Annotated in this window: 49 protein-coding genes and 11 pseudogenes (1 of these 60 running past the window's edge); 46 read left to right on the top strand and 14 right to left on the bottom strand. The window is 38.5% G+C overall.

All coding sequences use genetic code 11. From position 1 onward, the window contains the following. The 10 genes from M3226_RS19020 to M3226_RS18975 form a co-directional block, all read left to right on the top strand. Nucleotides 1-286 carry the 3' portion of an IclR family transcriptional regulator gene (locus tag M3226_RS19020; protein WP_251568123.1) on the top strand. 515 nt of this gene lie to the left of the window's left edge, so only the last 286 of its 801 coding nucleotides appear in the window; the start codon falls outside the window, past its left edge; the stop codon is at nt 284-286. Beyond that, entirely contained in the window at nt 283-1053 is a 771-nt protein-coding gene (locus tag M3226_RS19015) for an IclR family transcriptional regulator (protein ID WP_251568121.1), read from the top strand. Before M3226_RS19020 ends, M3226_RS19015 begins: the two co-directional genes overlap by 4 nt. A gap of 124 nt (nt 1054-1177) precedes the next feature. Continuing rightward, nucleotides 1178-2215, top strand: coding sequence for a LacI family DNA-binding transcriptional regulator (locus M3226_RS19010; RefSeq protein WP_251568112.1), 1038 nt, complete (start codon nt 1178-1180; stop codon nt 2213-2215). 207 nt (nt 2216-2422) lie between these two features. Further along, on the top strand, nt 2423-5566 hold the full coding sequence (locus tag M3226_RS19005) for a glycoside hydrolase family 2 TIM barrel-domain containing protein (RefSeq protein ID WP_251568109.1): 3144 nt from the start codon (nt 2423-2425) through the stop codon (nt 5564-5566). A 721-nt stretch (nt 5567-6287) separates the two neighbouring features. Next, nucleotides 6288-7184, top strand: coding sequence for an ABC transporter permease (locus M3226_RS19000; protein WP_251568357.1), 897 nt, complete (start codon nt 6288-6290; stop codon nt 7182-7184). A 15-nt stretch (nt 7185-7199) separates the two neighbouring features. Continuing rightward, on the top strand, nt 7200-8102 hold the full coding sequence (locus M3226_RS18995) for a carbohydrate ABC transporter permease (RefSeq protein ID WP_098528260.1): 903 nt from the start codon (nt 7200-7202) through the stop codon (nt 8100-8102). A gap of 72 nt (nt 8103-8174) precedes the next feature. Continuing rightward, nucleotides 8175-9749 carry an extracellular solute-binding protein gene (locus tag M3226_RS18990; protein ID WP_251568107.1) on the top strand — a complete coding sequence of 525 codons (1575 nt, stop codon included), beginning with the start codon at nt 8175-8177 and terminating at the stop codon, nt 9747-9749. Between the two features lie 123 nt (nt 9750-9872). After that, nucleotides 9873-12242: a glycoside hydrolase family 2 TIM barrel-domain containing protein gene (locus M3226_RS18985; RefSeq protein ID WP_251568105.1), complete on the top strand. Its 2370-nt coding sequence runs from the start codon at nt 9873-9875 to the stop codon at nt 12240-12242. A 49-nt stretch (nt 12243-12291) separates the two neighbouring features. After that, complete coding sequence (locus M3226_RS18980; RefSeq protein ID WP_251568103.1) at nt 12292-13125, top strand: glycoside hydrolase family 43 protein; 834 nt, start codon at nt 12292-12294, stop codon at nt 13123-13125. Next, a complete protein-coding gene (locus M3226_RS18975; protein WP_251568101.1) occupies nt 13112-13285 on the top strand; it encodes a hypothetical protein in 174 nt (57 codons plus the stop codon). The genes M3226_RS18980 and M3226_RS18975 overlap by 14 nt, the downstream gene beginning before the upstream one ends. Before the next feature lie 155 nt (nt 13286-13440). On the opposite strand, the gene M3226_RS18970 is transcribed toward M3226_RS18975, so the two are convergent. After that, complete coding sequence (locus M3226_RS18970; protein WP_251568099.1) at nt 13441-14151, bottom strand: YesL family protein; 711 nt, start codon at nt 14149-14151, stop codon at nt 13441-13443. A gap of 183 nt (nt 14152-14334) precedes the next feature. Continuing rightward, entirely contained in the window at nt 14335-15162 is an 828-nt protein-coding gene (locus M3226_RS18965; RefSeq protein WP_251568097.1) for a GNAT family N-acetyltransferase, read from the bottom strand. Between the two features lie 328 nt (nt 15163-15490). Here M3226_RS18965 and M3226_RS18960 point away from each other — a divergent pair, with 328 nt between their 5' ends. Continuing rightward, nucleotides 15491-17563 carry a DUF4179 domain-containing protein gene (locus M3226_RS18960; protein WP_251568094.1) on the top strand — a complete coding sequence of 691 codons (2073 nt, stop codon included), beginning with the start codon at nt 15491-15493 and terminating at the stop codon, nt 17561-17563. A 95-nt stretch (nt 17564-17658) separates the two neighbouring features. Here the strand turns inward: M3226_RS18960 and M3226_RS18955 are convergent, their stop codons facing one another. The 3 genes from M3226_RS18955 to M3226_RS18945 form a co-directional block, all read right to left on the bottom strand. Next, entirely contained in the window at nt 17659-18756 is a 1098-nt protein-coding gene (locus M3226_RS18955; RefSeq protein ID WP_251568092.1) for a GIY-YIG nuclease family protein, read from the bottom strand. Between the two features lie 56 nt (nt 18757-18812). After that, nucleotides 18813-19178, bottom strand: coding sequence for a DoxX family protein (locus tag M3226_RS18950; RefSeq protein ID WP_251568084.1), 366 nt, complete (start codon nt 19176-19178; stop codon nt 18813-18815). A gap of 113 nt (nt 19179-19291) precedes the next feature. Next, a complete protein-coding gene (locus M3226_RS18945) occupies nt 19292-19456 on the bottom strand; it encodes a hypothetical protein (RefSeq protein WP_251568082.1) in 165 nt (54 codons plus the stop codon). A 247-nt stretch (nt 19457-19703) separates the two neighbouring features. Here M3226_RS18945 and M3226_RS18940 point away from each other — a divergent pair, with 247 nt between their 5' ends. Then, a complete protein-coding gene (locus tag M3226_RS18940) occupies nt 19704-20015 on the top strand; it encodes a hypothetical protein (RefSeq protein ID WP_251568081.1) in 312 nt (103 codons plus the stop codon). A 432-nt stretch (nt 20016-20447) separates the two neighbouring features. Here M3226_RS18940 and M3226_RS32520 read toward each other — a convergent pair. Further along, nucleotides 20448-20516: pseudogene (locus tag M3226_RS32520) on the bottom strand (YitT family protein); the annotation flags it as partial. A 113-nt stretch (nt 20517-20629) separates the two neighbouring features. Between M3226_RS32520 and M3226_RS18930 the strand changes: the two are divergent. From M3226_RS18930 to M3226_RS18860, 15 genes and pseudogenes are all read left to right on the top strand, one after another. Next, nucleotides 20630-20698: pseudogene (locus M3226_RS18930) on the top strand (MarR family transcriptional regulator); the annotation flags it as partial. Between the two features lie 17 nt (nt 20699-20715). Next, nucleotides 20716-21328: pseudogene (locus tag M3226_RS18925) on the top strand (FMN-binding negative transcriptional regulator). A 444-nt stretch (nt 21329-21772) separates the two neighbouring features. Then, nucleotides 21773-22654 carry a pyridoxal 5'-phosphate synthase lyase subunit PdxS gene (pdxS, locus tag M3226_RS18920; RefSeq protein WP_251568079.1) on the top strand — a complete coding sequence of 294 codons (882 nt, stop codon included), beginning with the start codon at nt 21773-21775 and terminating at the stop codon, nt 22652-22654. A gap of 217 nt (nt 22655-22871) precedes the next feature. Further along, nucleotides 22872-23201, top strand: a complete 330-nt coding sequence (locus M3226_RS18915) for a DUF3870 domain-containing protein (protein WP_098528250.1) — start codon at nt 22872-22874, stop codon at nt 23199-23201. A gap of 187 nt (nt 23202-23388) precedes the next feature. Beyond that, nucleotides 23389-24045, top strand: a pseudogene (locus tag M3226_RS18910) (CoA transferase subunit A). Nucleotide 24046: 1 nt separating this feature from the next. Continuing rightward, complete coding sequence (locus M3226_RS18905; RefSeq protein WP_251568077.1) at nt 24047-24709, top strand: 3-oxoacid CoA-transferase subunit B; 663 nt, start codon at nt 24047-24049, stop codon at nt 24707-24709. Further along, complete coding sequence (locus tag M3226_RS18900) at nt 24709-25899, top strand: thiolase family protein (RefSeq protein ID WP_251568075.1); 1191 nt, start codon at nt 24709-24711, stop codon at nt 25897-25899. The genes M3226_RS18905 and M3226_RS18900 overlap by 1 nt, the downstream gene beginning before the upstream one ends. Further along, nucleotides 25887-27272 (top strand): aminotransferase family protein, encoded by a 1386-nt coding sequence (locus M3226_RS18895; protein ID WP_251568073.1) that lies wholly within the window; start codon nt 25887-25889, stop codon nt 27270-27272. Before M3226_RS18900 ends, M3226_RS18895 begins: the two co-directional genes overlap by 13 nt. Continuing rightward, on the top strand, nt 27256-28551 hold the full coding sequence (locus tag M3226_RS18890; protein ID WP_251568071.1) for an aspartate aminotransferase family protein: 1296 nt from the start codon (nt 27256-27258) through the stop codon (nt 28549-28551). Before M3226_RS18895 ends, M3226_RS18890 begins: the two co-directional genes overlap by 17 nt. A gap of 40 nt (nt 28552-28591) precedes the next feature. Next, complete coding sequence (locus M3226_RS18885; protein WP_251568070.1) at nt 28592-30052, top strand: aldehyde dehydrogenase family protein; 1461 nt, start codon at nt 28592-28594, stop codon at nt 30050-30052. Between the two features lie 68 nt (nt 30053-30120). Beyond that, a complete protein-coding gene (locus M3226_RS18880) occupies nt 30121-31641 on the top strand; it encodes a M81 family metallopeptidase (RefSeq protein ID WP_251568068.1) in 1521 nt (506 codons plus the stop codon). Next, a complete protein-coding gene (locus tag M3226_RS18875) occupies nt 31629-32108 on the top strand; it encodes a GNAT family N-acetyltransferase (protein WP_251568066.1) in 480 nt (159 codons plus the stop codon). Before M3226_RS18880 ends, M3226_RS18875 begins: the two co-directional genes overlap by 13 nt. A 60-nt stretch (nt 32109-32168) precedes the next feature. Next, the gene (gene ablA / locus M3226_RS18870) at nt 32169-33578 is read left to right on the top strand and encodes a lysine 2,3-aminomutase (protein WP_251568058.1); all 1410 of its coding nucleotides are present in this window, start codon (nt 32169-32171) and stop codon (nt 33576-33578) included. Between the two features lie 2 nt (nt 33579-33580). After that, nucleotides 33581-33859 (top strand): YokU family protein, encoded by a 279-nt coding sequence (locus M3226_RS18865; RefSeq protein WP_251568355.1) that lies wholly within the window; start codon nt 33581-33583, stop codon nt 33857-33859. Nucleotides 33860-34028: 169 nt separating this feature from the next. After that, on the top strand, nt 34029-35516 hold the full coding sequence (locus M3226_RS18860) for an amino acid permease (protein ID WP_285857913.1): 1488 nt from the start codon (nt 34029-34031) through the stop codon (nt 35514-35516). Between the two features lie 868 nt (nt 35517-36384). Here M3226_RS18860 and M3226_RS18855 read toward each other — a convergent pair. Both M3226_RS18855 and M3226_RS18850 read right to left on the bottom strand, forming a co-directional pair. After that, complete coding sequence (locus tag M3226_RS18855) at nt 36385-37350, bottom strand: 3-hydroxyacyl-CoA dehydrogenase family protein (protein WP_251568056.1); 966 nt, start codon at nt 37348-37350, stop codon at nt 36385-36387. Nucleotides 37351-37514: 164 nt separating this feature from the next. Beyond that, entirely contained in the window at nt 37515-38963 is a 1449-nt protein-coding gene (locus M3226_RS18850; protein ID WP_251568350.1) for a gluconate:H+ symporter, read from the bottom strand. 587 nt (nt 38964-39550) lie between these two features. Here M3226_RS18850 and M3226_RS18845 point away from each other — a divergent pair. The 6 genes and pseudogenes from M3226_RS18845 to M3226_RS18830 all read left to right on the top strand — a co-directional run. Next, nucleotides 39551-40242 (top strand): annotated as a pseudogene (locus tag M3226_RS18845) (transposase). 163 nt (nt 40243-40405) lie between these two features. Further along, nucleotides 40406-40747 (top strand): transposase, encoded by a 342-nt coding sequence (locus M3226_RS32785; RefSeq protein WP_374110643.1) that lies wholly within the window; start codon nt 40406-40408, stop codon nt 40745-40747. A 624-nt stretch (nt 40748-41371) separates the two neighbouring features. Continuing rightward, a pseudogene (locus M3226_RS18840) lies at nt 41372-41830 on the top strand (SDR family NAD(P)-dependent oxidoreductase). A 45-nt stretch (nt 41831-41875) separates the two neighbouring features. Further along, complete coding sequence (locus M3226_RS32780) at nt 41876-42181, top strand: aromatic-ring-hydroxylating dioxygenase subunit beta (protein WP_374110642.1); 306 nt, start codon at nt 41876-41878, stop codon at nt 42179-42181. 988 nt (nt 42182-43169) lie between these two features. Further along, a pseudogene (locus M3226_RS18835) lies at nt 43170-43382 on the top strand (transposase); the annotation flags it as partial. Nucleotides 43383-43740: 358 nt separating this feature from the next. Beyond that, nucleotides 43741-44237, top strand: a pseudogene (locus M3226_RS18830) (globin domain-containing protein); the annotation flags it as partial. Nucleotides 44238-44380: 143 nt separating this feature from the next. On the opposite strand, the pseudogene M3226_RS32775 reads toward M3226_RS18830, so the two are convergent. Beyond that, nucleotides 44381-44545: pseudogene (locus tag M3226_RS32775) on the bottom strand (DUF2750 domain-containing protein); the annotation flags it as partial. 664 nt (nt 44546-45209) lie between these two features. On the opposite strand from M3226_RS32775, the gene M3226_RS18825 reads away from it, so the two are divergent. The 6 genes from M3226_RS18825 to M3226_RS18800 all read left to right on the top strand — a co-directional run bounded on the left by M3226_RS18825 (nt 45210) and on the right by M3226_RS18800 (nt 50476). After that, on the top strand, nt 45210-45377 hold the full coding sequence (locus M3226_RS18825; protein ID WP_251568052.1) for a hypothetical protein: 168 nt from the start codon (nt 45210-45212) through the stop codon (nt 45375-45377). A gap of 448 nt (nt 45378-45825) precedes the next feature. Further along, nucleotides 45826-47313, top strand: coding sequence for an aldehyde dehydrogenase (locus M3226_RS18820; RefSeq protein WP_251568050.1), 1488 nt, complete (start codon nt 45826-45828; stop codon nt 47311-47313). Between the two features lie 125 nt (nt 47314-47438). Beyond that, the gene (locus tag M3226_RS18815) at nt 47439-48218 is read left to right on the top strand and encodes a 2-keto-4-pentenoate hydratase (RefSeq protein ID WP_251568048.1); all 780 of its coding nucleotides are present in this window, start codon (nt 47439-47441) and stop codon (nt 48216-48218) included. A gap of 44 nt (nt 48219-48262) precedes the next feature. After that, a complete protein-coding gene (locus M3226_RS18810) occupies nt 48263-49051 on the top strand; it encodes a 2-keto-4-pentenoate hydratase (protein ID WP_251568046.1) in 789 nt (262 codons plus the stop codon). A gap of 59 nt (nt 49052-49110) precedes the next feature. Then, the gene (locus M3226_RS18805) at nt 49111-49299 is read left to right on the top strand and encodes a 4-oxalocrotonate tautomerase (RefSeq protein ID WP_251568031.1); all 189 of its coding nucleotides are present in this window, start codon (nt 49111-49113) and stop codon (nt 49297-49299) included. A 1003-nt stretch (nt 49300-50302) separates the two neighbouring features. After that, nucleotides 50303-50476: a hypothetical protein gene (locus M3226_RS18800; protein WP_251568029.1), complete on the top strand. Its 174-nt coding sequence runs from the start codon at nt 50303-50305 to the stop codon at nt 50474-50476. 70 nt (nt 50477-50546) lie between these two features. On the opposite strand, the pseudogene M3226_RS18795 reads toward M3226_RS18800, so the two are convergent. Then, a pseudogene (locus tag M3226_RS18795) lies at nt 50547-50639 on the bottom strand (ATP-binding protein); the annotation flags it as partial. After that, nucleotides 50633-50710 (bottom strand): hypothetical protein, encoded by a 78-nt coding sequence (locus M3226_RS18790; RefSeq protein ID WP_251568348.1) that lies wholly within the window; start codon nt 50708-50710, stop codon nt 50633-50635. The gene M3226_RS18790 and the pseudogene M3226_RS18795, both read right to left, overlap by 7 nt. Before the next feature lie 797 nt (nt 50711-51507). On the opposite strand from M3226_RS18790, the gene M3226_RS18785 reads away from it, so the two are divergent. From M3226_RS18785 to M3226_RS18760, 7 genes are all read left to right on the top strand, one after another. Beyond that, nucleotides 51508-51696 carry an SDR family NAD(P)-dependent oxidoreductase gene (locus M3226_RS18785; RefSeq protein ID WP_251568027.1) on the top strand — a complete coding sequence of 63 codons (189 nt, stop codon included), beginning with the start codon at nt 51508-51510 and terminating at the stop codon, nt 51694-51696. Between the two features lie 92 nt (nt 51697-51788). Next, on the top strand, nt 51789-52013 hold the full coding sequence (locus tag M3226_RS18780; RefSeq protein WP_251568024.1) for an SDR family NAD(P)-dependent oxidoreductase: 225 nt from the start codon (nt 51789-51791) through the stop codon (nt 52011-52013). A gap of 50 nt (nt 52014-52063) precedes the next feature. Then, the gene (locus tag M3226_RS32770; protein WP_374110636.1) at nt 52064-52153 is read left to right on the top strand and encodes an SDR family oxidoreductase; all 90 of its coding nucleotides are present in this window, start codon (nt 52064-52066) and stop codon (nt 52151-52153) included. 93 nt (nt 52154-52246) lie between these two features. Beyond that, on the top strand, nt 52247-53530 hold the full coding sequence (locus tag M3226_RS18775) for an aromatic ring-hydroxylating oxygenase subunit alpha (RefSeq protein WP_251568022.1): 1284 nt from the start codon (nt 52247-52249) through the stop codon (nt 53528-53530). Beyond that, nucleotides 53527-54006, top strand: a complete 480-nt coding sequence (locus M3226_RS18770; protein WP_251568020.1) for an aromatic-ring-hydroxylating dioxygenase subunit beta — start codon at nt 53527-53529, stop codon at nt 54004-54006. The genes M3226_RS18775 and M3226_RS18770 overlap by 4 nt, the downstream gene beginning before the upstream one ends. A gap of 99 nt (nt 54007-54105) precedes the next feature. Next, nucleotides 54106-55020: a VOC family protein gene (locus M3226_RS18765; protein ID WP_251568018.1), complete on the top strand. Its 915-nt coding sequence runs from the start codon at nt 54106-54108 to the stop codon at nt 55018-55020. 34 nt (nt 55021-55054) lie between these two features. Continuing rightward, on the top strand, nt 55055-56089 hold the full coding sequence (locus M3226_RS18760; protein WP_251568015.1) for an amidohydrolase family protein: 1035 nt from the start codon (nt 55055-55057) through the stop codon (nt 56087-56089). Between the two features lie 58 nt (nt 56090-56147). Here the strand turns inward: M3226_RS18760 and M3226_RS18755 are convergent, their stop codons facing one another. From M3226_RS18755 to M3226_RS32765, 3 genes and pseudogenes are all read right to left on the bottom strand, one after another. Next, nucleotides 56148-56540, bottom strand: coding sequence for a LysR family transcriptional regulator substrate-binding protein (locus tag M3226_RS18755; RefSeq protein WP_308211963.1), 393 nt, complete (start codon nt 56538-56540; stop codon nt 56148-56150). A gap of 23 nt (nt 56541-56563) precedes the next feature. Continuing rightward, nucleotides 56564-56791, bottom strand: coding sequence for a substrate-binding domain-containing protein (locus M3226_RS18750; RefSeq protein ID WP_251568013.1), 228 nt, complete (start codon nt 56789-56791; stop codon nt 56564-56566). A 33-nt stretch (nt 56792-56824) separates the two neighbouring features. Further along, nucleotides 56825-56971, bottom strand: a pseudogene (locus M3226_RS32765) (LysR family transcriptional regulator); the annotation flags it as partial. Nucleotides 56972-57671 lie beyond the last annotated feature (700 nt).

Genomic DNA, 57671 nt, shown 5'->3' with positions numbered 1-57671 from the left:
ACCAAACAGCCAGACAGACCCTGAGCAACTAATCGATCAATTACGTCAAATTAAAGAAGAGGGATATTCCATCTGTATCGATGAAATGCATGACAATGTTGTAAGTATTGCAGCTCCAGTTAGGGACTACACGGGTGAAGTGGTAGCGGCTGTCAGCGTTGTCGGGACAAGGGACCGTATTCAAAATCATGAAATTAATAGGTTTACTGGAAGGGTCATGGAGGCAGCAAATGAAATATCGCTGAGATTAGGAAATATTCCTGAAAAGGAGTGGTCAGAACATTGAGGTATCCTGCTGCGAATAGTTATCAATACTCGTCTTTGAGAAATGCTCTTCGTCTTCTCAATCTATTTTCCTTGGAAGAACCTGAATTACAATTAGAGGATATTGCCAGCCGTTTGGAAATAGGGCAAAGTACGGCGTTTCGCTTGGTTCATACATTGATGGTAGAAGGCTTTATTGTCAGGGATTCATCCACTAAAACCTACCGTCTAGCAGCATCTTTATTAGCTTTGGGACAGACGCTCATTAAAAAGGAAAATTTATATCATTTGTCACTCGATCCTATAGAGAAACTCGCAGAGAGGACGGGTGAAACAGCCCATATTGCTATTATTAAAGAATTTCAGCTGATGTATCTCCTGAAAATCGATAGTGCACATCCCGTCCATTTATTGTCGCATGCTGGGAGGCGGAGTCCGCTTCATTGTACGAGCACTGGACAAGTTTTGTTAGCGTTTCAAGAAGAGTCCACTATTAATCAGGTGTGGGAGAGGGGACTAATATCCTATACATCACAAACAATCACAGATCCAATCATGTTAAAAAAGTTATTACATACAATCCGATCCAAAGGATATGCGGTGAGTAAGGAAGAACTTCATGAAGGGGTTGTGTCGATCGCAGCTCCAGTTAGGAATAGTAAAAGCAAACCAATAGCCGCTGTGAGTATCGCAGGACCGATAACTAGAATAAATGAGCGAACTATTCCCAAATTAATAAAACAAGTACAGCAAGCGGCCGATGAAGTGACAATAAGCTTAAAAAATTGATTTGCTAGAATGAGTGGTTAAACAATATATTGACTTATGGTTAGTATAGGATTACAATTTAGTTGAAATCGGTTTCATTCTTCCTTCTTGAATGCAATGAAATCATTAGCGATGGAGGAAAGTTATGAAAAAGGAAAATATAACTATATATGACATTGCCAAAGAAGCTAATGTATCTCCAGCTACTGTTTCGAGAGTCTTAACCGGAAATGCAAAAGTGCGGCCTCAAACAATGCGGAAAATAGTAGATGTAATTGAAAAATATAATTTTAGACCTAATAGTTTAGCAAGGAGTTTATTACATAAGCAATCGAAAACGATTGGTTTTATTCTGCCAGACATCAATCATCCATTTTTTTCAACACTGGTTCAAAAATGTGAAGCACATGCACTGGAATTAGGGTATACCACTTTTTTGTGCAATACGATGAACAACTCAGCAAATGAATCAAAATACTTACAAAGTTTAGTAGAAAAACAAGTGGATGGGATTATCTATCTGGGCGGGAGAATTAATGATACGGACACCGATCAAGAATATGCGGAAGAAATGAAGAAAGTGATGGAAAGAATTCCGGTTGTTTTTGTGAACGGTCAAATGGCTGGGGTGGATGCCCATATGGTTAGAACGGATGAAGAGTCAGGGATTGAAAAGCTTGTTGAACTATTAGTAAATCTAAAACATAAAAAGATTGGTTTTCTAGGTGGATTGGAAGGAATTAGTTCAACGGATGTGAAAAAGAATACGTTTGTGAAAGCCATGAAATCTAAAGGTTTAGACGTGAAAAAAGATTGGGTTTTTGGTACTGGGTTTAGTATTGAATCTGGTGAAGAAGTGGCTGTACAATTACTCTATTTAAAAGAAAGACCTACAGCCGTGATCTGTGCCAATGATTTAGTAGCAATCGGGATCATAAAGGTTCTTACTAAATTTGGGTTAAAAGTGCCAGATGATGTTTCCATTGTTGGTTTTGATGATATTTATTTGGCGCAGCATTTCCCTCCAGGAATTACGACAGTCAGCCAGAATTATGATCAGTTGGGTCAGACGGCTATCAATGTTCTAGTCGATTTAATTAATGAGAACGAAGCAGAGAAAGAAACGGTCATCCCAACATCACTCGTATTGAGGGATTCTTGTAAATTATTTTCAGAATCATAAAATAACTTATTGCACACTTCCATAATTTAGGGTACGATAAAAATGAAATGGGTTTCGTAACGTGTGGAATATTAATTGATAGTATTCAATTTTACTATAATAGATGATTAATATTCCTTTATTATTTTAAATTTTTGAAACGGGTTTCATGAGTGGGGAATTGTGTGAGAAATTACGAATTTAAATGTATGGAAGAGAGGTATTTTTATGCTTAAACAGCTGAATAAATATAAGTATACTCCACCTAAAAATGGATATCCCGAATGGAATAACAACCCTGAGATCTTTCAATTAAATCGATTGGATGCTCATGCAACTTTAATGCCCTACAGAACAGTTGAGGAAGCATTAAAAGGGGACCGAACTTCGTCTGAATTTTTCCATTCGTTAAATGGAAATTGGAAATTCGCATTTTATGAGAATCCTGAAAAAAGAAATCAAGCATTTTTTAAAGAGGATTATGATGCTAGTGAGTGGGATGAAATCAAGGTGCCGGCACACTGGCAGCTACAAGGATATGATTATCCTCAATATACAAATCTTCGATATCCTTGGGAAGGAAAAGAAGATATAAAGCCACCTTTTGCTCCAACAAAATATAATCCTGTTGGGCAGTACATCCGGAATTTTACGATCCCAGAGGATTGGAAGGACCAGCCGGTTTATATCAGCTTTCAAGGAGTGGAGTCAGCCTTTTATGTGTGGGTAAATGGAGAACTTGTTGGATACAGTGAGGATACCTTTACACCTGCAGAGTTTGATTTAACAGCTTACTTAATTGACGGCGAAAATAAGTTAGCAGTAGAGGTCTATCGTTGGTGTGATGCGAGCTGGTTAGAGGACCAGGATTTTTGGAGGATGAGTGGGATATTCCGTGATGTCTATCTGTATTCAACACCGGAAGTTCATATCAATGATTTCTTTGTGACCACGGAGTTGGACCGAGACTATAGGGATGCTGCCTTGAAAATCGAAGCAAAAATTAAAAATGCCTTTGAGCAGGCAGTGAACGGTTATACGATCGAAGCAATGCTTTATGACCAAGAAAACAATCCTGTTTTTGAGGACTCTCTTCAAATAAAGGTGGATATGAATAATCAATCCTTGATTTCGATTAATTCTTCAACCCATGTAGCAAATCCTTATAAATGGAGTGCAGAAAAACCATACCTCTATACACTCGTTTTACTTTTAAAAGATGAAAGCGGAACCATACGAGAAGCGGAAAGCTGTAAGGTTGGATTTCGAACATTTGAAATAAAAGACGGTCTCATGAAAATCAACGGCAGACGAATTGTCCTCAAAGGTGTAAACCGTCACGAGTTTGCGGCGGATAAAGGGAGAGCCGTTGGTTATGAGGATATGATCAATGATATTAAACTAATGAAGCAGCATAATATTAATGCCGTCCGTACCTCTCATTATCCAAATAATACGTTGTGGTACGAATTATGTGATCAATATGGCTTGTATGTCATCGATGAAACAAATCTTGAAACCCACGGGACTTGGAAGTATGGGCAAAAAGATGAAGGCGATACGGTGCCAGGAAGCAAGGTAGAATGGCGGGAAAACGTCCTTGATCGGTGTAATTCCATGTTTCAACGAGATAAAAACCATCCTTCAATTATTATTTGGTCGCTTGGTAATGAATCATTTGGCGGGGATAATTTTATTGAAATGCATAATTTTTTAAAGAAAAATGATCCTACTAGAATTGTTCATTATGAAGGAATTTTCCATTACCGTAAATCGGAAGCAGCCTCAGATATTGAAAGCACGATGTATGTAAATCCTGAAGGTGTGCAGAAATATGCTGAATATGCCGAGAACGCAGAAAATCCGAAGCCATACATTCTATGTGAATATAGCCATGCGATGGGAAATTCTTGTGGAAATCTTTACAAATATACTGATTTGTTTGAAAAATATCCTATTATTCAGGGTGGATTTATTTGGGACTGGAAGGATCAAGCTTTATTAACAAAGACCAAGGATGGTGTACCATACTTAGCCTATGGTGGTGACTTTGGAGAAACACCTCATGATGGTAATTTTTCAGGGAATGGTTTGATTTTTGCCGATGGTACGATTTCACCAAAGATTATCGAGGTTAAAAAGTGCTATCAGAATGTTCGTTTTGCAGCCAATAATCTGGAAGAAGGACTTGTTGATGTGGTGAATAACTATCTGTTTACTGACCTTCGAGAGTATGAACTCGTATGGCAGCTAGCAGAAAATGGTATGTTCATCCAAAACGGAACTTTGGAAATAGAAGTAGACCCATGCTCCACCAAAACGATTCAACTTGCTTACTCTGTTCCAGAAGTCTGTAAACCGTCAGATGAATACATTTTAACGGTTAGCCTGCATTTAAAAAATAGCACCCTGTGGGCTCAGAAAGGCCATGAAGTTGCTTTTGAACAATTTGTGATTCCTACAGTGAAAACAGCAGCAGCAAGTATGCCTATCAACCTGCCTAAAACAGAAGTACGACAAGAAAAAGATTATGTAACGATAAATGGTGCTAGCTTTACTGTTGTTTTTAATAAAACCAATGGTACGTTAGAGTCTTATAAATTCAATGGTATCCCTCTACTCGAGAATGAATTGGGTCTGAATTTTTGGCGTGCGATGACAGATAATGATCGTGGAAATAAATTGCATGAACGCAGCTCTGTATGGAGAGATGCGGGGACGAATAAAGTTCTGACATCTTTTTTTGTTGATGCGAAAAGTCCATCGTCTACGGTAGTTACAACCGAATACAGTTTGCCAACAACATTATCTATATGCAAGATTGTTTACACCATTACGGGTGATGGAGAAATAACAGTAGACTATCAACTACAACCAGGGAACGACCTTCCAGAGATGCCAGAGGTTGGAATGATGACCTTATTAAATAGCTCGTTTGACACCATTACTTGGTATGGAAAAGGCCCTTATGAAAATTATTGGGATAAAGAGAAAGGCGCAAAAATTGGATTATATACTGGAAAAGTAAAAGATCAATATGTACCATACTTAAAACCTCAGGAATGCGGCAATAAAACAGGGGTAAGATGGGCTGTACTTTCCGATCAACAGGGCGCAGGGTTAAAGATAACTGGAAACCCTACAGTTGAGGTGAATGCCTTACCATATACTCCATTTGAGCTTGAAGAGCATGATCACGGATATAAATTATCACCCAGCGCAAAGACGGTGGTACGGATTAATTATAAACAAATGGGCGTAGGCGGAGATGATAGCTGGGGGCAAAAAACACATCCAGAATTCACGCTATTTGCCAATCGATGCTACTCTTATACATTCAAACTTAAGGGAATTAGTGTAAAGGATTTATAGAATATGTCTTGTAATTTTGATTAATCAGGACGTTCCGATCACTAGGTACGACCTACCGCTTTAAAGTTAGTGTGTTCCCTTGGACTATTTATTCTTAGCCAAGGGAACATCATCTAAACGGGTCATTAATATTGTCCTGAAACCCATTTCTATTTGATGTTATTTCAAGCGGAGTACCTAAAAAGTCTGTGTAACGTAAGTATGATTAAAATAATGGTAATTTTAGAATTAGTTAAAATTATCGAAATAACAGTATTTACATTTAATAGGTGCAGGAATATAATGAAGACAAGGTAACCGCTTACAATTGAGAATTCTAAAGGCTTCTATGTTATTCCTCACAAGAAATTGCTTTTATCTCAATTAAATGAAACCCATTTCATCAGCTACTGGGATCCATACATAATCAAAAACAAAATAACCGTATATGAATTTTTTGTAGGGGTATTTTTGAAACCCATTTCAAATCTCCTAGTTAAATGATATTGGTATATATCTTATATCCTATCTAAATCCTTTTGTTTCTTAAAAGAAAGTCTTTTTCAGGTACTAGATTAGCAATCTGCTAGCTCATCTTGTCGCTTGTTTTGTATGCTGGTTTGCCGCTTATTAGGTCAAATTATGTTGTTTAGGGGGGATTTATTTGAAAACTGTTACTGTGGAATCACCGACACCTATAGTTGAAAAACAAACAAAAACAAAAGAGTCCGCATTTAAAAGAATGTGGAAGAACCGAACCCTGCTTCTTATGTGTTTGCCTGCGATTATTTTCTTTGCTGTCTTTGCTTATCTGCCCATGCCGGGACTATATCTAGCATTTGTGAACTATGATTATTCACTTGGAATTTTTAAAAGCGCTTTCGTAGGCCTTGATAATTTTCGCTTTTTGGTCATGACCGGTGATTTGTGGAAGTTAACCTTTAATACAATTGCTTATAATCTAGCTTTCATTGTTCTAGGTAATTTCCTACAAATAGCAGTAGCCATCATGCTTAATGAACTGACAAATAAATGGTTCAAAAAAGTATCACAAACGATTATGTTTTTACCACACTTTATTTCCGCCGTACTAGTTGGACTTTTAGCCTATAACATACTTAGTTACGATTATGGTTTATTAAATTCATTTTTAAAAATGCTTGGCTTGGATCCGGTGCAGACTTACTCTAATCCCCATATTTGGCCTTATATTATTGTCATTACATTCCTATGGCAATCCACAGGCTATGGATCAATCGTTTATTTTGCTGCCATTATGGGTCTAGATAAATCTATTATAGAAGCTGCAGAAATCGATGGCGCTAATGCCTTCCAGCGTATTCGATATATCATTATTCCTTGGCTTAAGCCAACTTTCATCATTTTACTATTGTTCTCTTTAGGTGGAGTATTAAAAGGAAATTTCGGTTTGTTTTATAACTTAGTTGGGGCAAATAATACCATGCTCTATCCTACCACAGATATTATTGAAACCTATGTCTTCCGAACATTGATGACGAATTTTAACTTCTCATTAGGAAGTGCTGTAAGTTTATATCAATCTTTCTTTGGCCTCGTTATTGTCCTAGTGGCTAACTGGATTATTAAAAAGGTTTCACCAGATAACTCATTATTTTAAAGGAGGGACGTATTTATGGAAAATACGGCCAGACGAAATATAGATGTGTCTACTATAATGGTTCGTATTATTGGATATGGCTTTATCGGCGTTTTTGCTCTATCTTGTCTTTTGCCCTTTATCTTGATCATATCGTCTTCTTTATCAACAGAGAAGTCTATTATGGACCATGGATTTTCTTTATGGCCTAAAGAGTTTTCTACATTTGCCTATGAGATCGTTTTCCAGAATCCAAGACTTGTCATTGGATCCTATATCGTAACGCTCGGTATTACGATTGTCGGGACTGCGGTTGGTTTGTTTATTGTCGCAATGACAGGTTATGCCTTGCAGCGCCAGGATTTCTTGTATCGTAATAAAATTTCATTTTATATCTACTTTACAACCCTTTTTTCAGGTGGTCTTGTCCCGTTTTATCTATTAATTACGCAGTATCTGCATCTTAAAGATAATTACTTGGCAGTACTGCTGCCAGGATTGCTCAGTCCTTTTCTCATTATTATGATGAAATCCTTCACAAAGTCGATTCCACACGAGATTACGGAATCTGCGAAGATTGATGGTGCGGGAGACTTCACTATTTTTTTAAGGATTATTCTACCTATGTCTACGCCAGCCTTGGCGACAATCGGGCTATTCATTGCCCTTGGGTATTGGAATGAATGGTATAATTCCATGCTTTTCCTTTCACCTAATATGGAATATAGACCGCTACAGCTGTTTCTATATAACGTAATCACGAGTGCCGACTTTATCAGGAATTCAGCCGCATCCTCCAATGTACCGCCGCAAGACGTCCCATTGGAATCTATGAAAATGGCAACAGCCGTCGTAGCTACTGGACCGGTTATTCTATTCTATCCGTTTGTACAAAAGTACTTTATTACAGGAATTACAGTTGGTGCAGTGAAGGGGTAATAGAATATGACCCGAGGGGACTTCCTCGTATCATAGAGAGTAATAATTTTAATAATTTAAGGGGGAAATAGAATGTCCAAGATGAAAAAAATCCTGGCACTGATCATCATCATGATGTTGACCTTCAGCCTTGCAGCCTGTAGTGGCTCAAGCAAAACCAGTTCAGGAAACGCTGGAACAAAGGTGGACAAAAATGGAAAAATTGATATTTCCAAACCTGTAACCGTCACCATGATGGTGTTGGGGGATAAACCAACCAATGGACAAGTAGAAAAAGTATTGGAAAAAGTGAATGCTAAATTAAAAGAAAAAGTAAACGCTACGATTCAATTAAAATGGATTGAATGGGCTGATTATACGACAAAATATAATCTAACCCTAGCTTCTGGAGAACCTGTTGATTTAGTCATCACAGCAACTGACTGGTTAGATGCGTGGGGAAATGCACAAAAAGGGGCATTCATGGATCTTACCAACCTTCTTCCAACATATGCACCTAAGACATGGGCAGAGGTTCCCAAAGCTGATTGGGAGGAATCTAAGTATAAGGGCAAAATTGTCATGATTCCAGAGGACCAATATACTCAATGGGTTAACCACGGATTCTTCTATCGCACAGATTGGGCAAAAGAATTTGGAATCAATGAACATATTAGCGATTTTGAAACAATGGGTAAATACTTCCAAGGTGTTAAAGACAATAAACCTGGTGTCATTCCTTGGGATGCACAAGGAACAAACGTGACCACTGCATGGGGATATGTAACTTCTTATTCAGATGCAATTGAACTGCCAATTACGACAGGAGTATTCCCGATTTACTGGGCTAAATCCTATGATGAAAAGTATAATGTTATGAGTCCTATTTTCACAGATACATTTGTAGACTATGCAAAAATGATGAAACAATGGGGAGATGCTGGCTATTGGCGTAAGGATGTATTGAACTATAAAGGTGACACTAGAGCCGAATTCCAAGCGGGAAAAACAGGTGCTGACCAGCATCATACCCAAACATTCTCAGGTCTGCGCCCACAAATGGACGTGAAACAACCAGGTTCGGCTATCGATATGTTTGCTTGGTCTGATACACGGAACAACTTAATTTCAACATCCATTACACATGGTGCTATGGCTGTTGGAGCTCACAGTAAAAATCCTGAGCGTGCCCTAATGGTATACGATTTAATTCGAAATGATCAGGAACTTTATAGATTATGGAGCTACGGTATTGAAGGTGTACAATACGAAATTAAAGACGGAAAACGGGTTCAACCTGAAGGCTATGATGAAACAAGAGATACATTCTCTACTAACTTCTGGGGTGGCCGTATGGACAAGTACGAGATTTCAAGTGCCGACACATATGATGGCATTTCTGAGATTTACGCGAAGTACGATAAAATTAAGAAGCCTTACCCATATGGACGATTTGTGTTTGATAGTACCCCTGTTCAAGCTGAAATTTCTGCTCTATCACAAGTGACAGCCCAAATGGTACCAGCCATTGCATTTGGTAAAGCAGGCGATCCTGAAAAAGCTGTAAAAGATTTCCGCAAGAGATTAAAAGACGCAGGTTATGATAAGGTCCTAAAAGAAATCCAAAAGCAAATGGATGCATATAAAAAACAGGTAGAAGGTAATTAATGAGAGATTAATTGTAAGGGATAAAAGGGCTATCATTCTTGCTTGATAGCCCTTTATCTATCAGTCTGCCATTTTCAAATGGAAATAATACTAGTTAATTTGGGTAAGGGGTGTAAGCTGTATATGGTAAATGTAGTAACTCAAGAATGGAATCTGTCAGTTAAAAGTAGAAAGTTTAACTTTGATTGGAAATTCTTAAAAGGTGACCATTCTGATGCATTTAAAATTCAGTTTGATGATTCAGAGTGGCGTACATTAGACTTGCCGCATGATTGGAGTATTGAAGGTCCATTTAAAAAGGAATATGCTAGTTCAACAGGTTATTTGCCTGGAGGAATTGGCTGGTATCGGAAGAATTTTATCCTGCCTGACAACATCAAGGGAAAGAGAATAGTGATTCAATTCGATGGAATTTATAAAAATAGTGAAGTGTGGATTAATGGACAATTTCTAGGGAAAAGACCTTATGGATACAGCTCCTTTCATTATGATTTAACCCCCTATGTAAACTTCGGTACACAAGAGAATGTGATTGCGGTGAAAGTGGATCACACAGATTTTGCTGATTCCCGCTGGTATCCAGGGTCTGGTATTTACCGAAATGTATTTATCTATTTAACTGATCAGCTGTATATTAAGCCCTATGGTATTTTTGTCACCACTCCGAATATTTCATCATCAGAAGCAGAAATCCATATTCAAACAAGCGTGAAAAATGAAGAACCAAATGAAGCTAAATTCCAAATTGTACATCAAATTAAAGATGCTGCCGGCAAAGAAATCATCGCTTGCTCATCTGGGGAGAACATTGCTGCAAATGGTGAACAAGAATTTTCTCATTCGATCTTGCTAGAACAGCCGAATCTCTGGTCACCGGACAATCCGTATTTATACCGTGTGGAAACGACGATGATAAAAAATGGTGAAGTGATCGGTTTTGAGACGACTCCACTTGGTGTTCGATATTTTCATTTCGATGTAAATTCAGGATTTTTTCTTAATGGACAGATCATGAAAATGAAAGGTGTATGTCTCCATCATGATGCGGGGTGTCTTGGAGCGGCTGTTCCTGAAAAGGTCTGGCATCGACGGTTGCAGCTATTAAAAGAAGCTGGTGTAAATGCAATAAGAATGAGCCATAATCCACCCGCACCTGAGTTACTAGATATGTGTGATTCTTATGGGTTTTTAGTTCAAGATGAAGCATTTGATGAGTGGGAATATCCAAAGAACAAGTGGGTAGAGGGTTGGAATAAAGGCGAACCATCACTTGACGGATATGCTTCCGACTTTTCGGAATGGGCAGAGATCGATTTGAGGGATATGGTTTTAAGAGACCGAAACCATCCCTCGATTGTTTTCTGGAGTATTGGGAATGAAATAGATTATCCCAATGATCCTTATTCACATCCAGTCCTCGAAGATCGTTACAATCCGGACAAACCGGAAGCAAAGGGAATAGGTGAGATTGCAAAAAGACTCGCAAAGGTGGTAAAACAATACGATTCCACACGACCTGTTACAGCAGCTCTCGCAAGTGTGATTATGTCAAATGAAACGGAATTTCCAGATACACTTGACGTGGTTGGCTATAACTATCAAGAGTTTCTATATCCTGAAGACCATGTAAAATACCCTAATCGCGTGATTTATGGAAGTGAAAACGGAAGGCATCATGAGGCCTGGCTGGCTGTAGAACAGAATGACTACATATCAGGACAATTTATTTGGACAGGAATTGACTATTTGGGAGAAGCACGTGGCTGGCCGCTTCGTCACGCTACACCTGGATTACTCGATCTTGCTGGTTTCAAAAAGCCTTTATACTTTTTTAAACAAAGTGAATGGTCCGAAAAGGATATGGTCCATGTAGGCTTGACTTCTATTAAGGAAGAACATCCTGATCGAATTTATTGGGACCATGAAGTGGTCTGCCAATGGAAAGGGAAGGAAGGAGAAACAGTAAGGGTGGCTTGTTGTACCAATTGCCCTGAAGTGGACTTATTAGTAAATGGTGTATCTGTTGGCTTGAAAAAACGGGAGGACTTCCCAAATGGAACAATTTATTGGGACATCCCATATGAAAATGGTACGTTAAAGGCAGTAGGTAAAAGAAACGGAAACATTTGTTGTACACATGAATTAAAGTCAGCTGGTGAGCCAACTAAGTTACAGTTACTCGCGGATACCATTATTCTTAAAGCTGATAAACAGGATGTCGCACATATAGAAGTAAATATCCTTGATCAAGACAATAATCTTGTATATGAGGCGGAGAATCAAATAAATTGCGAGATTGAAGGACCTGGTGAAATGATTGGAATGGAATGCAGTAACTCTGTCAGCCATCAGGATTATAAAGCAAATTTTAGAAATGCCTATCATGGGAAATTATTAATTTATGTGCGGTCGACTGATGAACGAGGGACGATTACCTTAAAAACATCTTCTGTAGGTTTAGAAAGTTCAACTATCGAAATAAAGGTTGAATAAGAGCTACTTAAAGGTTTGAAGTAAAATATATTGGTTGGGAGTTGCTTACATGCCGTATAACAAGGCCTCTGACACATCGAATCCTAAAAAGGGGCACCGACTTATTGATATTCCTGCACACGACCCGTTCATCTTGTCGCATAAAGAAACAGATACTTATTATTTATATACAACCGGAATTCCAGAATTAACCGATTTAGAGAGAAATGGTGTACTAGCTTATAAAAGTAAAGATTTACTAGATTGGGAGGGACCAATTGTCGTTTTCGAGGTTCCTGATGGAACTTGGGCCCATCCACAGCATGGCACATGGGCACCAGAGGTTCACCAGTACCATGATAAATATTATTTATTCGTTACTCTTCATAATAGAGATACGAAGCTAGCTGAACCACCTGAAGTTTGGAACACCAATCATCTTCGTGGCACAAGCATTGCTGTATCCGATTCGCCAGAGGGCCCGTTTGAATTACTAAAAACGGATGGGCCGGTGCCGCCTAGAAATTTCATGACATTAGACGGAACCTTGTACGTGGATGAGGAAGGAACGCCATGGATGGTTTATTGTCATGAATGGATTCAGGTTATCGATGGTACGTTTGAGGCCATTCCACTAAAGGATGATTTATCTGCAGCAGATGGGGATCCGCAACATCTTTTTAAAGCTTCGGATGCCCCGTGGATTAATGCTGAACGAAAGCCTGATGTGAAGCCTTCGGTTTATGTATCAGATGGATGTCAATTATACCGGACAAAAGGTGGTCACCTTCTGATGCTGTGGTCAAGCTATAACAATGAGGGGTATGTCCAAACGATAGCTAGATCTAGGTCAGGTAAGTTAGAAGGGCCTTGGGAGCAAACTCGACCCGTTGGTTGTTGGTGATAGTGGACATGGGATGCTGGTCAAAACATTTGAAGGGGATTGGATGCTTATTCTTCATCATCCATTCAGTACACCTGAATCCCGGGCAAAGATTTATGAAGTAGAGGAAACGGAAGATAGCTTTAGGGTTATTAAAGCTAGAGTGGATCTTCATGATTAAATAGAACAAAGTAAATAAAATTCCTCTCGGTCAGAGAGGAATTTTATTTGGCTGGTCGCTATCCGCAAGTTGGTGCAGCTATCCACAAGTATGGGCTGTCTTCCGCAAGTTAGCGCTCACTATCTGTAAATTAGGGCTTGCCAACCACAAGTAACCTAGCCTTCTATCATATTTTTTTCAACTGGAGCATTTTGTTCTAATTGAACAATCCTTGTAAATACCTTATAGTAGGCAAAGAATCCGAGAAAAGAGATAACCGAGCCGCTGAAAAATGGCAATAGAAAGGTTATTTTCATCAAACTAATATACAAAATGACAATACTGATAATGGCAATCCCAAACGAAAGGATGGGGCTAGCAATCGATAAAATGAACACATTCTTTAATGCTTGTCCAAGTCTCGTTTCTGTATGAACGGTATGGGCAAAAAAGAAAAGAGTAATGATGAACAGCCAAATCATTAGGAATAAAAATAGGTAACTGCCTAGGAAAATGCGGGAATGAAAATAATAATAATCAACGCCAACAATCGCCCAAAGAACAGTAAGAATCAATCCCCCGACGAGACTCCTCTTATAATTTTCCTTATAGTATTTCCAAAAGAATCGAATAATTGGCACTTCTTCTTTCATAATCCATTTCCTGACAATGCCAAACATAGCCGTGGTTGCAGGAAATAAAATAAATGGTGCCAGCACGGCAATGGTCAAAATTAACATGGAAATTTGCGACATCTCATTAACAGTAAATAAAGATAATACTAGGTAAGCAATCGGAAAGTTAAACAAAACCCATAACAGATTGGTGCCGGCAAGCTTTGTAATCCACTCAAAAACGGGATTTAAACGTTCTAAGACATTATTCATTTTTTATCAACTCCAGACCATTCTTGTTGAGAAGTAAGTAGGTAATTAACACCTATGTAAACTCTTTCATTATAACATAAATTAAAGTCGAAAAGTGTATCTTGATGGAACAAACGAGGTATTTTTTACAAGAATTACAAAGGTAAAGAGCCTTTTATGGAGATCATAAAAAGGCTCTACATACTAATTTTGATATAGATAGTAATCCTGAGAATGGTAGCTTCTAAATCCACATGATTCATAGAGCTTAAGAGCATGCGCATTTTTCGCCTCGACCTCGAGGAAAATAGACAATCCTTTTTGAAACTCCAGCTTGACAACTCTTGATAGAGCCTTTCTGCCAATTCCTTTTCCCTGTAGTTCAGGAAATACCGCAAATCCATAAATCCAAGCTTCACTATCTGATTCAGCCACACGCATTTTTCCGGCAGCTTTGCCGTCTGCTTCAATGATGAAATTTTCCTTAAAGTGGTTTTCTCTGAGTTTCAGATTATACTCCCGAGATTCTTGCTCCTCAAAACAAAAGGCCAAGACTTCAAGCTGTACTTCAGTTTCAAAATCCTCCGTTGTGGTAGAAGGCCTGAGGGTAACTGCAGGGTCTTCGATTAAATTTGTTTTCTGCCATTTCATTTGATATTCGGCTACTGAAAAGGTACAAGGAATATTCTTTAAAAACTCCTTTGCCGATAAGGAATCAGTAGGGGCATTTAATAAAATTGTCTGGATGTTCCGTTTCTTTGTTTCCTCAAGACCCATTTCTAGCAACTTAGAAAAAATACCTCTTCTGCGGTAATCTGGGTGAACCATCCCGCAAAGCTCTACCTTATTGCCAAACACATAGCTGCCAAGAAAACCGACAAGTTTACCTTCCTCATAATGAAAGAAGTCTTCCTTTTTAATTCTGTTTCTATTTTCTAGCATGTCAAAATTAAGTTTTAGCTGGAATCCGCCGTCTTGCTCACACACCTCTTGAAGTGCTTTTATAGAAGCTAATTCGTCTTTTGTTAACATGATATCACCTCTGTTCGTAATCCTCTCATTCTATTCTTTTCTAAATTGCTTTTTTCCTTCTTTGATTGTCAAATATTGTAAAGGTATCTTTTTTTTCTTATTTTTTTAAGAACGCCTTTTATTTCTTTTATAAAGGCTGACTCCGTAAACTTTGTTGTTTTTTATAGAATTTAAGAACTATGTTATTATAAGATAAATATATGTATTATTTAACAATTATTTAAATATTTGGATGTGGTGGTTAAAAGATCATAACTAATACAGGGGATGAATGCGTCAATAGTAACTGCCAAAAGGTTGTAAAGATAGGAAAGGGGGGAACGCATTTATGATCCCAACAAAAGTTGATTCCATTTCAACCACTACGATAAGAGAAAAAGGCTTGGAATCCGTCGTCGATTGGTTCGATCAGCATAAACAATCGTTCTATGCACTTGGTTGGTCCTATCTTATGAATCAGCAGCAAGTGGAAGAGCTTTTTTATCGGTCGATTAAAAAGGTCCAAAAGCAGTTGCCTAGATATAAAAAAGATATACCAGTCGAAACGTGGATTACCTCCATTTTCATACATATCTGCCGGGAGCTGTCTAATAATAGAAGTGTACAAGTTTCAGAGGATAGTGAACCACGTCAGGTTTTATTTAAAGCAGTTGATCAATTGAAAGGGTACGAGAAAGAAGCGATCCTCCTTACTTATGTAAAAGGAATCTCTAAGGAGGGGGTAGCGCATCTTCTCCAAGTTTCAGTGGAAAAGGTTAAAGAGCTTTTGTTTTCTGGTATTCAGTCACTTAGAAAAGAACTGGGATATGGATCAACCTTTAATGGCTGTAAGGAGTATCATAAGGATTACATTGATTACTTAGAAAGAACCCAAGATCGGTCGAAAAAGATTGATTTAGAGATACATATTTATCATTGTCAAGGATGTCAGGAGGATTTGGCTACCTTTCAAGAAGTCATGTTAACCATGTTAGATCTTACTGAAACATTTCAAGATTTGCATGTGCCATCTGGTTTCATGGAGAACGTCAAAGATAAGCTCGCCGAAGAGGAAAAGCAAAGACGACAGAAGATCAAAAAACGTAAAAGGAAGGGACCTGTTTTTGCGAGCTTATTCGCATTGTTAATGGGTATAGTTTTTTTTATGGGGGTGTTTACTAACCTCTACTATTCATGGACAGTAGAAGATCAGCAATTACGTGCCTTTCTTCGACAGGACCTTGGTGAAAGGCTGAATCTGGAAGCAAAAAGCAATGGGGTGAAAATTAAGATTAAAGGTGCGATTGCTGATGATGTTCAGACGATTGTTTTTTATGAAATAGAGGATACAAATGAAGATAATCAATATGTGATAAATTATGATTATGGGGTTAATGTGGAGAACGAATATGACATCATGAGCAGAGAAGCATATCAAAGGTACGATCCTCCAAATCTTGAATCGGATGTAAACACACAGGAAAAGAATATGTATCGAGGAAAGATTAGTCTACTGCCACTCTCCAAGGATAACGGGACAATTAAACTGCAGATCACAAAGATTCAGAAGTTGGATCGTAATTCCACTAAACGGAATGGTTATTGGGCTGATGAGAAATTGGAATATGAAACGGGGGAGTGGGACTTTGAGATTCCTGTAACAAAACAACCCTCTGTCGAATATGCATTGGAAGAAAAAACAGAAGTCGAGGGAATCCCGGTTCGATTTGATAAACTTACGATTGCTCCAACAACTACGATTTTGCAATATAGTATTAATAGTGATCAGTCAAAAAGACGGATAGAAACTCTCAATATTGACTATTTAGAAGTGAATAATAAGAAAGCTAAACCTGATTTTACTGGCAGCTCTTTTCCAGATTCACAACAAGACATGAATTGGACTACTATTCAAACAAACTTTGATCCGCTTTTGGGAGAAAAGCCAAAAGAGATTAACGTTAAACTGGGTTCTATTTATTTAAGTTTTGAAGACCAAAAAAACATTGAACTGGATGCTTCTCTGAAATATCCTCAAACCTTTGAATATGCAGGCAGTACAATCTCCATTGACAAGGTGGAAGTTGGACAGCCGACCAATGTTGTCATAAGCAATCATGAAATTGAGAATCGCGCATATGAGTCGCTTCAATTTCGCATTGTGGATGAGAGTGAAAAGGAAGCTAGTTCAATCGAGATGAATACCGATGGAGTGCTAGTTGATAAAAACGGAGTGGAATACGATAACGATACGCCTGTCCCATACGAAGAAATCAAGCAGCCTCGTTATTTCTTTACCGTTCTAAATATGAAGTTAGACAATGATAGCACTGGAGAAAAAGTGATTCCTAAAAGGCTCGAGATTTTTGGATATAATAAAACAAAATATTTGGAAGACGTTGTGAAGATTTCTTTGGAATAAATATTTAAGTTATTCATGACATAGGGACAGGCTAGTCCAATTAAATTGGTAGACAAGGAACCTGTCCTTTTTCCTAAATGTAGTCGGATGACTCCTCACGAACTTTCAATAGTTTTATAATTAATAGTAAACATTTCGTTTAGTAATTCTTCAAATACATTATCAATAAACGACTCATTTCCAGCCTCAAGCCAATCATCAGGAATAATACGATAAAAGCAATTGCCGCTTTTTAAATAACTGTAAATAATTTGCGCCTCATCAAGTTCCTCTTTACTGACTACAATGGAAGAGCAGGGATGGGCCTTTTTAAAATAGGTTAATAGGTTATTCATTATGTTCCCTTGCTTTTGTTGGCTATTTAGTTTTTCTCGATATAAAATTTTGTTCCCCTTAATAAGAAAAAGTTTGTACGTAGACTCAGTTAAGGATTCAACGATGACAATATTTTGATTTGCCTCTGTGAACTCGATGACCTGTTCCTTATCGAGGAGGGCATTGATCGTTTCAAGGATGTTCCGATATTTTGCCGCCAGTTCAAACTGGAATTGTTCGGATGCAGCTAACATCCTCTGCTCAATTTCCTCCAGTATTTCTGTGTCCGTCCTATTTAACAATGAAATGATTTTGTCTAATATTCGATTATATTGTTCTAAAGCGGAACCTCCCAGACACATTCCGATACACACTCCTAAAGTGTAATTTAAACACGGTCCATGTTTCATGGATGGGTTGCTGCAGCAAATTTTAAAAGCTTCTTTTATTCCAATGATAGCTCTTTCGACGGTGTGCTTGTTTATATATGGTCCGAAATATAAATTCCCGTCATTTTCAACAAAGGAGTGGGCCATTTCCAAGACCCGCTTTCCTTCAACTATTTTTATAACGAGATAAGTATAGGATCGGGGACTTTTCATTTTTTTGTTAAAATGAGGCTTTAATTCCTTGATTAGTTTACATTCGAGCAGAAAAGCTTCGAATTCCGTGTCCGTAAGAACATAGTCAAAATCGTTAAGGTTAGCCACCATCATTTTAATTTTTTGAGGATGTGCTTTTGATTGTTGAAAATAAGACTGCACTCGCCTCTTTAGGTTTTTGGCCTTACCCACATAAATGATATGGCCATGGGAGTCCTTCATCAAATAAACACCTGGAGTTAGTGGCAAAGACTTTACCTTTTCTTTTAGTTTCATAGTGTGTTCACTCACCAAATAATAATAGATAGTTATTATTTTAGCACATGAAGGGATTACCTAGGAGAGTGCTTATATAGATAAACAAGCAGAATTAACATCACAATGTCTAAACGAGCTTGAAAAGCAAATGGAAGGAAGCCGGTGTGCAACAAGGGAACCTTTGTTAATAGAAGGGCTACGACCATGATGCCAATTAAAGGTACAACCGCATTTTTAACAGATTTATTGATTAATAGTAAAATTCCGCAAACCATTTCTAGGAAAATGACTAGCTTTAACATTTGCTGAGGATAGGGCAGTCCTAATCCAAGAAAATGGTTCGCTAATTCAGAACTCATTAATTTCATAAGTGCAGAGGTAATAAAAACATAGGCGACTGCGTATCTGATTAAGTTATTTGCTGTTAAATACGTTTTCATGAAAAATCCTCCTTTGTACATCTTTATGTATAAAGAGGGACTGACCATTACAAAAACACCAAAGAAAATTAGGAGTGCAAGGCAGAAAAATAAAAAACCACTGGCGTGGTTTTTTAATCGCGCAATGATCCTGCCTCCCGGGAAGTCATTGCACCTTGTCCTTGGCTTACATCTTTTTGAATTTCTTGTTTTACTTTTTGTGCATCTGTTCCAGCAAATTCTGGATTCATAATCGAACCGGAGCCCAAATTCTCTTTAGCTTGTTGATCCTGTTGCATACTAGACCTCCTCGAATTTTGTTTACAATCTTATTATTAGAACAAATAAATAGGGAAAAATAATAACAACTTATTTTTGGGTTGATTTTATTCTTCCTCATTTCTAGATATGTTCTCCTGTTTCAGCTTCAAATATAGCTATATTTTTCTTTCCTTCCTGATTGTTGAAAAGCTTTACCATCTAGGCGGGCTTAGGGTGAATGTTATTGGAGTTATGGATGGATCCGAATGGAGGGAGGAAGAATTGATGAGGAATAAGGAAAAAGCGTATCTAATTGCCATAATAATTATACTTGCTTTATTTATGGCTGGAAAGTTTGCACTGGATGCAATTTTTGGGGATATGTGCGGTAACGACATTAAACAAAAAATCCATTCTCCAAATGGTGAAAATATAGCATATCTTTTCGAAAGAAATTGTGGAGCTACGACGGGACATTCTCGCCAATTATCCATTTTAAATAAGGATGAAAAGTTCCAAAATGAATCAGGAAACACATTTAGGTCGGATAAAGAATTTTCGATGGCTAAACGACAAGAACTTGAAAGTGATTTATGATAAATCCTCTGAAACCTACAAAATGGATAAAGAAGTGAATGGGGTTAAGATCCTTTATGCAGACAAAAAGGCGACGGGAAAATGAGCTATTTAGGGAGATTAAGGAAGGGCTGAGGGAGCCTAGAGTTTTATTGAAGATATGCTAGACGATAAAGTTAAAGTTGAAAAATACATCATGGGCCTATCTTATGATAAATTCATAGAAAATGATTTAGTTTTTGAGAATATTTTAGTTAGTATAGACGTGGCAAGTTAGTAAGGAATGTGTTAATATGAAATTCCTTGGCAGGGGCATTAAAAATATATGGAGGAAGCAGGGGGACAAAGTCCAAATTCCCTGCTTCTTTTTATTTTCTAAACTAAAGACCGATGGTAAATGGTCTTTTTCTTTATATACAGATCATTGGTTCTTGTATAATAAGAATGAGGTACTGATTGTATGATGAAAGAAATACCAAGGGTTAAGATTAAAATTCCTAATACATAAAAAACATATTTCACTTTACTCGACCTCTTATCCTTATTTTTTTGTTGCAAGTGCAACAAAATTAGGTTGAATTTAATTTACATCCTTTTTTATTGATTTGCAACAAAATATGTCAAAGGAATTAATTATGAAGGAAATTCTTCGTGAAATTGGAATGATAGCAAGGGCATTAGATTCCTTAAGCAATATAGAGTTTTGAAAGGTGGAATCATTATGTATATACCTAAACATTTTAAAATTGATGATGGAAGGCACGATTTATAATTTTATTGAAAAGTATAGCTTTGCAACTTTATTTTCACAGCATAATGGAGAACCTTACGCTACTCATCTTCCACTGATCTTAAATAAATCAGAAAACGCTTTATATGGTCAATTTGCAAGTCTGAACGAACAATGGAGGAATGCTGAAAACCAACAAGTTCTTGTGGTTTTCCAAGGTCCACACTGTTATATTTCACCTTCTTTGTACGAATCCATGAAAGCAGTGCCTACTTGGAATTATGTGTCCATCCATTTATATGGGAAGCTGGAGATTATCGAGGATGAAAAAGTGATATTCGATTCTTTAAATGACTTAGTAAATAAATATGAAAGTCCTGATAGTCCATACAATTTAAATGATGTAGAACCGAGTTTTATCGAAGGAATGAGTAAAGGAATTGTAGCGTTCAGAATAAAAATCACAAAAATGGGAGCAAAAGCTAAATTAAGCCAAAATCACCCTGTAGAACGACAAGAGTCAATTATAAAGAACCTGGAAAACACTTCTAAACAGGATAACCTACAAGTGGCATCTCTTATGAGAAAAAATTTACAAAAATAAAAGTTATTCAATGCTGTTCTGCGTTACAGCTGGCAATCCTTAGTCGAAGAGGTAAAAACATTAATTGACAAACAAGCAATTATTTTCTAACTGAAGAAGGAGTTTTTCAAAAAAAACTCCTTCTAAGAAGCTGTTGTCTCAAAAGAATCTTTTATTAAATCAAAAAGCTCTTTCTATATTTATTGGAAATAAATTTTTGCAGTCTAAGCGCAAAAATAAAAAACGTAGTGCCAATAAATTTTGCATATTGTTTTCACCATCGTTAATAAATACGTGTTTTTAATATTGGCACAGTAATTGCATGTTTATAAGCGAAAAATATATTTTGGATAAATGTGCAAGATTATCCATTTTGAGAGGGGTGACAGGAAAAATTCTATGAATTTATAAGAAAACAAAACACTTGAATTGAAAAGATTCACAATCATCAAAGGGGGATTAACAATGAGTACAGGTACGGATCGTGTAAAAAGAGGCATGGCTGAAATGCAAAAGGGCGGCGTCATAATGGATGTTGTGAATGCTGAGCAAGCAAAAATAGCAGAGGAAGCAGGAGCGGTAGCTGTAATGGCATTGGAGCGCGTACCTTCTGATATCCGTGCAGCTGGCGGAGTAGCAAGAATGGCAGATCCACGAATTACAGAAGAAGTTATGAAGGCAGTTTCCATTCCGGTTATGGCAAAAGCTCGTATCGGACACATCGTTGAAGCCCGGGTGCTTGAAGCAATGGGCGTTGATTATATTGATGAGAGCGAAGTTTTAACACCGGCTGACGAAGAATACCATTTAAATAAAAAAGTTTACACGGTTCCATTTGTTTGTGGCTGCCGTGATCTAGGAGAAGCAGCTCGCCGTATTGGTGAAGGTGCATCCATGCTTCGTACAAAAGGAGAGCCGGGAACTGGGAATATCGTAGAAGCAGTTCGTCATATCCGTAAGGTAAATGCACAAGTTAGTAAAGTCGTTTCAATGAGTGAAGATGAATTGATGACAGAGGCTAAGTTACTAGGAGCTCCATATGAACTTCTTGTTGAGATTAAGCAGCTTGGACGCCTGCCTGTAGTAAACTTTGCGGCTGGTGGAGTAGCAACACCTGCTGATGCTGCACTTATGATGCAGTTAGGTGCTGATGGTGTATTTGTTGGTTCCGGAATCTTCAAATCTGATAACCCAGCAAAATTCGCTAGAGCTATCGTGGAAGCAACAACCCACTACCAGGACTATCACCTAATTGCAGAGATTTCAAAAAATCTTGGAATTGCAATGAAAGGTATTGATATCTCAACTCTGTCTCCTGAAGCACGTATGCAGGAACGTGGTTGGTAAAAAATTTTTAATCTTTGTGGAAGGATTTTGTCAAATAATAGATAATAATTTATATATTATTATAGATTTTAAAATTGGTTGTAAGCCATTTTCTAGATGTTGAAAGCGCTTTAATATATTTGAAAATTTAGAATATTATTATTGACATAGTTTTTTCTGACACGTATACTCGTGTTAGTAATATGATCAGTTGGTTTTTGAAAGGAGGATTAGGGGCATGCAAACACTGGAAACAGTGATTGTTACAGGATATGCAAAGGCTCCACAGGGTACCTCCATGTATGAAATGTATAAGCATGCGGGAATTGTACTCGAAGTGGAACTGAAAGAGCATAAAATTATCGGCGCCGAATTTACATTCGTAACAGAACTAACGAAAAATTATTTTCAAAAACTACTGATTGGTTACTGTCTTCGAGACGGTGTTGAGCCGCTGATAGAACGAATTCAAAGCTTTTATTTTGCTCCATCCCAGCAAGCGATCATTGTGGCCCTTCAGGCGGCAGTTCAACGTTACTGGGATAACATCAAGCAAAAGAATACATAACGTTTGGTTATAATAAAGTGGGAAGATGACCTCTTCCCATGGTCTTATTAAAACCGGGCAAACATGAACACTTTGTAAGGAATGTTCTTTAGAACACATTCTTTATGGAGGATTTATGTTTTGTCCGGTTTTTTATTTTTCCAAACCGTTAGAACACTCAAAAAGCCAAGAGGAGGTAGGGAAAAGGATGAGCAAGCTAATTACATGCGCTGAAGCTGTAAAAATGGTTAAAAGCGGCTCACGAATTATGGTAGGAGGATTTGGACTTGTCGGATGTCCGCTCAGTTTAATCGACGCTTTGGCTCAAAGAAACGTGAAAGACTTAGAGATTATTAGTAATAACCTTGGAGAGACGGGGAGAGGTCTTGGAGTCTTAGTACGGCAAAAACAAGTGAAAAAGGCGATCGGTTCCTACTTTACTTCTAACCCTGAGGTCGTGAAAGCCTATCAGGATCAAGAATTAGAGGTAGAGCTTATCCCGCAGGGAACGATATCTGAGGCTATCCGGGCGGGCGGTGCCGGAATAGGGGGGTTGTATACATCAGTCAGTGTTGGAACGAAAATCGCCGAAACCAAATAAGTGAGAGCCCTTAACGGTAAAAAATATGTGTTCCAAGAGCCAATTAAAGCCGATTTTGCTTTCATAAAAGCGAAAAAAGCGGATCAATTAGGAAATCTCATTTACAACCAATCAGCAAGAAACTTTAATCCAATGATGGTAACAGCTGCAAATGTTGTGATTGCAGAGGTTGACGAGATAGTGGAGGCAGGGAAAATTTCTCCTGAAGAAATTGTGACCCCTCATTTATACGTGGATTATATCGTTGTAAATGAAGGGAACTAGCATGAATCCTAAACAATACATTGCTGCAAGGGCAGCGAAAGAATTAAAGCCTGGCGATATCGTCAATTTGGGGATTGGGATACCAACTCTGGTGGCTGATTATATTCCATCAGATGTCAAAGTGTTTTTACATTCGGAAAACGGCATTCTTGGAGTAGGTCCTTCTCCAGATCTTGAGCATACGGACCCAAATCTGGTCAATGCCGGGAAACTACCCGTTTCGGTATTAGAAGGAGCATCTTTTTTTGATAGCGCTTCCTCTTTTGCGATGATTCGCGGAGGGCATGTAAGTGTCTCCATTCTTGGTGTACTGCAAATCGATGCCAATGGTCGGATCGCTAATTGGGCCGTACCAGGAAAAAGTGTTCTGGGTGTTGGCGGGGCAATGGATTTATTGGAGGGCTCCAAGAAGGTGATTGTCACCACGAAGCATACAAATACCGAGGGGGGGCCAAAAATCGTCAAGGAATTAACCTATCCAATTACATCGGAACGAATAGTGGATTTAATTATTACTGATTTGGCGGTTTTTACTGTGAAGGCAGATGGACTTCATCTGATCGAGCTGTCCCCTGGGGTTTCCCTCAGGGAAGTGGAGCAGAAAACGGATGCACCTTTCCATATACCTGAGTCATTCAAAAACAGCAAAGAGGTGACCGTGTAGTGGTTGTCATTGTAAATGCCTTTCGTACTGCCATCGGAAGCTTTGGCGGGTCACTGGTAAATACTTGTCCAGAAGAGCTGGTTTCCCTGATTATGAAAAATAACCTTTCCGCTTCCGGTTACGGTGCCAATATTGTCGATGAAGTCATCGTCGGGCAAACAAAGCAGAGTGCCCATGCTCCGAATATCGCAAGGGTCGCTGCACTATTGGCCCATTTTCCTGAATCCCTTCCTGCTTATACGGTCCATCGGCAGTGCGGCTCGGGAATGCAGGCGGTCATAAACGGTGCTATGTCGATTTTGGCCGGCCAGGCGAGCGTTGTGTTAGCAGGAGGAGTGGAAAGTATGTCACAAGCTCCTCATTATTCGGTTGGCAATCGATTCGGACCAAAGATGGGAGATATCACATTGTACGATTCCAATACGGAAAGTCAGCCAAGATCCCAGCCGGAGGAGATATACGGCCGCTTCACGATGGGGCAAACAGCAGAATGGTTAGCTGAAAAATATAACATTAGCCGCCAGGAACAAGACGAATTTGCTTATAAAAGCCAGCAGAAAGCGAAACGCGCCATTGAAATGGGTCGTTTTGAAGAAGAAATCATTCCTGTTCCGGTAAAGGAAGGAAAAACAGGGATCAGAAACTTTGCGACAGATGAGCACCCCAGATTAACGGAAATTGAAACACTTGGAACTTTAAGGCCTGTGTTTCAAATGGATGGTACGGTAACAGCCGGAAATTCATCCGGAAGAAATGATGGTGGCTCGATGCTGCTGTTGATGTCGGAAGCAAAGGCGAAACAATTCGGAGTTGTCCCGATGGCAAGGATTCGTTCCTTTGCTACAGCGGGTGTATCGCCAAAAGAAATGGGACTCGGTCCTGTTCCGGCATCCCAAATGGCATTGAAAAAGGCGGGGCTCCGATTGGAAGATATCGATTTGATTGAATTAAATGAGGCATTCGCTGCGCAAAGTCTTGCCTGTTTACGAGAATGGGGCATAAAAGGAGACAACGTCAATGTAAATGGTGGGGCGATCGCCTTAGGGCATCCACTTGGATGTTCCGGTGCAAGGATCGTCACTACATTATGTCATGAGCTTGATAAACAAAAGCGGAAATTTGGCCTTGCAACGATTTGTGTCGCGGGAGGATTAGGAATGGCTATGGTGGTGGAAAGATGGATGGAATAAAAAAAGACTACGTGTTTCATCGTGATTTAAAAAAGAAATATCCGATTATTACCCACGGTACAGGCTCCTATCTCTTCGATGAAAACGGGAAAAAATATTTGGATGCTTGTTCGGGGGCAGTGGCAGCCAACTTGGGCCATGGAATATCGTCCATCGGAGAGGCCATGGCGGAACAAGCAAAAAAAGCAGCTTTCGTCCATTCCATGCGTTTCGAGACAAAAGCACTCCATCAGCTGGCCGAAACAATCGGAAAAATGGCGCCGGACCATTTAAATAAAGTGTATTTTACAACCGGCGGTTCCGAAGCAAATGAAAGTGCACTGAAGCTGGCAAGGCAATATCATCGGGATGCCGGCAGACATCAAAAACAAATTGTCATAGGGAGATGGCAGTCGTATCACGGTAACACAATTGGTTCTTTATCAGCAGGAGGGGACGTCAAACGCAGGCATGCCTACACTCCTAATCTTTTAAACTATGCCCATGTCTATTCTCCATACTGCCATCGATGTCCGTATGATCGTCAAAAGGATGATTGTCTTTCGAACCAAAACTGGACGTGCGTTACGGATATTGAAAGATCGATTTTAGAGCTCGGGCCTGAGAACGTGTCGGCGTTTATAGCCGAACCGATTGTCGGAAGTCAGCAGGGAGCTGTTCCGCCGCCGCTCGGGTATTTTAAGAAAGTTCGGGAGCTGTGTGACCGTTATCAAATTCTTTTAATTATTGATGAAGTCATGACTGGATTCGGTCGTACCGGCACCAACTTTGCGACAGAACAGATAGGGATCGTTCCGGATATCATTACTTTTGGAAAAGGGGTATCAGCGGGATATGCCCCGCTTGCCGGAATGATTGTTCATGATCGAGTAATCGATGGGCTCATTGAAAACAGCGACGGGAAATTCATTCACGGTTACACATATAGCGGGCATCCCGTAGCGGTTGCAGCCGGCCAAGCTGCATTGGACATATATAAGCAGGAATCGGTGCTGGATAACGTCAAAAAACAAGGTCCTTACCTTTTCAACCGGCTTTTGGAGTTGAAGCAAAAACACGCTTTTATCTCTGATGTACGTGGTAGAGGGCTTTTAATGGGTATCGAGCTTGTGAAGGATCGTGAACAGGATCTATTGTTCGATCCAGCTGAAAAAGCGGCTGAAAGATTGAATGGAATTGCCATGGATCTGGGTGCGGTTTTTTACCCCGGTTCCGGTTCGATTGACGGCACAAAGGGGGAACACCTTATTATTAGCCCTCCTTTAAAGGTTACCAAAACAGAAATGGATGAGATTGTAAGAATTCTAGATGAATCATTCACCATATTCAAGCTTCAATTAAGAAAGGATGAACTCTATGAAATTACAAAGTAAAACAGCAGAAATCCAAGAAAAAGCCAAAAAACATTTATCACCGGTTATGACAAGGGTGACTGAGCTTGTCATTGAAAAAGCGCATGGCGCCAAATTTTGGACGATGGACGGAAAGGAATATATTGATTTCGTTTCAGGAGTCGCCGTCAACGCTGTCGGGCATACGAACAAAAAAATGGTCGAGGCGATTCAGAAGCAGGCAGAAGCCTTGATACATCTGGGATTGAACTATGGTTATTATGAAACAGGGGCAAATTTAGCAGAAAAGCTTGCCCACATCGCCCCTGGAAATTTAGACACCGTCTTTTTCTCCAATTCTGGAGCTGAAGCAATTGATGGGGCTCTTAAACTGGCAAAAGCGGCAACAGGCAGGCCAGCGATTATTGCTTTTGAAGGATCGTTTCATGGCCGCACATTAGGAGCAACAGCCATAACGGCCTCAAGCTCTAAATATCGCCGTTATTATGAACCGATTTTAGGCGAAGTATACCATGCACCATATCCGTATCCCAGCCAGTTGAAAAACATTAGAGAAGAAGAGGTTGAAGAATATTGTTTGAATCAGCTTCAGAAATTGTTTGATTTACGCGTCGACCCTTCACGAGTAGCTGCGATCATCATTGAACCGGTAATGGGGGAAGGCGGCTATTATCCAGCACCGCCAAGCTTCTTGCAGGCGTTACGAAAGATGACAAAGGAACACGGCATTTTGCTTATCTTTGATGAAGTACAAACAGGATTTGGCCGGACCGGTAAAATGTTTGCGGCAGAGCATGCGAATGTCACTCCTGATATTTTGGTACTGGCAAAAGCCCTTTCTGGCGGGATGCCTCTTGGTGCGATTGTGGCAAGCCGTGAGCTCCATGAAAAATGGCCGACGGCAGGTCACGGTTCGACATTTGGTGGAAATCCGGTTTCTTGTGCAGCGGCATTGGCAAACATCGAGGTTATTGAGGAAGAAAAGTTAGTTGAACGCAGTGCAAAACTAGGTGCGGAAATTGTGCGCAGGCTAGAAAGCTCGATCGGTCATTTACCAGGTGTTGTTGAAGTCCGTGGAGTCGGTATGATGATCGGCATTGAATTCGATTCGCAATCTGCTCCTTATTATGTACCTAAAATTAAATCAAAGGCACTGGAAAATGGTTTGCTTATTATGAACTGCGGTGTAAGCGGGCAAACAATCCGATTAATGCTGCCGCTTAATATTGAAGAAGATGTGCTGAACAAAGGATTAACGATTTTAGAAGATGTGATCACTGAAAGCATTTCAGGAAACTAATTTTCATTTCCTCGGAATACCACAAAAGGAGGTCTAGCTTATGTCTAGCCAAATCAAAACAGATATTCTTCAGGGAGATCTTTATATAAATGGAGAATGGGTAACTGCGCCCGACCAATCGTATTTTAATAGTTTAAATCCTGCAACAGGTGAACTTGTTGGCATATGTGCGGCTGCTACAACAGAACAAGTGGATGATGCTGTCGAAATAGCGAATGATGCCTATTTAAAATGGAAGAACACCCCCATTCCAGAACGAGCGGCATATTTAACGAGAGCAGCTCAATTGTTTGAAAAGCGAAAAGACGAACTTGCTCGTGTCATGACAATGGAGATGGGCAAAGTACTCTCTGAGTCTTTAGGTGAAGCAGGAGTTGTCATCGCAACTGCTCAGTACATGGCAGGTGAGGGACGACGCCTCTTTGGAGAAATAGTCCCTGCAGGTTTCCCAGACCGCAACGTAACAATGGTTCGTGAACCTCTTGGAGTTGTCGCGTGCATTACTCCTTGGAATTTTCCGGTTGCGCTTGCTTCCTACAAAATCTTTTCCGCCCTGATTGCTGGGAATACGGTCGTATGGAAGCCTGCCTCAGAGGTTGCCTTATCGGCAAAGATTTTTGTGGAAGTCTTGGATGAAGCTGGATTTCCTGCGGGGGTTGTTAACTTAATTACAGGTTCGGGAAGAATTGTGGGACAAAGACTTGCAGAGCATCCGGATGTGAAAGTCATCTCGTTTACGGGTTCAACTGAAGTCGGACAACAGCTGTGTGAAATGAGTAGTAAAACGTTAAAACGTATTTCATTGGAGCTCGGAGGAAAAAACGCCGTGATTGTCTTGAAGGATGCCGACTTGGGAAAAGCGGCAGACGGAATTGTAAAATCAGCGTTTACGACAACTGGCCAGCGCTGTACAGCAGCAAGCAGGGTAATCGTGGAGCGACCAGTAAAGGAATTGCTTTTACAAAAAGTAGTGGAATTAACAAAGTCTATGAAAATAGGAAATGGTCTTGAAGAAGGGATACAAGTGGGCCCACTCGTAAATGAAGACCAGCTTCATACAGTTGAACAATTTGTGAAAAAAGCGATCGAAGAAGGCGGGAAAATTGTATCAGGCGGTCAGCGTGTCAATGAATTGGGAGGCTTTTATTATGAACCCACCATCATTGAAAATGTCAAAACGAAGGATACCATTGCACAGGAAGAAATATTTGGCCCTGTACTTGCCATCATTGAAGTAGATTCATATGAAGAAGCCATAAGGGTAAATAACGGGACCATTTATGGGTTGTCGACTTCTATTTATACTCAAAGTCTACACTTTGCAAACCGTGCTGCCAAGGAAGCGGTAAGTGGACTTGTCTATATTAATAATGGCACATCCAATGCTGAGATGGGCGTGGCATTTGGAGGAATGAAAATGTCCGGAAACGGTCACCGTGAAGTATCCCATCATGTATTTGATGTCATGACAGAGTGGAAGTCGATTTATACAAATTATTAATTTTCAAAACGGACAGGGAAGTTCAGGGAGACTATATTAATAACTTCATATATCCGAGGGGGGAGAATATGAAAGAACATCGTATCGGTATCGCATTCTTTTACCATGAATCCCACAGTTTCAGCCCAATAAAGACTGAAATCGAACAGTTTCGTCATGAAGGCTACTTTATTGGCGATGAAATTTATGATGCCTATACGGGCACGAAAACGGAAGTGGGCGGGTTTTTGGATGTATTGGAACAAGAAAAGGCTGTCGAAATCGTACCTCTAGTGTGTGCGGCTGCAATTCCCTCCGGGGTCGTATCAACCGAAGCGTACTCGATGATCGAAAAACAAATGCTCGAGTCCATCCAACGGGCGGGAAGGCTGGACGGTTTATTGCTGGCATTGCATGGAGCAATGGTTGTGGAAGATCTCTTTGATCCGGAAGAGCATTTACTGGGTGAAATTCGGGAGCTTCTTGGACCGCGGATCCCGATTGCTACAACACTAGATATGCATGCCAATTTAAGTGAAAAAATGATTCATCACACACCACTACATTTTGGCTTTAAAACCTATCCCCATGTTGATATGTATGACCAAGGCGTTCATGCAGCAAAGGCTTTAATGAAGCAATTAAAGGAAGGGATAAATTATTATGCTTCTTTTGAAAAATTGCCAATGATGCCCCCTTCTATCAATATGAGAACTTCAGAAGGGCCGATGCACAAAATGATCGAGTGGGCAAAACTTGCCGAACAGGAAGCAGGAATTGAGAATGTATCCGTTTTTGGCGGCTTTCCTTATTCGGACATCCCCATGGTCGGTGCAAGTGTACTAGTTGTTTCGCTTGATCCTAAAAAAGGAGAAGAAACAGCCAAAAGGATGGCTTCCTTGTTCTGGAGTGTCAAAGAAGAATTTATCATCGATTTACCCAGTGTAAAGGATGGGCTGGAATTGGCGCTATCCATTGAAGACGATCGTCCAGTCGTTCTGGCAGACATATCAGATAATCCTTTAAGCTGCGGGAGCGGCGATACAACAGAACTGCTTCGGGAAATGGTAATGCTCGATGTTCCGGACACATTGTTCGGAGGGCTCTACGATCCCCAATCGATCGAGCTTTGTCGTAAAGCGGGAGTAGGAAAAAGGGTATGGTTATCCCTGGGTGGGAAAGTGTCTCCTGAATTTGGGGAACCCGTTCAAGTGGAAGCAACGGTAATGGCTCTATCAGACGGAATATTTCAAAATACGGGCCCCTTCAATCAGCATTTAAAAGTTGATTTAAAGGGAGCGGCATACATCCGTGTGGGTCAGATGGATATCCTTCTAATTGGCAGGCCGATGTCAGCGAATGATCCTGCGATGTTTCGTCATATCGGGCTTGAGCCATCGACGAAGAAAATTCTCGCGCTCAAGGCTAAAAATCATTTTCGTGCAGCATTTGAACCAATTGTCGGCCGGATCATTTATGTGGATGCGCCGGGTGTTGCTTCTAATTGTTTATCAACATTTACGTATCAAAACATTCCCAAGCCAATTTGGCCGCTGGATGATGTCGAATATGAAGTGGAACGGAGGGAGAAAGAACGATGGAAACAATGAAAAAAAACTATTATATCGAAGTACCGGCCGCATTGAAGCCGGATCAGCTAACAATGATGATGGAGCTTGAGAAAGATGCATTTCCGGGATTTGGAGCAGTAGATGAACAAACACTTGTCCCGCTTACACGTTATGGGAAACTCATTCAATATCGGCAGGAAAGTGATCCAAGACCAATTGCGATTTGCGAAGTGATGAGAGCTTACCACGATATTCACAAAGCCTATATTTTTGGATTCTATGTCCGCTCTGATCAGCAAGGAAAAGGCATAGGGAAATTATTTTTACAGGAGATTTATCCGATTTTGAAGCAAGATGGATTTCAAAAAGTATGCTTAACGGTCAACGTTGAAAATAAGTCGGCTGTTAAGCTATATGAAAAAATGGGATTTGCTATAAAAGAGACGAGATTCGATGAATTTGGAGAAGGCGAGAATCGCTACTATATGGAATACTCCATTTCTTAATAGACAGAGAATTCATTAAAGGGGTCATAAAAAATCAATCCATTTAGGGGGAGTTTACTAATGAGAAACACTTTATTCAAACCGAAAAGACATTGGAAAGAAATCGAGCTTTGGAAGGATGTAACCGATGAGCAATGGAACGATTGGGTTTGGCAGCTGACCAATACAATTAAAAATTTAGATGATTTAAAGAAAGTTGTTAACTTAACACCTGAGGAAGAAGAAGGCGTTAAAATCTCAACGAAAACAATTCCATTAAATATTACGCCATATTATGCATCGCTTATGGATCAAGATGATCCAAGATGTCCGGTTAGAATGCAGTCTGTGCCGATTTCTCAGGAACTGCATAAAACAAAATATGATTTAGAAGATCCCCTTCACGAAGATGAGGATTCACCAGTACCAGGGTTAACCCATCGTTATCCTGACCGCGTGCTGTTCTTGGTAACAAATCAATGCTCCATGTATTGCCGTTACTGTACCAGAAGACGTTTTTCCGGACAAATTGGAATGGGCGTACCAAAGAAGCAGTTAGACACAGCGATAAATTATATTGCCTCAAATCCGCAAATCAGAGATGTGTTAATTTCCGGAGGAGACGGTCTCCTTATCAATGACAATATTTTAGAATATATTTTAAAAAATTTACGTGAGGTTCCTCATGTTGAAATTATTCGCATCGGTACACGGGCACCTGTCGTGTTCCCTCAGCGAATTACCGAAAATCTTTGTAATATATTGAAAAAGTATCACCCAGTTTGGCTAAATACACATTTCAACACATCCATAGAAATTACAGAAGAATCGAAGCGCGCTTGTGAAATGCTTGCAAACGCTGGTGTTCCGGTTGGTAATCAGGCGGTTATTTTAGCAGGGATCAATGACAGTGTTCCAATCATGAAACAGCTTATGCATGATCTTGTTAAAATTCGTGTTCGTCCTTATTACATTTACCAATGCGATTTATCAGAGGGGATTGGCCATTTCCGTGCTCCAATCAGTAAAGGATTGGAGATCATGGAAGGACTTCGCGGCCATACATCGGGTTATGCCGTTCCGACATTTATCGTTGATGCCCCTGGCGGAGGCGGTAAAATTCCGTTGCAGCCGAACTACATTATTTCTCAAAGCTCCAATAAGGTCGTGTTACGTAACTTTGAAGGTGTCATTACCTCTTATCCTGAACCGCTAAACTATGTGGCAGGCAGTGCAGAAGATTATTATAAAAAGGTCTATCCTGAAGTATTTGAAAAGTTTGAAAGCAATGGTGTCCTGTCTCTTATTGATGATACGAAATTTAACTTGACCCCGGAAGGTTTGAAACGTTTAGACCGCCGCAAAACGTACCGGGAAAATCCTGAGCATAGCTCTTTAAAGGATAAACGCGATAAACGTGACGAGTTAAAAGAGAAAAAGTTCCAGGCGCAAATGAGCAAGTACGAGATGGTGGGAGCAGAGGAGGAATAATGTTGATTTGTCAATGGTGCGAATCCGAAACAGTACATGAAACGAGCAACACAGTGTATTGGGAACTTCCCGATGGAACAAAAGTAATTGAAATTCAGGGCACACCGTCCATTCTCTGCCTGGAATGTGGAATGAACTATCAAACAGATACTACGGTAAAAGAAATTGAGGATCAGCTATATTTGATTGATTCTTCTATGCTTGAAAAAAGTATGAAGTATGAAACCCTAATGGCTGCTCCGCGCTTATTGAAGCGAAACTACTTTGATTTTTCCAAATAAATAGCGAGCCGTCTCCCGTTTTTCGATAACACCAGCAATGAACGTTTATTCTTATGGGCAATTTATCCCTGCTATCTTCAAGAAGGGATAAATTGTCCAAACAATCTGCAATAATAGATTCTTATAGTTAGATAGATTCTAAGTGTTCAAAATGGAAGGGAGACAAGACATGGAAGCAATCAAAAGCTATACAAGTAAAAATCAGAAAAATCAAAATAATGAGGAGGGCGAACAGGAAATTAAACGCAATTTAAAAGCACGTCACCTGACGATGATTGCTATTGGAGGGTCAATCGGGACAGGTTTATTTTTAGCAACAGGGGCGTCCATTCAAACGGCTGGACCAGGTGGCGCGCTAATTGCGTATGGAGCTATTGGCATCATGGTCTACTTTTTGATGACTAGTCTCGGAGAAATGGCTACGTTAATACCGGTTTCGGGATCTTTTTCAACCTATGCCAGCCGTTTTGTTGATCCGGCATTTGGTTTTGCGCTTGGTTGGAACTATTGGTTTAACTGGGCCGTTACACTTGCGGTTGAAATAGTTGCATCCGCTATTATAATGAAGTTTTGGTTTCCGGCTGTACCGAGCATCCTATGGAGTGCACTTTTTTTAGGATTAATCTTTTTATTGAATGCATTGTCGGTTAAAAGTTACGGAGAATCCGAGTATTGGTTCTCCTTGATAAAAGTAGTGACAATCATTGTTTTCATTGGAGTCGGTTTGCTTACCATTTTCGGTATTTTGGGCGGGCAGTTTATCGGGTTTAAAAACTTTACTTTAGGCGATGCTCCGGTTCATGGCGGTCTTTTATCCATTTTAAGTATTTTTTTCATCGCAGGTTTTTCTTTTCAAGGAACAGAACTTGTCGGGATTGCTGCAGGAGAAAGTGAAGAGCCGGAGAAAAACGTACCAAAGGCGATTCGACAAGTATTCTGGCGTATTCTTCTGTTCTATATTATCGCCATTGCTGTCATTGGCCTTATTATTCCTTATACAAGTCCTAATCTGTTGGGCAGGGATGTCGATAGTATTGCTGTCAGCCCTTTTACCCTTGTATTTGAGAAAGTGGGCATTGCATTTGCGGCATCGGTGATGAATACGGTCATTTTGACATCGGTCTTATCGGCAGGGACTTCTGGTTTATATGCGTCGACTCGAATGCTTTGGTCGATGGCAAAAGACGGACAAGCACCAAAGTTTTTACAAAGAGTAAATAATCGCGGGATTCCAATGAATGCCCTTGTCACAACGACCATTATCGGAGGCTTGGCCTTTTTAAGTTCCATTTTTGGAGATCAAGTGTATACATGGTTATTAAATGCATCCGGTTTAACTGGATTTATTGCATGGATTGGAATTGCTGTCAGCCACTACCGTTTTAGAAAAGCATATATCGCACAGGGCAAGGACATAAATGATTTGGAATTTAGAGCCAAATGGTTCCCATTCGGTCCGATTCTCGCTTTGGTCATTTGTGTGTTGGTCATTTTTGGCCAAAATTATCAAGCTTTTATAACTAGTGAGATTGATTGGTATGGAGTGGCTGTGTCATATATTGGTTTACCGATCTTCTTGGCAGTATGGCTCGGGTATAAAGTAATTCATAAAACGAAGATCGTTCCACTAAAGGACTGTTCTTTTGAAGAGAAGTAGTCATAATAGAGAAGAGTTATTCGTTTCACTCCGCAACTAATTATAGGCCTAGATTTATTTTAGGCGTAATAGAATAGAAACTTCTATTCAGGAAGGGGAGAGTAGAGGTTGAGGGAAAACGTTCTAAAAAACAATCAAGAGACTGCCGATATCCCTCGATGTTACACAAAATTATGAAGATGATTTGACCACTGGTGTCCTCGACAGTCTTCAAAACTGCTGGATACCTGTGTCACAGAATTGGTGAGATTCTGCTTACTCCACTCCGTGCAAGAGTTTGAAAAGTCGGCAATATATTAGTAGGTTTTAGAAAGATAAACGTAAATAGGTTAAGTGGCTATAACTTATTGGTGCAGAATAATAGATAACAGTCTCGAAAAGGAATATTCGAGACTGTTTATATTTATAAAGAATTCTTGCGGGTCATCGATTTGTAAGCCCGAATTATAAAAAAAGCACACCTTTTCGATGCGCATTACAAATAGCCGTATATCCTGATTTTTTTAATCAAATATACGGCTTATTTCAATTATTTACTACATTCGGTCTGGATTAAGATTAAATTTTTATTCAGCAGGCAGTTGCATTGGTAGAACTAGAAGGACTAAAGAAAGCGCTAAACAATAAATTGCTTTTGAACTAAGAATGGAATTCGCCTTTGAAGGAAATGTTTCTTCAGTAGCCTTTTTCTTCTTCAAGTAGCAGGAGAGTTGAACTTAAAATAAGCGTTTGTTGGGTCCGAGGGTAAATCTAAGTTAATCAACAAAAAGCTTTTTCTATCCCAGAATCGGAGACGCTGTACGGAGCAAAAAAAAAAGAAGCCGGCTAAACCAACTTCTTTCTCACTATTTTTAAACTGTAACATTGCTTATTTAACTGCTGATGCTGTTTTTTCCTTCTTTGCTTCTTTGTCTTGAATTAATTTTAGAAGATCTAAGAAATTATCATCACGTGTATGAATTGCTTTTGCCCCATTATCATCGTATTCATAGAAACCTTTATTTGAACGAATACCATGTTCACTTTTTTCGACCATTTCTTTTAAGAATTTAGGAACTTCTCTTGTATTCGATAAATCCTGCTCGATGTTGTATACCATAGCTTGTGTTGTTTGCAGACCTGCTAAATCCTGACTTTCCATTGGTCCGCAAAAAGCCCATTTAAAGCCCATGCTTCCTCTTACAGCGATATCAATATCTTCTGCCGTACAAACTCCCAATTCAATTAAGTTGAAGCATTCCCGTAGAAAAGCTACTTGTATGCGGTTAACGATAAAGCCGGTAATCTCTTTTTTCAGTACCACTGGAGTTTTACCGATTTCTTTCATTAGGTCATAAGTTACTTTTACGACATTTTCATCTGTCTTCTCAAATTTAGCAATTTCTACAATTGGTACAAGTTGTGGAGGGTTAAAGTAGTGTGTAATGATAAATCTTCCTGGATGTTTTGCTCTTTGCGTTAATTCTTTTAATGGAAAAGTAGATGTATTAGATGCAATAATGGTTTTTTCAGAGACAATGCTTTCAATAATCTCGTAAGTATCTAATTTTGTCTCAAGCACTTCTGGAATAGATTCTAGAATAAAATCAGTATCCTGGATAGCTTCAAGTAAATCTGTTGTATATTTAATATTATCCAAAGTCTGCTCCATTTTTTCTTGTGAGAGCATTCCTTTATCAACCATAATTTTCAAGCTGTTCGTAATCATTTTTTTTGCTGTTTCCAATGATGTCTCGCGTCTAGCTTGAATACGTACAATATATCCTGCTTGGGCAAGTAATTGAGCAACGCCATGACCCATAATACCTGCTCCAAGTACTGTCATGATTTTCATTTAAAAACCCCATTTCGTATTATATTTTCTTCATTTTTCATAATTAGAATAGAAAGTCTATTAGTAATAGGAAGCATGTTGCTATTTATTTTTATAATAGTAACTTCATTGTGAAAGGAATTTATCAGAAAGCTTTCTCTTGGTGTTATGTTAATATATAAAGATTAAACAGAAATATTTTTAATTTGCTTCTTCTTGCTTTCAGCCCCTTCAATCGTGTGAATAACAACTGCAGCAACTAGAATAGCTGCAATGGTTACACCAGCTAATATGACAGAAGTATCCATTAAGAGGACAAGAATAATTCCAACAATTGATGCTACTGATGAAAGAATCGTATATGTCGCAAATGTTTCTTTCATTGATAAGCCAAAAAATTCTTTTACCATCCAGAAGCCAGGATCATTTACGTGTGAAGCAAAAGTTGTTCCCGCTCCAGTAGCAAGAGCAACAAGTGCTAAGTTTGCCTCAGGATATGATTCTAGCATTGGAAGCACCAATCCGGCAGTTGATAATGCTGCAACAGTTCCTGAACCTAAACAAATACGGAAAATTACGGCAATAATCCACGAAAGAAGAACTGGAGAAATGGAAACATCAGTAAACAGACTAACAATATATTCGCCAACTCCGCCATCTATAATAACTTGTTTGAATGCACCACCACCACCAGTAATTAAGATTAGCAAACCAATCGCGTTGATGGATACCCCTGCAGAGGACGTTAAGTCTTTAATTGGAGTCTTCCTGGCAATTCCCATTGTATAAATAGCTAATAATAGTGAGATTAACAAAGCTACTGGAGCGTTTCCGACAAAACGAATAATTACAACTAAAAGATTATCGGCAAATCCCAATAGTTTTTGGAAAATATCTAAAAAAGCTGCTGCAAACATCAATAGAATCGGGAATATCGCTGTTAAGACACTGATTCCAAATCCAGGTGTTTCTTCTAATTTCCATAGTTTTTGATCTCCTATTGCTTCCGCATTGCCTGTTTTTTCAAAAGCACTTGGGATCCACTTTTTGTTGATTTTAGGGAACCAAACTCCCGCAACTACAATTGTTGGTATCCCAATAATGATTCCGTATATTAATACCATGGCGAGGTCTGCTCCGTACTCCTGTGTAACGGCAGTGATTCCTGGATGAGGGGGCAAGAAGTTGTGTGCGACAACTAAAGCACCTGCTAACGTAAGGCCAAAGTGTGTAATGGAAATTTTTAGTTCCTTAGAAATCATATAGATGATTGGAACTAATAGAATAAAGGCAACGTCCCAGAATAAAGCAATTCCTACGATAAAGGAAGAAGCAGCAATTGCCCATTGCACATTTCTTCTTCCAAACTTATCGATTAATGTCATTGAAATTCGATAGGCTCCACCTGCATCAGCGATCAAACGACCAATCATCGCTCCGAAACCTAAGATTAGCGCTATATGTCCTAAAGTACCTCCTAATCCAGCTTCTACTGAAGTGACTATGTCACCTAGCCGCATCCCTAATGCCAGCGCCACAACAAACGAGGAAATAATCAATGAGATGAAAGCGTTTAATTTGAAGACCGTGATTAAAATAATTAATAGAATAACTCCAAGTGCACCATTAATAATGGCATTTTCATTGTCCCCCTCTTTTTATATAACCCTAAATCTTCCATTAACTTATAGAATCCCCTTTGTCTTAAACATTCAAAAATAAATATTTTATATATGGGAATTTTCTGAATGTTTACAGTATAATAAAAAGCTATTGAAATATCTAATAGAATATAATTTATAAAAAGGCGGTTTTTTAAAAAAATTTTTTATAGTTGTAAGTCAATAGCGGGATCTATAAGGAGAAAATATTACTGTATTGAATAATAATTCTTATTTAGAAAATCAGAGCCATATTAGGAGGAAAAAACAAGATGGTACAAACAGCAACAAAATTTTTCTTGCGAATTTGCCCTTCTCTTTTTCCATATTTATACAAAAATGTACCCTCTAGGGGGCTGTTGACAAACTTATAGGAATTTCAAAAACCTGTGTAGATTATCTCTATACAGGTTTTTTATTGGAGGAATTCTTATGATGGGCCACAATGATGAGTATCAACGTAAAATGGAGTTTATTGATTTAAATACTTTTGTTCCCTCAAAATAATATTCTTCGCCTAATTAAAGAAAAGATTGATTTCTCTTTTTATATATAACAAAATGGAAAGTTATTATTCGAAACTCGGCAGAAAATCACTTGATCCTGTACTTTTATTTAAAATGATACTAATTGGGTATCTTTTTAACATTGATTCCGAACGTCAATTGGGCAAGAGGTGTACTTAAATATCGCATATCGTTGGTTTTTAGGACTTGATTTAACTGATTCTGTACCTGATCATTCTACATTTAGTCAGAATAGACGTAGAAGATTTAAGGATAGTACAGTTTTTCAGGAAATTTTCGATCATATTGTAAAACTTAGCATAGAGAAGGGATTAGTTACTGGAGAAGTGATTGTAACAGATTCAACTCATATTAAAGCCCGGGTTGCAAAAAGTAAAGTCGAAAAAGTGGTTGTTGAGAAGACTCCTTCCCAATATTTAAATACTCTTGAACTAGAAGCAAAGAAAATTGAAAAAGAGCAAGAAGATAAAAGAATAGAATCAGGAAAAAAGAAATCGGGACGAAAACCAAAGGGTCCTTCTACTGAAACAATATCCATCGTTAAAACTGATTCTGACTCTGGAATATTAAATCGACCTGGAAAGCCATCCGGACCTCATTACTTAGCACACACAAGTATTGATACAAAAATGGAATCATACGATATACATCCGAGTCCAGGAAACATAAATGATTGTGAGCCCTTTGTTGAAAGATTAAAAGTGATTCAAGAAAAATTGATTTAGATATTAAAAATGTTGGGGCAGATCGAGGATATGATACAACACCAATTTATCATGGATTAAAAACTATGGAAATAACAGGCTATATTAATCCTGTTAAACATGACAATGCATTTAAGACAACTTCTCATAGGGATTTTACCTATGAGAATAAAACTGTTCTTATATTTGTCCAAATCGAAAAATACTTACTTTTACTCATCTAGCATTACAAAAGAACGGAAATTACTTTAAAACGTATTCTGCTAAAGCAAAAGACTGTAAAGTCTGTCCTCTTCGAGAAACTTGTTTTGGAAAGACAGCTAGTAGAAGGACAATTGCTCGCCCTATTGCTCATGAGTTATTGGAAGAAAATATTCAAAGAGCAAAGACCAGTGAGTACAAACTGGTTCAAAAATTAAGAAGAGTCTGGTGCGAAGGTTCCATCGGAACCATTAAATCAAAACACAATTTATATAAAACGTATAAAAGGGGCATTGAAAAAATTCAAGAACAATGTCTTTTTTAGGCGTTGGCGATAAATCTAAAACGGGTTATAAAGGTGATGAATTAGGACCAATAAATTATGGAAGAGAAATTAGAAATCATTAATTAACCAACAAAAAAACAAAATGGGAAAGGAGTCACAGCTCCTACCCCATTTTGTCAACAGCCCCTCTAGGTAGACTTTTTTTAAGTACTCTATTAGGGTACATTTTATAGGGAGAACGGCTTTTTTTTTGGAAAAAAATAAATTTGGAAGGATTTAAATAGAAAGATTTCTTATTGTTTATTCGTGGTTTTATTTTTGATTTCCAACTCCCCTTACCCTTTTTTAATTAAATTTTTTTAGAACTCACTCAGGTCCACGAAGTCTAGTCATTATTCCTATTAAAACATTTCCTTGCACTAGAATTAACAATGTATTCATTGTGTTTATATATTAATAAAATCTTGAATTTTGGCTCTAGAAGAAAGATTATTTCGATTAGAATTACATGGGGAAAAGATTTAAAATTAAATTAATCAAGATAATATTCCGATATATTTTAATATTAACAATTTTAGACCATAGCACACTGTGTTAAGTTTTGGATGCGATTACATTTGGCTGAGGTATCCGGATCAATTCTAGTTTTTGTGCATTTGATAGTTGCACGACAAAAAGGAAACAGACCTTTTTCTTTACAAACCAAAAAAGAGATTACAAGGAATCGGGAAAGTGGTTGCAATTGGTTTATCACAAGCAGGTGCGACTGTATTGGTTACAGGAACCAATCCGGAACGTACGAAGAAAGTCACCGAGGAAGTGGCCCAATTAACAGGGCGGGAAACAGACTACTTTATTGGTGATCTATCAAAAGATGAAAACGTTATCTAGATGGTTGAAAAAGCCATACATAAATGGGACAAAATCGACATTCTTATCAATAATGCCGGCGGAGGCGTGATTCTCCCGTTCCTTGAACAAACACCGGAAACCTTAAAAACAACAATTGACCGCAACCTCTGGACTATGCTGTGGTCATGTTACAGAGTGTTGCCGCATATGGTGAAACAAAATTACGGACGGATTATTAACATAGGGGCAGATTCTGTTCGCAATGGTTAATGGGACCATGCATCCTATAATGTTGCAAAGGGCGGGGTCTATGCCATTGTTTCCGGATTAGGAAGAGAATTCGCCAAAAATTTAGTACAGCGGGCGTTACGATTACTGAAAAGAGAAGCCCATGTAGAATACCCGCACTCCACTACGCTTCACAATGTGACGAATGTAAGAATCGTTAATAATGAAGAGGATGCCGTAAAAGTTAGATGCAATTTCCCTCCCTACCGTACTAAGCGTGAACTACTTGACAATTATGTCGAAAGAAAATGGAGAATTAAAGATTCAATCCAAGAAAGTCATTCTCAATTGGACAGTCTCCGCCCCCACGGAAAAGTAAGTATCATCTTATAATTTGTAGACAAATTTTGGAGCTGACCCACGGTGGATTACCGCGGTGAACCAGTGGGTGTCAGACCCCCTAAAATATTAGGAGGTTTTCGAATGATTGGCTATTAAAAGTTGGGGTATGTTGTGTTAAGCGTGACGGATCTTAATAAATCGTTAGATTAGGAAAACATAGGTTTGTTGGCGGTCAAGAAGACATGATTTGAGTATGGCTCAGAAATTTAAAAGCCAAGAGCCTCGCAACAGAAAAATAACAGTGGAAATTAGTTTAATTTCATTATTCTTTATGGGGTAAGGGAGTCTACGGTCTTCTCACTTCTTCCTTATTTGGTGCCAGGCAAGCCGTTAATTACTAGTTGGTTTAAGTCCAACTGCCAAGACTTCTCGGTAGCTGACTGGTGGCTAAGGTTGAATCCCTGTGACAAAGTAACTCTTTGACAGTGTTCGCAAATTAACAAACAGGTTGTAACCTAAAGCGAATCCTGTAGCCTCGTCAGAAGAAATACGGGTTTTGCCTATCCTATTCCAAGTCAAATTACAGAATTTTCCTAGGAGGATTAAAACAACTGTTTTCAGGTGGGGGGAGTACCAACCTATTTACTTATTTTGCTCGAGTAGAGTCTAATTAGAAGGGAGCATTCATTATGGTAATGGTTTGTAAAGAACATCTCACAAAAGGATTGGAATTACTTCCTGTTCCACATGTAAAAAAAATGCCTGCCCAAACAAAAAAAACATGTTCCTTTTGTGGCAAACAGGCGGAACTAAAATTATTTCTTCTTCTTAGCGTTAGAGAAAAAATATCATTTAACCTGATTCATTCATAGTAATTTAAGATTTAAACCTTATAGTCTTGTATATAAACTTTCTCACCCAATTTAGTTTGCGCAAAAAAATGAAAAAAGAATCCACTTCTATTAGAGTTTAAGTAACCAGACAAAAACCACACAGAAAGGATTCTTTAACGCAAGTAACTCTTGATTTCAACCGAAAAATTAAATTGTCAAGAGATGGAGGATCTCTTTCCTCCCGATAAAGGTGAATTTCTCTTTAGAGAATTCGATGAAAAATCGGATTTTCGAAGACTTTAGGAGAGTATATAAAACTGAATGATTCAAGGGCCTATTAACTTCATTCAGAAGAAACCCTTAAATGCCAAAAGATTTATCAAATCATTGCTGGGTATTCCGAAGATGACGCTGCAGATTAATTAACTAAAGATCCTGTTTACACACAAATTATTGGAACACCCACATTGCTTCCTTATTTGTAACGTGAAGGATAAGAGAAACAATAGAGGAAGAACTTGTTCTTGTTCCCTCCAATTTTGAAATTAATATTAACAAATGAGCTATTAGGCCCATTTGTGGCTCTTACGACTATATTCGAAAATATGTGATTTATATCACATAGTCCCGGAATGAAGTGTTTTAAAATAACACCTTGTAAATAGTAATAACTTAAAGGGAGTGTTTAATTTGTTAGATCAAAAAAAATAGACGCTTGTAAAATCAACTGTTCCAGTGTTAGAGAAGAAAAAAATTACAACCCGCTTTTATCAATTAATGTTTGGAGCACACCCTGAACTCCTTAATATATTTAATCATACAAACCAAAAACAAAGAAAACAGCAAAAGGCACTTGCAAGGGCAGTATATGCCAAATACATCGATAACCTCTGTGCCATTCTTCCTGTTGTGAACCAAATTGCCCACAAACACCGCAGTCTTGGGATTAAACCGGAACATTATCCAATCATCGTAGGAAAACTCTTGCTATTAGCAATCAAGGATTTGCTGGGTTATGCAGCAACAGACGCTTATAAAGAAATTGCCGATACCATTATTAATTTAGAAGCTGAATTGTACAAACAAGCGTCCAATCAAAATGGCGGATGGGACGGGTTCTGACCTTTCATCGTTGAGCGGAAAGTATACACATATTCGTCAATACAGCCTTTCTGATGCTCCGGGAAAAGACTATTATCGAATCAACGTCAAACGTGAGGCGGGAACAACAAATCCTTCAAGTAAGTGGACCTGCCGGCGACTTTGTCCTGGATTAGGATAAAAAATCACCTGTTGTCCTGTTAAGCGGCGGTGGAGACTAATATTCTGAAGCGTATTTTTTTTCGATCAACATCAACATTGGGAAAAATCCAAAAGTCCCCTTTAATTTAACCGGTTCTCTTCAATGGGACAAAAGTTAAAAAACATCAATAATCACAGAAAGTTCGGTTAAGAAATAAGTAGGGAATATTGATGGTTTTACTCCATCTCGTTTCATTACAACTAGCCATTTATCTATAAATTTGTATAAATCTATTGGTGTTGCTTCAAACTCTCCCCATTCATTTTTAGTAGAGTTTTCCGCAAATTTTTTAAGAAAAGAAAGGAATCATCAAATTTCCATCATCATCCCCGTTGCCAAACCCTCATTATACAAACCCCACAATTCTTCAAATCGGCCACTTTTTTAATGAAATGGTTTATTAACAGCGTATTGCATTGTGTTTATATATAAATAAAATCTTGAATTCGGGCGCTTGAAGAAAGATAATTTCGATTAGAATTAAATGGTCGAAAGATTTAAAATTAAATTAATCGAGATAATATTTCGATATATTTAAATATTAACATTTTAAAATATTGAAATTATCTGAAAAATACATCAGACGCTGATTACCTTAGCACGTTGGGTTAACTTTTGGATGCGATTACATTTGGCTGAGGTGCCCGGGTTCGATGCTAGTTTTCGTGCATTTGATAGTCTCGACAAGAAGGAATTAGACTAGCTATTTAGAGTTTTTAGGGCCAGGCGGTTTTGCGACTCCGGATGATAATGAAGCACTTGAACTATGCCAGGAAGGCTTTTTAAATACTAAAGAAGTCGGGTGGAATGATATTTCCAAAGGAATGAACAGGGAAATTCTCCAAGCAATGGATGAAGAACAAATGCGTTCCTTTTGGCGTGAATGGGATAAACGGAGGACAGCAGCGGAAAGAAAAAATGAAGAAGCTGGGAAGGTGAAAGTATGAACATAACACGTCAGGAAATTGAGGATCTTTTAGTCCATGAGGCGGAACCTCTTGATGAGTTTAAGCTAAAGGAGTGGTCTACATTATTCGCAAGCAATGGAACGTATATGATTCCGACCATCGGAAATCCTGATGCGGACTTTAAAAAATTTCTTCGTTCATGATGATCGAGCCCGTCTAGAACAGGGGCGTTACGATTATGGAAAAAAGAGGCCCATGTAGAATATCCGCACTCAACCACTCTTCACAATATCACGAATGTAAGAAACGTTAGTAATGAAGGGGATGCCGTAAGGTAAGCTGCATTTACTCAACCTATCCCACAAAACGTGAAGTGCTCGATAATTACGTCGGAGTCAACGAATCCATCTTGGTAAAAGAAAAAGAAGAATTAAAGATTCAATCCAAGAAAGTCATCCTAAAACTGACAGTCTCCGTCTGCACGGAAAAGTAAGCATTATCTTATAATTTAGGTTGGGTCAGACGCACACTTTTTTAACTCTTTTAAGTGAACTGGAAAGTTCCATAAACAAATAAGCATTAACATAAAACATGTAAACATTAACGCTATATTTAGAAAATATGTAAATCAAAACCAAGGAGGAATTATAAATGGTGCAAGTCGAAACTAAAACAGTAGTTGAACCTATCGTAAAACCATTTGATTGTTTACATTATATCGACGGTAAATTTGTTGAATCTGTAGATGGAAAAACGTTTAATAACGTGAACCCTGTAACTGAGGAAGTTTATGGTACAGTTGCAGAAGGAAGCGCGGCAGATATTGATTTAGCTGTTAAAGCTGCTAAACGTGCTTTTGAAGAAGGCCCATGGGGAAAAATGACTGTAAATGAACGTTCAAGAATTATCCGCAAAGTTGGTGACATTCTTGAAGCAAGACAAGAAGAAATCGCACAATTAGAATCATTAGATACTGGTAAGCACCTTAAATTCTCACGTCACGTTGATGCTCCTCGTGCAGCAGCAAACTTCCATTTTTTTGCTGATTACATGATTTCTATAGGAACAGAGGCATACCAAGATGAAACTCACAATGCGCTTAACTACGGATATCGCCGCCCGATTGGAGTAGTAGGATTAATCCAGCCATGGAATCTTCCATTATTCTTATTAACATGGAAATTAGCTCCAGCTTTGGCTGCGGGATGTACAGTAGTGATTAAGCCCTCTGAATTAACCCCAATGACGGCAACAAGATTAATGGAAATTCTTAAAGAAGCTGGTGTTCCGGATGGAGTTGTAAACTTGGTTCACGGTTTTGGACCTGGTGCTGGAAGTGCAATCAACAAACACCCTGACATTGCAGGTATCGGTTTTATCGGGCAAGTATCTACAGGTGCTAAAATCATGGCAGAAGCTGCGCCTACACTAAAAAAGCTTTCTTTCGAATTAGGCGGTAAAAACCCTAACATTATATTTGCAGATGTGGATATTGATGAAGTAGTGGCAACAACCATTAGATCAAGTTTTACAAATCAAGGGGAAGTTTGTGTCTGCGGTTCAAGAATCTATGTTGAACGCCAAATTTTTGATGAATTCGTAGAAAGATTTGCATCTAAAACAAGAGAATTAAAAGTTGGCGATCCATTTGATATGAGCAATGATCAAGGCGCATTAGTCGCCAAAGTACACTATGATAAAGTAATGAGCTACCTGAAAATTGCTGAAGAAGAAGGCGGTACTTTCGTTACAGGCGGTAAGCGCCCTGATGGTTTGGATAAAGGATATTTCATAGAACCAACCATCATTACTGGTCTAGATGACAGATCTCGTTGTGTTCGTGAAGAAATCTTTGGACCGGTTGTTACAGTTATTCCATTTGACTCAGAAGAAGAAGTGATTACGGCAGCAAACGATACTCGGATGGGCTTAAGTAACACAATCTGGACTAACGATATCCGTCGTGCACACCGTGTAGCCCAAAAAATTGTATCAGGTTTATCTTACATCAACTGTTGGTTTGTACGTGATCTTAGAACTCCATTCGGAGGTACGAAAGACAGTGGACTAGGTCGTGTTGGCGGTAGTCACAGTTGGGAATTCTACACTGAAATAACTAATATTTGTGTTAAACTTTAATTTTAGTTTTTAACATGGATATGTTGCACGGTTTAAATAAGATATACCGTGCAACTTTTTTGAATGTTTCTCAGCTTATACTAAACAGTGTCAAAATACATTTATAATAGAAAGGATATATTCAATTGACTAGTAAAATTGAAAAGTTTGCTGCTAAATTATTAGAAGCTGAAAAAAAACGCGTTGGAATTAATCCGCTAACTGTGGTAGATCCAGAAATTACTGTCGATGAGGCATATTATATTCAATTGGAAAATATTAAAAAGAAGGTAGCTGAAGGACAGAAAATTGTTGGCAAAAAAATTGGATTAACCTCTGTTGCCGTACAAAAAATGTTGGGTGTTGATGAGCCTGACTATGGACATCTATTAGACAGCATGGTCGTTGAAAATGGCGGTACTATTTTTTGTGAAACCATGCTTCAGCCGAAAGTAGAAGGTGAAATTGCATTTATTTTAAAGAAAGATTTAAAAGGTCCGAATGTGACTGTTCTTGATGTGCTGCAAGCAACAGATTATGTTGTTCCTGCTTTAGAAATTGTTGATAGTCGGATACAAGATTGGAAAATTAAGCTACCAGACACGGTCGCTGATAATGCTTCATCCGGATTATTTGTATTGGGTGGCAAGCCTACAAAAATTAAAGATATTAATCTGGAATTAATGGGCATGGTACTTTTGCAAAATGGTGAAGTTGCCAATACAGGTGTTGGAGCCGCTGCACTTGGAAATCCGGCAACTTGTGTTGCATGGCTGGCGAATCGTTTAGCAGATTATGATATTACTCTTAAAGCAGGTGAAGTAATCCTTTCGGGTGCACTTTCCGGCATGGTTGTCGTTAATCCGGGCGACAATATTACAGCAAGATTTGCTTATCTTGGTCAAGTAAGCGTTAACTTTAAATAATTGGCTTAAATAGATACTGAATCTGGATCAAAGGAGGAAAAGGAATGGCAAGTGATATTATTAAACAAATTGCTGATTACTTAGTTGCTGCGGAAGTAGAAAAACGTGAAGTTGTAAAGGTAACTAAGACGTTTAAATCTGATTTAACAGTTGAGGAAGCTTATCAAGCACAGGAACTGCTTGTTCAAAAAAAATTAGACGAGGGCCGAAGAATCATTGGCCCTAAGATGGGATTAACAAGCAAGGCGAAGTGGGAACAAATGGGCGTTACTGAGCCAATTTATGGATATGTGTTTGATTATATGTTGATCGATAACGCTGGTGTTCTTCCATTTTCTGAACTGATCCATCCAAAAGTGGAAGCAGAAATTGCGTTTTTGATTGGCGATGATATTGAAGGACCAGGAATTACCGGCTCACAAGTGTTAGCTAAAACAGAGTATGTTTTACCTGCACTCGAAATTATTGATAGCCGTTATGAGAATTTTAACTTTACCCACACAGATGTAATTGCTGATAATGCATCTACTTCAAGGGTCGTATTCGGTAATACACTTCGAAAACCAAATGACTTTGAACTTGAATTAGTAGGGGCAACTTTATCGATTAATGGCCAAATTAAAGAATTGGGCGCTGGAGCTGCCGTTTTAGGACATCCTGCCAATGCCATTGCAGTATTGGCAAACATGCTCGCCAGAAAAGGAGATAAAATTAAAAAAGGCCAAATCATATTATCGGGAGCCTTAACAAGTGCAATATTGTTAAAAGTTGGCGACGTTGTTTCAGGTAAATTTGATGGCCTGGGCGAAGTAACTTTCTCTGTTGGTAAATAAATCAGCAATTTTAAAACATATTACAATAGGAAAATATAATTTATGAAAGGGGAATTATCATGCCACTTATTCAAGTAAATATTATGGAGGGCAGACCACCTGAAAAAATAAAAGCATTAATTGAAAATATTACTGATACTGTTGTTGAAACATTAGTTGTACCAAAAACTAGCGTTCGAGTATTGGTTAATGAAATGCCAAAAACTCATTGGGGAGTTGCCGGTGTACCGGTTTCTAATAGAAAATAAACGAATAAGCATGAGTCTAGTAACTGTATTCTAGAAAATTAACAAACTATTAGTTGTTTTTATAAAGGTAATTTTTTCACAACTTTAGAAATAAAAAACTAAAACTCACTATATTTTTTGAAAGGGAGTTCATACTGTCGACAAATTCGAAAATATTCGAGTTTGTCGATATACCTGAGGTACTGACTCCCCCTTAAGGGAGGTTCGCTACACCTCTTATTGTTATTCACTTATATCGTTATGATTAGCCATAGTAGAAATAGATTTAAAGGCATACCCATTCATCTTGTTGAATTGGTATTTTTTATATCTGTCTGATTTAATCGTTACATTAACGAATTTTTTTATCATGATAACCATTGTTTTCAGGTCTATTTTCCAGGTGCAAACTCAATAGCCATGATACGAGCGGAAATGGTATTTTTTACGTATGCAAGAGCCATTCATGCAGGGATCCATTAAATAATTTCATGCCAGAACAGGGAAAATTATGGCTTATCATTAGCGTTTGGACTGACGGCTTTATTATGGATATAACTGGTCGTGTTCAATACTTGGATCCTCTTACGCATCAGCTCAACAATTAAGTGAAACCAGGTGAAATCGAGCGAGTGGCATTTGCAACGTAGTTGGAGTGCTTGGCGTTGATTAGGAAGATATTTTAATATACCAATTAGGAGTATTTAATAGAAGTACGATGGACTATTTTATCAGGTCTAAAATTATATATTTCCTAAAATTAAAAGGGAATAACATATTGACTGTAGGGGATATTTATATTAATTTGAAAGATATTTTTTCTTAAACTATCATAATTAGGAAAAATATGTTTTGCATTTGTAGCTTTTCTAAATTGACGATGAACTTGTTTACCTTGTTTTGTAATAAATTGTCCAAACATAAATAAAGTGCAGACTCCTGTTTGATTTCTAAAGGTAATTTATACGATAAATAGAGTCTGGGTATTATTATTTTATAAAATAAATATGGAGGAAAATAAAAAATGACAGTATCTGAACTCATTGAAAAACTAGAGAAATTGGATATTCAAGATGCACAGATAGTGCTTAAAGATTCATCAGATGAATATTTAGACATAGGAGAAATTGAAAGTATTTTAGGATTCTATTATGTAATTCATTCAGTTTCAACAAATAGGAGCCAGGAGGAAAAGTAACGGGTTCTCTTTTCGGAGCGGAGGTAACTTTTAATTTTTCAAGTGATTTTAGAAAATAGATTATATCAGAGTTGGTTAGTCGATTTAGAAGTGCTGCAGTCATTTTTTTATCTCCAAATATAGACGTCCATTCCGTAAATTCTAGATTCGTAGTTATCATAACGTATCATTTTTAAGATATTTGCTAACAGTGTTACGTGAAATTCCAAGTTTTGGCGCAATTTGCCTTTGCAATAAACCTTCAACCTCTTTTAAGAATTTTGATATTATGAAATTGAGCCATTTCGATCATCCTGTTCTTCCTCTCATATGAAGAAAGTATAGTCACTTCTTATCATAAGAGAGGTTAATAGAATTGGAAATCATGTGGCTCATTTTTTATGTGATCAAATCGTATAAAAGTACCTCAAATCTAGATTATCAAAAACAAATTCCTTTTATAATTTTGAGCTCCCCTTACCTTTTTTTATTATGTCATGACCATTTAAATGTCTTTAAAATTTACTCAGGAAAAAGGATATATATAATTATTCCTCTTAAATCATCTCTTTGCAAACGAATTAACAGAGTATCCATAATTATCTATATATAAATAAAATCTTGAATTTAGTCACTTAAAGTAAGAATATTTCGATTAGATTTTCACAAAAAAAAGATTTAAAATTAAATCAATTAAGATAATATTCTGATATTTTTAAATGTCAATATGTTCAGATATTATCTTGAAAAATGCATTAAACGCTGTTTACTTAAGCACACTGAGTTAAGTTTTGGATGCGGTTACATTTAGTTGAGGTATACGGATCGATGTTAGTTTTTGTGTATTTGATTGTGACGACAAAAAGGAAACAGACCATTTTCTTTACAAACCAAAAAAGAGATTACAAGGAAAAGAGGTGATAGATATTAGCATGTCGAGTCGTCGAGTCAATCACAAGCCTATCTTTTGGAAGGGAGAGTAGCCATGTAACAGGTTCTTCACAATTGGGAAAGCGGATGCAAATGGTTTATCACAAGCAGGTGCGACTGTATTGGTTACAGGAACCAATCCGGAACGTACGAGGAAAGTCGCCGAGGAAGTGGCCCAATTAACAGGGCGGGAAACAGACTACTTTATTGGTGATTTATCAAAAGATGAAAATGTTATCCAGATGGTTGAAAAAGCCATACATAAATGGGACAAAATCGACATTCTTGTCAATAATGCCGGCGGAGCGTGATTCTCCCGTTCTTTGAACAAACACCGGAAACCTTAAAAACGACAATCGACCGCAACCTCTGGACCACGTGGTCATGTTGAGTTTTGCCGCATATGGTGAAACAAAATTACGGACGGATTATTAACATAGGAGCAGATTCTGTCCGAAATGGTTTATCGGACCATGCAGCCTATAATACTGCAAAGGGCGGGGTCCATGCCATTGTTTCCGGAATAGGAAGAGAATTCGCCAAAAATAATATTACCGCGAATGTCATCGCTCCCCCGGCAGTAGAGGGGGAAGTGCTGGATGAGATCAGAAAGAGAGAGACGGGGTAGATCGCTATATTAACATCATTCCAAAAGTAAGAGGGGCCTATCCGGAAGAGGTGGCGGATGCCGTCGTATTCCTTGCTTCCGATAAGGCTACTTTTATTACGGGCCAAGTGATTAGTGTAAATGGCGGAAGCAGGATGTAATAAAAATGATTTTAAGGTTTTCTAAAACCTCTTTCAGAACTGACACAAATGATGAGCAGGTTTACTAAAAAAACTTATTTAGGGGGAGAGCCAATGAGCAATTATCTTAAGGAAGATCAACAGAAGTGTTTATTCAAAGTAAATCGTGAAGTTTTTATTGATCGGGAAATTTTAGAAGTCGAACGCAATGAGATTTTTAATAAATGCTGGTTATATATCGGGCATGAATCAGAAGTACCGAATAAAGGCGATTTTCATAGAAGAAAAGTTGGTGGACGAAACCTTTTATTTACCCGCGGCAATGATGGGGTGATAAGGGCATTATATAATTCTTGTCCACACCGGGGTGCGCTCGTATGCCGTGAAGGAAAAGGAAACTCAAAAGTATTCCGCTGCTTCTATCATGCGTGGAGCTTTAATACGCAAGGGGAATTAGTCGGATTACCTGATAAATTTGGTTTCTTGGAAGACCATAACTGCGATGGCTCCAAAAATATGCTGGCTGTCAAACGACTTGAAAGTTACCGCGGTTTCGTATTCGTTAACTTTGATGACAACGCCATATCATTAGAGGAATACCTGGCAGGTGCCAAAGAGTATCTCGACTTGGTGGCAGATCAAACAGAAGTTGGAATGGAAGTTTTGCAGGATCCCCAGGAATATAGCGTACGAGCGAACTGGAAATTACTTTGTGAAAATAGTTTTGATTTATACCACGGGGTACCAACCCATAAAACCTATTTTGATATTGTTGCGACCCGCGGCGGAATAATGGAAAAAGACAGTCTTGCAGGGGAAGCACGCGCTCTGGGGAATGGACATGCCGTAATGGAATATTATGCCCCGTGGCCAAGACCAATCGGAAAATGGATTGAAGGTTACGGTGAAGAGGCGAAAGAAATTATCGACAAAATCAATGCCCGCTTAGTAGAGAAATTTGGCGAAGAAAGAGCCCACCGCATTTCGAAAAAGAACCGTAATATTTTAATTTTCCCTAACCTGGTCATCAATGATATCATGGCGATTGCAATCAGAACCTTTTATCCGATTGAACCGGGTTATATGCAAGTAACCGCCTATGCTTTATCTCCTATAAATGAAACAGACGGTTTCAGAGAGGTACGGAATGACAGCTACTTAGAGTTTTTAGGGCCAGGCGGTTTTGCGACTCCGGATGATAATGAAGCACTTGAACTATGCCAGGAAGGTTTTTTAAATACTAAAGAAGTCGGATGGAATGATATTTCCAAAGGAATGAACAGGGAAATTCCCCAAGCGACGGATGAAGAACAAATGCGTGCCTTTTGGCGTGAATGGGATAAACGGATGACAGCAGTTGAAAGCAAAAAAGAAGAAGCTGGGAAGGTGGAAGTATGAACATAACACGTCAGGAAATTGAAGATTTTTTATTCCATGAGGGGGAGCTTCTTGATGAGTTTAAGTTAAAGGAGTGGGCTGCATTATTCGCAAGCAATGGAACGTATGTGATTCCGCCCATCGGAAATCCTGATGCGGATTTTAAAAAATCGCTTTTCTTTGTTCATGATGATCGTGCCCGTTTAGAACAGCGGGCATTACGATTACTGAAAAGAGAAGCCCATGTAGAATACCCGCACTCCACTACTCTTCACAATGTGACGAATGTAAGAATCGTTAATAATGAAGAGGATGCCGTAAAAGTCAGATGCAATTTCTCTACCTACCGTACGAAACGTGAAGTACTGGACAATTATGTCGGGGTCAACGAATACATCTTGGTAAAAGAAAATGGAGAATTAAAGATTCAATCCAAGAAAGTCATTCTCAAATTGGACAGTCTCCGCCCGCACGGAAAAGTAAGTATCATTTTATAATATGAAGTCAGATTTTGATTGGGGTTCATACGAATTAACACATTAACGCGGTTAAGCTATGAGGGTCAGACCCTCTACTATAATACAGGAGGTTTTTGAATGATTCGTTATAAAAAGTTGGGATATGTTGTGTTAAGCGTGACTGATCTTAATAAATCGGTAGATTTTTATGAAAATATTGTTGGTTTGGAATTTGTTGAACGGGTTCTTGATGTGGCATACCTTCGATGCAGCGGGGACCATCACAATTTAATCCTTGAACAAGGAGAAGAACCTGGGTTAAAAAGAGTAGCATTTGAGCTTGAAAAGGCAGACCAATTTCAAGCGGTGTTTGACCATTTATCGAAACAAGGTGTAAATCCTGTCGAATTAAGCGCAGAGGAGTGCCAAAATTTGGCCCAAGGTAGAACATTGCGTTTTAAAGATCCATATTTAGGGGTAACGTATGAATTCTATGTGCAAATTATGCAAATGGGTACACCATTTGTTCCTAAGAAGGCCAGAATTACGAGACTTCTTCATGTGGTTTATGAAACTAATAAATTTGACGAATTATTTGATTTCTTTACGAATGTTTTGAACTTCAACATTTCAGATATCCAAGGAAGGGAAACGGGATGGGCCTGGTTAAGGGCAGCTGGAACTCCATTTCACCATAATTTTGCCCTGACAAAAGGGAAAGAAAATAAATTGAATCACCTTGCTTATCAAGCTCAACGTGTAGATGATGTGGGGATTCAAGTTAATAGATTAAAGGATAACAATGTTCCGATTCTATTTGGGCCAGGAAAACATCACCCATCGGGCAGCATTTTCCTATATTTTGCGGATCCTGATGGCTTAACGATTGAGTATAGTCAAGGAATGGAAGAATTTCCGGAGGAAAATCCAAGAGAGCCTCGCCGTCTAGAACCAACCATGCATACCCTTGATGAATGGGGAGGAAGACCTAAACCAGGATGGGGAAAAGTTGGTAAATTGATAAAGGAAGACCTGGAAAAAGTTAATCAATAATCAATCAACAATTATCCTTTAAGGAGGCAGCATCATGTCAAAAGGTGAGAATTTCCGTGTTGACTTTCACACCCATATTATTCCTGAGAATTTTCCTGATTTTGCGGAAAAATATGCGGATAATCGTTTTCCGATTTTAAAGCATACGTGCAGCTGTGGAGCTGAAATTTACAAGGATGGAAAGTCATTCCGAAAAGTCGACGAGAATGCCTGGAATCCTGAAAAGCGCATCGCTGAAATGGATGCAGAAGGTGTCAATGTCCAAGTTTTATCTCCGATTCCGGTTACGTTTACATATTGGGCAGATGTAGAAAAGTGTTTAGAGCTGTCGAAAGCACAAAATGATTTTATAGCTTCGGTAGTAGCCCAATATCCTGATCGTTTTGTCGGCCTTGGAACCGTACCATTGCAGAATTCAGATTTGGCGATTGTAGAAATGGAAAGAGCAGTTAACGAGCTGGGGCTGAAAGGGATTGAAATCGGCAGCAACGCAAATGGAAAAACCCTCGATGATCCAGAGATTCAAAGATTTCTGGAAGCAGCGGCAAAAATGGATGTACCCATTTTAGTTCATCCATGGGCCACGGTCGGAGTAGAGAGAATGCCAAACCATAACTTTATGTATTCGATTGGAATGCCGTCCGAAACAGCACTTGCGGCAGGAAGTCTAATCTTCAGCGGTATTCTTGATAAATTTCCAAAATTAAAAATCTGCTTTGCCCATGGCGGAGGGTCCCTGCCGTATTTATTACCGCGAATCGACCAAGCCTGGGAAGTATGGCCGCATATCCGCACAACGGAACGGCCGCCAAGCTATTATGCGAAGAAACTCTATTACGATACGCTCGTTTACGATCCGTGCAATCTCCAATTTATGCTTGGAAAATTTGGTGCTGATCATATTATCATGGGTACAGATTATCCATTCATGTTGCGGGAAGCACCGCCGGGGAAAATAGTTGAAATGTTGGAAAATGTTTCGGATGTGGAAAAGAAACAAATGCTTGGAGAAAATGCGATTAAGTTTCTGGGATTAAATAAAGAGAGTTTTATTAAAGAATCGGAATAGGCCAAATTAGAGAACATTCCATTTTGATAGGAATGTTCTTTAATTTGGCCTATAGGTTCTATAGATCAGGAAATTTTTTTAAAGAGGTTTTAAACGACTGTAGAAATAGAAGAAGCTTTTCTAACTTTGGAGACTCCTTTTTATATATTCCTACAACATTATAAGTGAGATGCTCAAAGTCAGCAAAAGGGACGACACATAAATCTTTATTCGGTTTATTGGCAAGTATGAGTTCCGGTACAACACTGAAACCCCAGTTATTTTTAACCATAGAAATAACCATTTCAAATCCGCCGACTTCAATTCGTTTTAGATTTTTTACACCTACTAATCCTTCATCAATCGTTCGCCATAAAGCTGATTCCCGCCGATAGCAAATCATCGTTTGGTTAATGAGATCATCTTTGTAAATTTTAGTTTTTCCAGTTAAGGGATGGCTTTTTCCGACAATAAAAAAAGTTTTTCACGAAAAATTTATTCAGATTCCAGATTTGTAAATGGGATTACATCTCTTAGAATTCCGAAATCGATTGATCCTTCTCTAATCATTTTAGAAACTTCAACAGAGTCCGCAGCTTCGACTAGATCAAACGAAAGTTGACTCGTTTGCCGGAGCATTGATAAAGCCTCTAAAACAATCGAAACAGAGATAGCAGGTGATAATCCAATAGTAATTGTTGGTTTTTTAATACCTTCAACCACTTGTCTTGCTTCATTTACATAGTTTAATATTTTTCAAGCATATGGAAGGAGGGCTGTTCCTTCCTCCGTTAACAGTATCTTTTTTCCGTCACGGTAAAATAATTTACATCCGGATTCGATTTCTAATTTTTGAATCCGTACAGTGATTGCCGGTTGTGTTAAATTCAAATGATCTGCGGTGCGCGAATAATTATTTAATCAAAAATAGTCATAAATGTTAAAAGCTGTTCATCATCCATTTCAACACTTCCTATGATCATTTTTAAAAATGATTCCAGAAAAAAATTTTCAAAAGCGAGCTGTTTGTCTGCAATCTTAACATGGTGATTATCTAAATTAATTATAAAACGCTTTCATTCACTGGGTAATCCCAATATAACTATGAAAGAAAAGACAGAAAGGGAATCGGATAAAAAGAGACATAGATTCCTTTTTATCCGATTCCTTTTTCTTAAGTTGTTGCTATATTTGTCTGGTCGTTTTCTTTAGATAAACCTTATCTTAAGTCCAATTAAGGTACCTATCGTAAAACTATTTTACAAAATCATCTATTTGGGTGAAGAGTATGGAGTTTAATCCTGAGGTGCATTTAAATATTGAAGAAACAGGGCTATCCTCTAGAGGACATTTTTCGGCAAGTAATAAAAAAGAAATTCAAACGTTGCCCATCAGTACATACATGCGAATAAAGTGAATTTATTTCTGTCAGACATTCTCCACATAAGATTTTTTATTCTATATATCTAATAACTCAACTTTCGCAGACTGAAATAGGCAGGTATGCCTTGATATAGTTAGGCAAGCCCGCAATCCATTGCTCTAGTTGACTTTTAATTAACTTTTGAATCTTTTTGTTACTCTCTTTAAGGGTATCTTCAAG

Source organism: Neobacillus cucumis (assembly GCF_023715505.1).
The sequence above is the reverse complement of the archived record's forward strand: the minus strand, read 5'-3'. Positions and strand labels throughout refer to the sequence as shown.

Coding starts and splice junctions, on each gene's coding strand:
- M3226_RS19010 (WP_251568112.1), top strand. CDS start 1,178: ATGAAAAAGGAAAATATAACTATATATGACATTGCCAAAGAAGCTAAT.
- M3226_RS19005 (WP_251568109.1), top strand. CDS start 2,423: ATGCTTAAACAGCTGAATAAATATAAGTATACTCCACCTAAAAATGGA.
- M3226_RS19000 (WP_251568357.1), top strand. CDS start 6,288: ATGTGGAAGAACCGAACCCTGCTTCTTATGTGTTTGCCTGCGATTATT.
- M3226_RS18995 (WP_098528260.1), top strand. CDS start 7,200: ATGGAAAATACGGCCAGACGAAATATAGATGTGTCTACTATAATGGTT.
- M3226_RS18990 (WP_251568107.1), top strand. CDS start 8,175: ATGTCCAAGATGAAAAAAATCCTGGCACTGATCATCATCATGATGTTG.
- M3226_RS18985 (WP_251568105.1), top strand. CDS start 9,873: ATGGTAAATGTAGTAACTCAAGAATGGAATCTGTCAGTTAAAAGTAGA.
- M3226_RS18980 (WP_251568103.1), top strand. CDS start 12,292: ATGCCGTATAACAAGGCCTCTGACACATCGAATCCTAAAAAGGGGCAC.
- M3226_RS18970 (WP_251568099.1), bottom strand. CDS start 14,151: ATGAATAATGTCTTAGAACGTTTAAATCCCGTTTTTGAGTGGATTACA.
- M3226_RS18965 (WP_251568097.1), bottom strand. CDS start 15,162: ATGTTAACAAAAGACGAATTAGCTTCTATAAAAGCACTTCAAGAGGTG.
- M3226_RS18960 (WP_251568094.1), top strand. CDS start 15,491: ATGATCCCAACAAAAGTTGATTCCATTTCAACCACTACGATAAGAGAA.
- M3226_RS18955 (WP_251568092.1), bottom strand. CDS start 18,756: ATGAAACTAAAAGAAAAGGTAAAGTCTTTGCCACTAACTCCAGGTGTT.
- M3226_RS18950 (WP_251568084.1), bottom strand. CDS start 19,178: ATGAAAACGTATTTAACAGCAAATAACTTAATCAGATACGCAGTCGCC.
- M3226_RS18945 (WP_251568082.1), bottom strand. CDS start 19,456: ATGCAACAGGATCAACAAGCTAAAGAGAATTTGGGCTCCGGTTCGATT.
- M3226_RS18940 (WP_251568081.1), top strand. CDS start 19,704: ATGAGGAATAAGGAAAAAGCGTATCTAATTGCCATAATAATTATACTT.
- pdxS (WP_251568079.1), top strand. CDS start 21,773: ATGAGTACAGGTACGGATCGTGTAAAAAGAGGCATGGCTGAAATGCAA.
- M3226_RS18915 (WP_098528250.1), top strand. CDS start 22,872: ATGCAAACACTGGAAACAGTGATTGTTACAGGATATGCAAAGGCTCCA.
- M3226_RS18905 (WP_251568077.1), top strand. CDS start 24,047: ATGAATCCTAAACAATACATTGCTGCAAGGGCAGCGAAAGAATTAAAG.
- M3226_RS18895 (WP_251568073.1), top strand. CDS start 25,887: ATGGATGGAATAAAAAAAGACTACGTGTTTCATCGTGATTTAAAAAAG.
- M3226_RS18890 (WP_251568071.1), top strand. CDS start 27,256: ATGAAATTACAAAGTAAAACAGCAGAAATCCAAGAAAAAGCCAAAAAA.
- M3226_RS18885 (WP_251568070.1), top strand. CDS start 28,592: ATGTCTAGCCAAATCAAAACAGATATTCTTCAGGGAGATCTTTATATA.
- M3226_RS18880 (WP_251568068.1), top strand. CDS start 30,121: ATGAAAGAACATCGTATCGGTATCGCATTCTTTTACCATGAATCCCAC.
- M3226_RS18875 (WP_251568066.1), top strand. CDS start 31,629: ATGGAAACAATGAAAAAAAACTATTATATCGAAGTACCGGCCGCATTG.
- ablA (WP_251568058.1), top strand. CDS start 32,169: ATGAGAAACACTTTATTCAAACCGAAAAGACATTGGAAAGAAATCGAG.
- M3226_RS18860 (WP_285857913.1), top strand. CDS start 34,029: ATGGAAGCAATCAAAAGCTATACAAGTAAAAATCAGAAAAATCAAAAT.
- M3226_RS18855 (WP_251568056.1), bottom strand. CDS start 37,350: ATGAAAATCATGACAGTACTTGGAGCAGGTATTATGGGTCATGGCGTT.
- M3226_RS18825 (WP_251568052.1), top strand. CDS start 45,210: ATGAACATAACACGTCAGGAAATTGAGGATCTTTTAGTCCATGAGGCG.
- M3226_RS18820 (WP_251568050.1), top strand. CDS start 45,826: ATGGTGCAAGTCGAAACTAAAACAGTAGTTGAACCTATCGTAAAACCA.
- M3226_RS18810 (WP_251568046.1), top strand. CDS start 48,263: ATGGCAAGTGATATTATTAAACAAATTGCTGATTACTTAGTTGCTGCG.
- M3226_RS18805 (WP_251568031.1), top strand. CDS start 49,111: ATGCCACTTATTCAAGTAAATATTATGGAGGGCAGACCACCTGAAAAA.
- M3226_RS18800 (WP_251568029.1), top strand. CDS start 50,303: ATGACAGTATCTGAACTCATTGAAAAACTAGAGAAATTGGATATTCAA.
- M3226_RS18780 (WP_251568024.1), top strand. CDS start 51,789: ATGGTGAAACAAAATTACGGACGGATTATTAACATAGGAGCAGATTCT.
- M3226_RS18775 (WP_251568022.1), top strand. CDS start 52,247: ATGAGCAATTATCTTAAGGAAGATCAACAGAAGTGTTTATTCAAAGTA.
- M3226_RS18770 (WP_251568020.1), top strand. CDS start 53,527: ATGAACATAACACGTCAGGAAATTGAAGATTTTTTATTCCATGAGGGG.
- M3226_RS18765 (WP_251568018.1), top strand. CDS start 54,106: ATGATTCGTTATAAAAAGTTGGGATATGTTGTGTTAAGCGTGACTGAT.
- M3226_RS18760 (WP_251568015.1), top strand. CDS start 55,055: ATGTCAAAAGGTGAGAATTTCCGTGTTGACTTTCACACCCATATTATT.